Below are 56,839 nucleotides of genomic sequence, written 5' to 3' on the forward strand. Positions count from 1 at the left end.
AGTGAGAACAACTATCTTCTACAACTCACGCCTTATTAGTGTTAATTTTTCCTGCACAATTTCTGATTACTTATTTAATTCCATTGGTATAAATGGTTGTTATGTTTATGATATTAATAAATTAATATTATTTCTTTTGAAAGCATTAGAGATAAAAAGAGACAAACCATTATTGGTTTATCTCTAGATTTAATGGCGTTGTTAGGTTTATTTATAAAAAAAATCGCTTATTTTATATTGTTTCAAACAACCATTATTTTATCTCGGGTTAAGATCTTTACCTGATGATGCTTGATAAAGCTGTTCAAAGTTTGGAATCGCTTCTTCCCAAATTGGTTTTTGTTTACCTAAATATTCAGATACCGCATCAAAGAATAATCGTGTTCTTACGGGTAGGTCTCGATGTGGATAGACTGCATAAACTGGATAATAATCCAGTAAGGCTAAATCAGTTAATATCGGCACTAATAATCCATCTTTTATTTCGTTGTTAACAATAAATGCTGGCGTTATAAAGTAGGCGCTACCAGAGAGTGCTTTCATTAATAAAACATCTGCATCATTGCTCCTAAAAACACTTTTCATTTTTTGTTCCGCTTGTTTACCATCCTCGTCTAGGTAGCTGATTTCTTCCATTCTCGTCGTCGCAGTGGCAAAGGTTGCTGCTGGTAAGTTTGCTAAGTCTTCTATTTTAGTGGGTTGTCCATAACTTTTAATAAACTCTGGAGAAGCTAAAATGAGTAAACGATTACGCGCGATAGGTCTTGCGATTAAAGAAGAGTCTTTAGGTTTACCGATGCGAAAAGCTAAGTCGAAACCTTCTGAAATGATGTCGACAACACGCTCGTCTAAACGCATTTCAACTTCGACTTGTGGGAAACGTTTCTGAAAGTCATTAATCACTGGTTGCAAATAGCGACGACCAATAATAGATGAACTCGCTATCTTCAACACACCACGAGGTTCTTGGTGATAATTTTCAGCTAAACGCAGCGTATCACCCAGTAAATCACGTATCTCAATTGTTTTTTTGACCATTTCTGCACCAGCAGCGGTTAAAGAAAATGAGCGAGTAGAACGATTCAATAATCTTACGCCTAACTCATCTTCTAAACGTCCAATTTGCTTTGAAACAACCGAACGGTCTATGTTCCTTGTTTCTGCTGCTTTAGCAAAAGAGCCTTGTTCAACGACTTCGAGTAGCATCAATAGTCGACTGGTGGTATCCATGTTTAACCCTTAATAGTGTTTAAATGATGTTTTTAATCATTATCAAATCACTTTCTTATAATCTATTGGTGCTATTTTGGCACTAATGAATTTAAAAAACGATGCTTTTTTTGCACTAGTTTGTTCCGTAAAATCTGCGGTAATTAGAAAAGGAGCGTCATCATGAATAAATATTTAATTGCTGCAATTTTTAGCGTGGCAAGTCTTACATTAATCGGTTGTGTAGAAGAGCCAAGTAAGTCTGCAAGTCAAAGACCTCTACAGGCGATAGATGTTGCAGAAGTGTTAGTAACACCGACTCAAAAATGGCATACCTACACCACGCGTTTAGAAGCACCTGAACAAGTTTCATTAATGCCGCGTGTCTCGGGTGTGATTGAGCAAGTATCATTTCATGAAGGTGATCAAGTAAAAGAAGGTGATCTGTTATTTAAATTAGATAGTCGTCCTTTTACAGCGGTAGTGGCTGGGCTTAAAGCACAAGTGATCAGTGCACAAGCTGCATTACAACAATTACGAAGTGAAGCACAACGTGCTGTTCGTTTGGTTCAACGTAAAGCGATTTCAACAGAGCAAGCTGAGTCTCGAGCTTCTGCATTACGCCAAGGTGAAGCACAACTCGCATCATTGAAAGCGGACCTTAGTGCGGCACAACTTGATTTAGAATTTACTGCGATACGTTCTCCGATCGATGGTGTTATCTCTCGTACTAATATTACTCGCGGTAACAATATTTTAGCCGGACAAACGGTACTAACATCAATTGTTTCAAATAAAGAAATGTACGGTTACTTTGATATTGACGAACGTACTTGGAATGGTTCATTTGACGATGTGACTGCGGCAAGCCATCAACAAGTGGTGATGCAAAAAGTCGGTCAAACTGATTTCCCTTATTCTGGCTATATTAATTTTATCGATAACCGTATCAATCCATCGACAGGTACTTTACGTGTACGTGCAGTGTTTGATGAAAAAAATAAAGGGTTACGTGCGGGTTCTTTTGCACGCGTTAGATTGGCTGCAAATGAAGTAACAGATCAAGTGGTTATCCCTTCACGTGCTATCGGTACTGATTTAAAAAATAGTTTTGTACTGACTGTTGGTGAAAATGATGTATTGCAATACACCTTAGTAGAATTAGGTGAACGTTACGGTAGTTTACGTGCGATTACTTCAGGCTTAAAAGCAGGTGATGTGATTGCGGTAAATGGCCCTGCTCGTGTCGGTCCTGGTATGCCAATCAAACCAAATTCTGTGGATATTGATAGTGCTGGCGTGGCTTTTACATTATCAGCTGTAGATGAGCCGTTAACGGCAAGTACTAAGGAATAATAATGAAGTTTTCACATTTCTTTATACAACGCCCAATATTTGCGGCGATGTTATCTTTGGTTATTTTGATTGCTGGTAGTATTTCTTTATTCCAACTACCTGTCAGTGAATACCCTGAAGTTGTACCGCCTACAGTGGTTGTTACAGCAAATTACCCTGGTGCAAACCCAACGGTAATCGGTCAAACCGTTGCAACACCGCTAGAGCAAGAAATTAACGGTACTGAAGACATGTTGTATATGTTTTCTCAGGCAACCAGTGACGGTCGCATGACATTAACTGTTACCTTTGCATTAGGTACTGATTTAGACCGTGCACAAGTACAAGTACAAAATCGCGTAAACAGTGCATTACCGCGTTTGCCTGAAGAAGTGCAACGTTTAGGTGTGGTAGCAGAAAAATCATCGCCAGATTTAACCATGGTGGTGCATTTATATTCACCAGAAAAAACACATGATACGGCGTATTTATCTAACTATGCTGATTTAAACGTCAAAGATGAAATTGCACGTTTACCGGGTGTGGGTGATGTTCGCTTATTCGGTGGCGGTAAATACTCAATGCGTGTTTGGTTAAATCCAGATGCATTAGCAGCACGTAGTTTAACGGCTGGTGATGTGGTTAGCGCATTACGTTCTCAAAACCAACAAGTTGCTGCCGGTAGTTTAGGTGCGCAACCGATCTCTAGTGACAGCCAATTCCAAATATTATTAAACGTTAAAGGCCGTTTAAATAGTATTGAAGAATTTGAGCAAGTTATTATCAAAGTCGGTGATGAAGGTCAATTAACGCGTTTATCTGATATTGCACGCGTTGATTTAGGTGAAGATAGCTATTCATTACGCGCTGAATTAGATAACCAACCTGCATTAGCGATGCCTGTGTTCCAACGTCCGGGATCGAATGCCATTGAGCTTTCAGATCAAGTGCGTGAAACCATGGCACGTTTATCGAAAGATTTTCCTAAAGGTGTTGAATACGACATCGTTTATGACCCAACCGTCTTTGTACGCGGATCGATTGATGCGGTAATTGCAACCTTATTGGAAGCGATTGTATTGGTTGTTATCGTTGTGATTGTATTTTTACAAACATGGCGTGCGTCTATCATTCCATTAATTGCAGTGCCTATTTCATTAATTGGTACGTTTGCGGTGATGCAATGGTTAGGTGTGTCGATTAATACACTGTCACTATTTGGCTTAGTACTGGCGATAGGGATCGTGGTCGACGATGCGATTGTAGTGGTCGAAAATGTTGAGCGTAATATTGAAAAAGGGCTATCACCTCTAGAAGCAACACGTGTTGCCATGAGCGAAGTGACTGGGCCTATTATTGCGATTGCATTAGTATTGAGTGCGGTATTTATTCCGACAGCGTTTATTACCGGGTTATCAGGTCAGTTCTATAAACAGTTTGCGTTGACCATTACTATTTCAACGATTATTTCAGCGTTTAACTCATTAACATTATCACCTGCTTTAGCGGCATTATTATTAAAACCGCATGATGCAAAACCAGATTTCTTTACACGTTTATTGAATAAATTGTTTGGTCGTTGGTTATTCGAACCTTTTAATCGTGTCTTTAATCGTGGTGCAAAAGGTTACGAAAAATTAGTTAAAAAATTAATACGCATGTCTGTTATCGCAATGGTTGCTTATGTTGTATTGCTTGGCGGTACTATCAAGCTATTTGATACCGTACCGGGTGGGTTTATTCCTCCGCAAGATAAGCAGTATTTAGTAGCAATTGCACAGTTACCTGATGCTTCAAGTCTTGACCGCACACAAGACGTATTAAAAGAAATGCAAGAGATTGCTTTGGCAGTACCGGGTGTTGCACACACTGTTGCCTTCCCTGGTTTGTCAGTTAACGGGTTTGCTAATACGCCTAACAGCGGCATTGTATTTACCACGCTTGAAAGCTTTGACAAACGTACAGACCCTAGCCAATCTGCGATGGCGATTGCAGCTGAATTAAATAAACGTTTTACCGCTATTGATGAGTCGTTTGTAGCAGTATTCCCGCCACCACCAATTCAAGGTTTAGGTACAACAGGTGGGTTTAAGCTACAAATTGAAGACAGAGCAAACAAAGGATTTGATGCGTTATTTAATAGCCTGCAAACGGTGATTGGTAAAGCACAGCAAGATCCTGCGTTAATGGGACTTTACTCAAGCTTCCGTATTCAAGTACCGCAAATGGATATAGACGTAGACCGTGAGCAAGCGCTTATTCAAGGCATACCATTGGATGAAGTTTTTGATGCACTGCAAATCTACCTAGGTTCTGTGTATGTAAATGATTTCAATTTATTTGGGCGTACTTACCAAGTGAATGCGCAAGCTGATGCAGATTATCGTGTCGATCCTGAGCAAATTCTTAACTTAAAAGTACGTAACCGTGCCGGAAACATGGTGCCATTAGGCTCTGTATTAACCGTAACGCCTACTATTGGCCCAGATAGAGTAATGCATTATAACGGTTACCCAAGTGCTGAGCTGAATGGTAGCCCTGCACCTGGTTATAGTTCAGATCAAGCGCAAAAAGCGATTGAAAAAGTACTCGCCGACACGTTACCAACGGGCATTGAATATGAATGGACGGAAGTAACTTACCAACAAGTACTGGCAGGAAACACCATGGTTTATGTTTTCCCATTAGTGGTGTTGTTAGTGTTCATGGTATTAGCGGCGCAGTATGAAAGTTTACGTTTACCATTAGCGATTATTTTAATCGTACCGATGACTATTTTCTCTGCATTATTAGGCGTGTGGTTAGTGGGTTCAGATAATAATATCTTTACGCAAATTGCCTTGATTGTATTGGTGGCCTTAGCCTCTAAAAATGCTATTTTAATGATTGAGTTTGCTAAGGATCAGCATGACTCTGGTTTAACGCACCTTGAAGCAATCCTAGCTGCGTGTCGTATGCGTTTACGCCCAATATTAATGACATCAATCGCCTTTACAGCAGGTGTTGTACCATTAATTCTTGCAACGGGCGCTGGTTCTGAAATGCGTCACGCAATGGGGAATGCAGTATTCTCAGGCATGATAGGGGTAACTATCTTTGGTCTATTATTCACGCCAGTGTTTTATATGCTAGTGAGTAAAACTAAGCAGGATAAAGCATCAATGAGCATTGATGATCACAGCAATATTGAGAAAAAAATCAATGTTGAGGAGAGAAATAATGCTTAAGTTAGTCAAATGCTTAAAGCCTAAAATTGCCTTATCTACTGTCTTAATCGCAACCATTTTGTCTGGTTGCGCGAGCCAAGTGAATACAAAAGATGAACAAGAAAAGGCTTATACTTTTATCGATAAAAGTAGCCTTGTTGAGCGATTAGCCGGTGAAGATGAAATCAACTGGTGGAGAAATCTTAACTCGCCACAATTGAATCAGTTGATTGATGATGCATTGTTAATGAACCATGATTTACGCACAAGCCAATTACAATTACAAAGTACGTTAGCGCGTATTGGTGTTGAAGAAGCTAAATTTCTACCGCAAGGTGGTGTAGTGGCTGGTGCGCAAAGAGGTGATGTTATTGAGACAACACCTCGTCAATCAAGTGCATACCTATCATTAACTTGGCAGTTAGATTTATTTGGTCGAATCAGTGCGTTGGTTGATGCCGCAGAAGCATCAGCAATGAGCCAAGCTGAACAACGTCGTTTACTGCAGATAGAGGTCGTTTCTTCTGTGGTAAAAGGTTATGTCAGTTATCAAGGGCATCAACGTAAAAAACAGATCATTCAGCTACAAGTTGAAGCGTTAGAACAAAGCGTCGGTGTATTAGAAGCCCTGGTTGAAGAAGGCGCTGCTAATGAACTTGACCTCAATCGAACGCGTGCCCAGCTTAGCCAACAAGAAGCATTATTACCTGCAATCGCTTATGCAGAATACAGTGATTTATCGACCTTAGCGGTATTAACAGGACAATTAACCAGTGCAGTTGGCTTGCAAAATGAACAGGGGATTTTTGATTTACCTTTTCGAGTGGCATTAGCGGAGCCTAGCAATGCCATTGCACTACGTCCTGATATTAGCGGTGCTTTATATGAATTTAGTCAAGCAAACTCATTAAGCGTAGCGGCAAGTAAAGCACTTTTGCCAGAGGTGAGTTTAAGTGCTTTTGCTGGTGTATTAAGTTTAGACAGCTTAGGGTTGTCTACTTCGAATGGTCAATGGCAAGTGACACCACAAATTGAATGGTCACTATTAAGTTACCCTTCATTGTTGGCAGAACGTGATGCACAAAAATACTTGAGTGAAGCGGCATATAGTGAATACCAACAGGTTGTTTTAAAAGCAATAAGCGAAAGTGAACTTACTTTACAGCGCCTTGTTGAACAGAGTTCACTACAACGTTACGCAGATCAACGTTATCAATATTCAAATCGTGCATTCTTACAAGCTGAAGCCATGTATGAAGAAGGGCAATTGCCTTACTTAGAGTTATTAGACTCACGTCGCGATCTGTTAAGTGCTGAAGAGAATGGTGTTGATTCGACGATTTCATTGTTGCAAGCTAAAGTGAATGCTTATCAAGCATTTAACGGCCGCTGGAGCTACGCGTTGGAAACCTTTTAAAGAGCTGAATGAGAAATGGCAAAGACTGATACTGTAAACCTAGATATGCTAAATCTGACTAATGTAGACTTAAGTCTTCCACAGATGATGCGAGCGATTGTATTGATTGAACCTAATGAATCTATTCGCTTGTCTGAAACAACATTGCCAGTGCCTGAGTGCAGCGAGAATGAGCTGTTGGTCAAGGTTGAGTATGTCGGTTTAAATCCAGTCGATGCGATACTGTCTAAATCCGGTTTTTGTCAGTGGCAATACCCCCATATTTTGGGGTTAGATGCCGTCGGTATTGTCGTCAAAGCGCAAAAGGGTGTTTACCCTAATGTTGGTGACAGAGTGATGTGGCATGCCAGTATGAGTGAACAAGGGGCGTTAAGTGAATACACTAAAGTCCCCAATTTTGCCGTCTCGGTTGTGCCCGATGAAGTTGATGCAATGACCGCTGCCGCTTTACCTTGTGCAGGTATGACTGCACTTATTTCTCTTGAAAAATTACGCGTAACCGCTGGCGAAACCATTCTGATTGAAGGTGGGGCTGGCTCAGTAGGGCAGTTTGCTATTCAGTTTGCAAAACAACGTGGTGTGGATGTATTTACCACGGCCTCTAAGCGTAATCATAAATTGCTTAAGCAACTAGGTGCCGATGTTGTTTTTGATTATCACGACCCTAAACTATGCGAAAAAATACGCCGAGAATTAGGGCCGCAAGGATTTGATGCGGTATTAGATTCAGTTGGTGGTGAATCAACGATTCGCAATATCGAATTGATGCGCTTTTGTGGTCGAATCGCATGCCTAAGACCGTTACCCTACTTCGAGCAAGATCTTCTTGATCGAAAAGGTCCAACGATCAGTATCGTATCTTTAGGAGGGGCATGGCTAGATAATAGTTTATGTGCACAACAAAAGATGGGGTTCATGAGTAAAGTGATGTTGGATAGTGTCGCTAAAGGTGAAATTCAAACGCCAGATCTTCAGCTTGTCGAGTTTACTGCAGACCATATTGGCGATGCTTTAAACCGCCAAATCGGTGGCTCTTTTACTGGTAAACAGATAGTAAAAGTAAGCGATTAGCATTAATCTTTTTAATTAACCTTTTTTAAGTTCACCTCCTATTTATTGATTCGTCTTCAAACTGTTTTGCTAACCTAACATTGAGGTTAGCAAAACGCTTTAAAGTTAGTTTTACCCTTAGCTATGCTCAATGCTATCAATACTAATCATAACCGCATCTGGTCGCCAATATTCAAATTCACAATCTATTATTTGAGCATGTTGATTGTAGTTTACACGACATATTTTCAGTATTTGCTGACCCGGGCTAATGTTTAATGCTTTGGCTACATGTGCCGGTGCTGCTGCAGGAATCACATCGAAACGCGATCGGCTGGTGGTGAAATCATATTTAGTCTGATAAAGCGTTGTTAGAGATTGAGTTAAGTTTTCTAAAATAATATTAGGGAAAAAGTGGCTAATTAAGCAATTCTCAACAAATAACACGGCTCTACCATCAATAAAGCGTAATCGTTCGATAACGTGTATTTCTGTTAGTTCAGTTAGTGCTAGGGCTTTCGCGTAATGGCTGGGGGCCATGATAGTACTGATATTTATTAATTGTGTTTCGGCAATACGTTGTTGTTCTGTGACCATCTGATGGAAATGAGAACGCGATAATGGGTTATATTCGACTCTTGGTGGCGAAACAAACCAACCTCTACGATTTTCTTTGTAAATTAACCCTTCCGTTTCTAATGAAGCGAGAGCATCTTTAACACTGATACGGGTAATTGAAAATAAATCACTAAGATCCCGTTCAGACGGTAGCTTTTGTAATGGAAGCAATGAACCTCCAAAAATCTGCTCACGTAATACATCCTTCATTTTTAACGGTATTTCAATTTTGCTCTTCATTTTTGTTGGTCTAGTCCAGATTTTGTCTGTCATAAGTATTCAATATACATTAAAAGTAATAATTTATGGTTTTATTATTTTTAAAATAAGCTAATCAGGTAACAAAATTAAAAAAAGTTTTGAATATCTGTCAAAAAACTGTAATGTTTCTCTTGTAGTATGAAAAATGAACTCACTGAACTAGTCCAAAGGATGGAAGTAAAATGAATACATTTAAAGTTTCAACAACACTTATTGCACTCTCTCTATCACAGTCTCTTTATGCTGCTGAACCGGTTAAGATCGATTCACTTGTAGCTGCCGCTCAAAAAGAAGGTCAAGTTTACAGTATCGGAATGCCTGATACTTGGGCAAATTGGAAAGATACTTGGATTGATCTTAAAGAAAAATACGGTATCGAACATCAAGATACTGATATGAGTTCTGCACAAGAAATTGCAAAATTTGATGCGGAAAAGTCTAATGCTACAGCCGATATTGGCGATGTAGGTTTTGCATTTGCACGAGTTGCAGTAAAAAAAGGCGTATCGCAACCTTATAAACCAAGTACATGGGACGATGTTCCTACTTGGGCAAAAGATGCAGATGGACATTGGGCATTAGCTTACACTGGGACAATTTCATTCATCTCTAACAATAATCTAGTAAAAGATGCGCCTAAAACATGGGCGGATTTACTAAAAGGTAGTTATAAAGTGACTGTTGGCGATGTTGGTGTCGCTTCACAGGCTAACAATGCGGTGTTAGCTGCGGCTATTGCGAATGGCGGGGATGAAAGTAATCTTGATCCTGCTATTGAATTCTTTGGTAAATTAGCAAAACAAGGGCGTTTATCATTTACTAACCCTAGTGTTGCTAACTTAGAAAAAGGCGAAGTTGAAGTTGCTATTTTATGGGACTTTAATGCGCTAAGTTACCGTGACCAAATTGACCGTAGTCGCTTTACTGTTGGCATCCCACAAGACGGTTCGGTGATTTCTGGTTACACCACTATCATCAATAAATATGCTAAAAATCCTAACGCTGCAAAATTAGCACGTGAATATATATTTAGTGATGCGGGTCAGGTTAACTTAGCAGATGGTTATGCCCGTCCGATTCGCACTAGTGTAAAACTACCTGATGAAATTCAAGCAAAGCTTATTCCAAATGAACAATATGAATCAGCTCATCCAATCTCAGACTTCTCTGCTTGGGAAAAATCTGCACGTAAATTGCCACGTAAATGGCAAGAAGGCGTTCTTATCTACCAAAACTAAAAGGATTTAAGATGAATGATAAGGTCATACTTGTTGTTCTTGATGGCTTAAATCTAAAAGTAGCTCAAGATTGTTTGGGCTACTTAAATGGTTTAGTAGAGCACAAGAAAGCAAGTCAATACTCACTTTATAGTGAATTACCGTCACTCTCTCGCCCTTTATACGAATGTATATTAACGGGCATTACACCTGTTGAAAGTGGCATCGTACACAATAATGTGACACGTCGTTCTTTGTTTGATTCGATTTTTAGCTTAGCGCAAAGCCAAGGTAAAGCGACCGCTGCGGCTGCTTATCATTGGGTGAGTGAGTTATATAATCGCTCTCCATATGATGCGATTCGTGATCGTCATACCCATAATGAAAGTCTGCAAATTCAACATGGTATTTTTTATCACTGGGATCATTATCCAGATCAAGCTTTGTTATTGGATGGTGAGTATCTTCGACAAGAGTTTGATCCTGATTTTCTACTTGTTCATTCAATGAATATTGATGATGCAGGGCATAAGTTTGGATTAGATTCTGCTGAATATCGTAATAGTGCACGTCAGGCGGATGTTATTTTATCTGACTTTTTACCTGCATGGATTGAAGAAGGTTACCAAATATTAATAACCAGTGATCACGGTATGAATAATGATCGTTCACACGGAGGTACTTTAGCGGAAGAGCGTGAAGTACCTTTGTACCTTATTGGTAATCGTTTTAGTCATTTTGATGTGTCAATAAAACAAACTGAGATATGTGGTTTGGTTTGTGAACTGCTTGGTTTAGAGCATCAAAAAGCATTTGCTGCCGATGTATTAGTATAAATAAGGATTGCAGCATGATAACAACGAAACCTATTACCGTTACTAATATAGACGGTACTGATATAGATGTTGCTAATAAAGACGTTAAATCTATACAAGCTAATCCCTTATATACGAAAAAAGGGACACCTACTTTTAAAGCAAAGTTAGGTAAATATAAACCAGTATTATGGTTAATCCCTTTTATCATTTTTTATTATCTTTTCCAAATTGCACCAATGGTTTGGGTGCTTGTGAATAGTTTTCTTTATGAGGGGGAGTGGAGCTTAGAAAATTATAGCGAGATAATGGACTCTGCTTTTATCTTGCAAGGTTTTAGTAATAGTCTTTGGATTGCTTTTTGGTCTAGTTTTATTGGGCTTATTCTTGCGGCTATTCTTGTTTCATCATTGAGACATTTAGACAGTAAAATTCGGGATGCAATTGTCGCTTTTACTAATATGAGCAGTAACTTTGCAGGTGTGCCTCTCGCTTTTGCTTTTATTATTATTCTGGGTACGAACGGTGCCGTGACGTTGTTATTAAGACAATGGGGAATATTAGGTAATTTTGATTTATATAGTAGTTCGGGTCTATTAGCCCTTTATATCTACTTTCAAATTCCACTTGGGGCTCTTCTTTTATATCCCGCTTTTGATGCCTTAAAAAAAGATGCTTATGAAGCCTCAATGTTACTAGGTGCAAACTCTCGTCAATACTGGATGAAAATAGGATTACCTATTTTGTCCCCTGCTTTATTAGGTACATTTATCATTCTGTTTGCCAATGCGATTGGCGCCTATGCAAGTGTGTATGCATTGACTTCTGGTAACTACAACATGGTAACGATTCGTATTGCTAGCTTAGTTTCAGGCGATTTATTTTTAGAACCGAATTTAGCGGCGGCTATTTCTGCTTTATTAATGTTATTGCTGGCCATTATCACTGCGGTTAATCAATGGTTAATTTCAAGGAGCTACCATGCATGATACTAATTTAACGCTCCATAAAACCATCGTATATGGCATCTCTGGTCTGTTGTTTATTCCGATCTTTGCTACCTTACTTTATTCTTTTTCATCGAGTTGGGGCGCGACTATTTTACCCGATGGTTTTTCATTGAAATGGTATTCACAACTACTCACTGATCCTCGCTTTTTGGATGCTTTTGGTCGTTCATTGTTTATCTGTATTGCATCATTGTTATTAGCCATGGTGTTAGTGTTACCGATGATCTTTGTTATTTTTTATTATTATCCTAGTTTGGATAAAGTAATGAATATATTGATTCTATTGCCTTTTGCTGTACCACCAGTTGTTTCATCGGTCGGGTTATTACAACTTTATGCCGATAGCTCAATTCAATTAGTTGGTACACCTTGGATTTTAATCGGTACCTATTTCACTATTGCATTACCTTTTATGTATCGTGCCATTTCAAATAGTTTCACAACGATTAATCTAAGAGATTTGGTCGATGCTGCACATCTTTTAGGGGCAAGCACGACTAAAGCTTATCTGTTGATCATTTTGCCAAACTTGAAAAAAGGTTTATTGGCATCAGCGTTTCTTTCTTTCTCATTCTTATTAGGTGAATTTGTGTTTGCCAATATATTGGTGGGTACGCGTTATGAAACGTTACAAATATATCTATATAACATGCGTCAAACCAGTGGGCATTTTACATCTGCTTTAGTAATGACCTATTTTGCGTTTATTTTTGTATGTACTTGGTTAGCAACCCGTTTCAGTAGAGGGAATCAATAATGAGCTACGTTAAAGTGAGTCAATTGGCTAAAAGTTTTGGTGATGTGACGGTGTTTCAAGATATTAATTTTGAGATTGAAAAAGGTGAGTTTATTACCTTACTTGGGCCAAGTGGATGCGGAAAATCAACGTTATTACGTTGTCTTGCTGGGTTAAACCAAGTGGATGATGGTGAACTTTGGGTTGATGGTGAAAATATTACTGATGTCTCCCCTCAGCAAAGAGAAATCGGTATGGTATTCCAATCATACGCGTTATTTCCTAATATGACCGTTGAAGATAACGTTGCTTTTGGGTTAAAAATGAAGGGCATGAGTAAGCCTGAAGCACGATCAGAAGCTAAGAAAATGATTGATTTAGTAGAGCTAGACGGTAAAGAAAAGTTCTATCCTAGTGAACTTTCTGGTGGTCAACGTCAGCGTGTGGCATTGGCTCGTGCTTTGGTGGTGAAACCTAGAATACTTTTATTAGACGAACCTTTGTCGGCGCTTGATGCAAAAATACGTAAAAGTCTACGTCAGCAAATTCTTAATATTCAACAAGAATTAAACCTAACGACTGTGTTTGTAACACATGACCAAGAAGAAGCGATGTTATTATCAGATAGGATTTTCTTGATGGATCAAGGTTCAATCGTTCAGCAAGGCAAGCCTGAAGATATTTATACAAAACCTGCTAATGAGTTTGTTGCATCATTCATGGGTCATTACAATTTAATTGAAGCCGAAACAGCTAACCAATGGTTTAACTTAGCTAGCCAGGAAAAAGTGGCGATTCGTCCTGAATCTATCTATATTCGTGAAGCTGGGCGTCAGTACGGTGAGCATATTTCAATTGCAAAAGCAGGGACGGTGTTATCCCATCAACTATTGGGTAATGTCATTCGTTACAGCGTGCAGGTAGATGAAGAAGAGCTAACCGTCGACTTATTAAACCGCTCATCGGAACGATTAATGGCTAAAGGTAGCTCAATAGAATTGATGTTTAACTTAAATGAAATACAACCGGTGAGCGTTTAATATGGTAAAACCACTTCACATATTTGATATGGACGAGACCTTAGTTAATGGCGATTGTGCTAGTTTATGGAGCCAGTTTTTAGTTAATAAAGGTGTGGTGACAGATCCTGACTATCTGGATACCGATAAAGCATTGATGGAGCAATATGCAAAAGGTGAGTTAGATATGGAAGAATATATCGTTTATACCTTAGCACCTATCACTCAAATTCCAGCCAAAGACATTGATGTGTTAGTTGATGAGTTTGTAAATACTCAAGTTGTACCGTTAGTTTTTCCAGAAGCGATAACCTTAGTTAAGTCATTAAAAACACTGCATCTTCCTTGTATGATTATCTCTGCCACGGTTTCTTTTATTGTTGATAAAGTCGCAAAAGCAATGGGTATTGAAGATGCATTAGGCATTGATTTAGTGATAAAAAAAAATAGTAATGGTCATCCTTGTTATCAAAATGAAGTCACCGGTATTGCAACCTACCGCGAAGGTAAAATTTTACGTCTACAACAATGGTTAGCAAATAATCCTGAGCAATTTGAAAGTATTCATTTTTACAGCGATTCTATTAACGATTTGCCATTGTGTGAATATGCTGATTTTGCTTATTTAGTTAATCCTTGTAAACGCTTAGCCTCTGAAGCAATAAAACACCCAAACTGGAAAATATTTAACTGGGGATAACCTTTAATTTCTCATTATATTCCACAGAGTAAACACAAAGCAATTAATGTTATTTCTTCTGTAGTTGAAGGAGATGATAACTAATTGTCATTTAATTGGTTATTTCTGTATTTTTTTACTAATCAGATCTCAAGTAAAAACTCAATGTAATATTATATTTATATTTCATTGAGTTACTATCAATAAACCTGCCGAGTAACGCTGTAAAGTTGAGTTGTTTTGTTATTTTTAAAAATAGAAATATCTAATAACCTCACTTCTATGAATGGTAATCAGCATTATTGTGGGTAGTAATAATTATCATTTGCAAGTTCATTGATATTGCTATAAATTTAAATCTGATTTTTTAAACTAGCGTATTAATTAAGGAATGATGACTGTGAAATTAAAGAAAATTATTATAGCAATGGCTATTGGATCATTATCAGCTGTTGCATCTGCAGCGAACTATGCTGACTTCCCTGTCACCGTTAAAGGTTACCAAGGTGATAAAACAACGTCTGTTTCATACGGTGGTCAAACTGCACGTCACTTATTACATAACGCACTTAAAGAGTTAGCTTACAAAGGTAACGGTAAACCAAATCCAGAGCTATTGGCTCAAATGAATGCTTACTTCTCTGGTACAGCTGAAAATCGTGGGATCCTAAACCCAGTAAGTAAAGATGGTTTTAAAGTTGCTGAAACTAATATCGATGAACTTTCTAAAGGCAAAAATTTAGCAGGTAAAACTTACAAAGGTGTCGTTTCAGGCTGGCCTGGTAATCAAACGGCTGTTGAAGTATTAGAATTTTTCATTAAAAAAGCTTCAGAATCTGATCAAGGTTTTGATTACGTTAATGGTATGGATTACCCGCAATTAATTTCTAAATTTGCAATGGGTGCAATTTTCTACAATCAAGCTGTTGATAGCTATCTTGACGAAAAACTAGCTGCTGACGTTAAACCAAATGACAAGCCTTATAAAGAAGGTGCTGCTTACACTGGTAAAGAGCATGTATGGGATGAAGCATTTGGTTATTTTGGTGTACCGGTTAATGGTACAACGGTGAGTGTAAATGATACTTCAGCAATCTCTAAATCATCAAAAGACGTGTTTGCTAAAGCTGATATCAATGGCAACGGTAAAGTCGATTTAGGTTCTGAAATGATTTATGCACACGCATCTTATGCGGCAGGTGCAGATAAAGCAGGTAACTCTAACTACCTTAAAACAATCACTCAAGCATTCATTGATGGTCGTCAATTAATCACTGATGCAAAAGGTGAAAAACTGTCTGTTGAAGAACGTAAAGCGTTAATGGAATATGCTGATGTTATCAAAACTAACTGGGAGCTTGTGATTGCTGAATCAGCATTTAAATATGCTGGTAGTGTTTACGCAGACGCACTTGCTCTTCAAGCTGGTATTGAGAAAAATGAAGATGTAAAAGATGCGTTTAAAAGTTACCTTCACCATTGGGGTGAATTAAAAGGCTTCTCATTAGCATTACAAACTGGTGGTAAAGACCTAGGTGGTTTTGCTGTTTCGCTTAACCGTTTAATTGGTTACAGCCCTGTACTACTTGGTAATACGCAAGTGACCGGTATCGATTCAGAAGGTAATTACGAGCAAGAAAGCTCAATCGATTTAAATGAATTTGCATTGCATATGCTTAAAGTTCAGAAGTTATTAGCTGATAAATACCCACTACAAGCACGTTTAAAAGATAAACTTGGCAACCTTGCTGCTTTGTCTGAAAAACTAGGTGCAGGTAATAGTACTGAGAATGATTAATAAGTTAGTCTCTGATTAACCTTTAAAATTAGGCGACGATAATGTCGCCTAATTTATTAAAGAAAGACGGTTATGGATAATTTTTTAAGCGAGTATTGGGATGATTTATCTTCCCTGTTCAGTAATTCCCAACAACGCCTTTTTTGGGGGTATTTACTGTGTGCCATGTTTATCGCTGCCCTTTATTCTTTAAAGAACAATACCGAACCACTATTCACTAAATTCACCAATGCATTTGGTTTTCCACATTGGTTTTCTAAGTCAGCGATTGCTGATTATAAAATGATCATTATTAACAAAGCAATTTACCTGCTGTGTAATCCTCTTTTGTTAGGCAAGTTAACGGTTGCAACCTTTATCTTTGAAGGCATGCATCAATTAGTTGGCCATCGTAACCTTGATATTGAAACCCCTGGTTGGATCATTGTTACTGCATTTACACTGTTTATTTTTACTTTTGATGATTTTGCGCGTTTTTATACTCATAAGATAATGCATGAAGTGCATTGGTTATGGGAGTTCCATAAAACCCACCACAGTGCCACAACTTTAACGCCATTAAGTGTTTTACGCACTCATCCAGTTGAAGGATTACTGTTTGCTATACGTGGTGCGTTAGTACAGGGCATTAGTATTGGGGTATTTATATTTTTGTTCGATGATAAAGTCGATTTATTTACTGTACTGAACGTTAATATTATTTTATTTGTGTTTAATGTAACAGGTGCAAATTTACGCCATAGCCATATCTCGATTGGTTATTATAAATGCATTGAAAAGTACTTTATTTCACCTGCTCAACATCATATTCATCATTCAACATCACCACGACATTTTAATAAAAACTACGGTGCTATTTTAGCGGTATGGGATAAATTATTTAATACATTTCACCACAGTGAATCTGATGTTACTTTGCAGTATGGGTTGAGCAAAAACCAACTAGCCAATGAGCAAACCTTAAAGAAGCTTTATTTATCAGCCTTTATCAATAGCTACCGTATTATTAAAAAACGACTATTTACTTATTCACTAAGGTTTAGTCGCTCAAAAAGCAATACAGTTAATGAACCGCAATAACTATTTACCGTTATTTTTTCTACCTTTTATTAAGAGCCCATTTATTATGACTAAGTTAAACCTATCTAAAATAAAGCTTTCACTGGTGACTTTAGCGTTACTCGGTTCAGTTGCAGCAGAAGCAAGTTCAGAAGTTAATGTGTACTCAGCACGTAAACAAGCGTTAATTAAACCACTACTTGATAAGTTTGAAAGTAGCACAGGTATCACAGTTAACTTAATTACAGGGAAAGCTGATGCGTTATTACAACGACTTAAAATTGAAGGCAAAGCGAGCCCTGCGGATATTTTTATCACCGTTGATGCAGGTCGTTTACAACGTGCTAAAGAAGCTGGTGTATTACAACCGATCTCAAGCGATGTATTAACCACTAACATTCCTGAAAATTTACGTGATAGTGATAATTTATGGTTTGGTTTATCACAACGCGCTCGTACTATTTTCTATGCTAAAGACAAAGTTGACCCAACAGAGTTAACAACTTATGAAGATTTAGCTGATAAAAAATGGCGAGGAAAAATTTGTCTTAGAAGTTCAAATAGTATTTACAATCAATCTCTTGTTGCTTCTATGATTGAAAATATCGGGTCAGAAAAAACATTAACATGGGCAACTGCACTGGTTAAGAATATCGCTAAACCACCTGCTGGTGGCGATATTGATCAATTAAAAGCGGTTGCTGCGGGTGTTTGTGATATCACTATTTCAAACACTTATTACTTCGGTCGCTTGATGAACAGTGATGACAAAGACGATCAACAAGTAGTAGATAAAGTAGGACTGTTTTGGCCTAACCAAAACGACCGTGGTGTACACATGAACGTAAGTGGCGCAGGCTTGACTAAATATGCTGAGAACAAAAACAACGCGATCAAATTAATTGAGTTCATGACATCACCTGAGTCACAAGCATGGTACTCAGCCGTTAATAGTGAGTTTCCTGTCTTAAAATCAGCACCAATTTCTAAATCAGTTGCTAGCTGGGGACCTCATAAAGCAGATAGCATTGCCCTTAATAAATTAGGTGAAAATAATCGAGCAGCAGTTGAGTTGATGGATAAAGCTGGTTGGAAATAATTATTGCTTAGATTCAAATAATTAAAGTAGAAAAAGGCCGTTGGTTTATATGTTAAACTTTCGGTTTTTTCTCAACCTTTGAATGAAATACGATAATGCTTAAACAACTTAAAAAAATAAACTGGCTTAGTGGCTTCACTTTATCAACTGCGCTTGTATTATCTCTTCCCATTTTTGTGGTCATCAGCTCATTATTTAGTGGTTTTGGACCAACACTTACTCACCTGATTAATACCGTTTTAAGTGATTATATTAGTAACTCCATTTTACTGTTAATTGGCGTGTCATTTGGTGTGTTATTAATTGGTGTTCCAGCGGCTTGGCTTACGAGTGTCTGTGACTTCAAAGGTAAAAGAGTGTTTAGCTGGGCACTATTACTGCCACTTGCTGTTCCTGCTTATATCGTTGCTTATACTTATACTGGTTTATTTGATTTTGCAGGCCCAGTTCAAACAGCCTTTAGGGAGTTAACTGGACTTAGTTACGGAGAGTATTGGTTTTTTGAAATCCGCTCCTTAGGTGGTGCTATCTGTATGCTCACCTTTGTACTTTATCCTTATGTTTACCTTTTAGCGCGAGCGGCTTTTCTTGAGTACTCAACTAACTCACTAGAAGTTTGTAGAACCTTAGGTTATAGCCGTAAACGTGCGTTTTTTCATCTCTCATTACCAATGGCAAGGCCTGCTATTATTGCTGGCTTAACACTGGCCTTAATGGAAACGTTAGCGGACTTTGGTACCGTACAATATTTTGGTGTTAATACCTTTACCACAGGTATTTATCGTACTTTTTATGGCTTAGGTGATGCAACGACAGCTTCTCAACTTGCGACAATCCTGTTAAGTTTTGTGGGCTTTTTAATTATCCTTGAGCGTTATTCACGGCGTCAAAACCGTTATCATTCTAATAGTGAACAGCGACCTGCTGGTGCATTAATTAGGTTATCATTTAAAGATAGCTGTTTGGCTTGGGTGTTCTGTTTTACGCCTGTTTTCTTAGGGTTTATTTTACCGGCTTCCGTATTACTTTATTGGAGTTTCAGCCAAGCGGAATTTGAGTTACAAGAGTATCTTCAATTAGCGTGGAACTCGCTTTATTTAGCATTGAGCGCAGCAGCTATTGCGGTGGCGTTCTCTGTTTTATTAGCGTATGCAAAGCGCATTAAAAAGACCAGATTAGTTGAAGGCTCTACCACCGTAGCAAGCTTAGGTTATGCGTTGCCCGGCACTATTATTGCGGTGGGCATTATTACCCCGCTTGCATGGTTAGATCACCAAGTCATAGACTTTGCGGAGCGCTACTTAGGGCTTGATCTCGGCCTGATTTTTTCAGGTACTTTATTTGCCCTTTTATTTGCCTACACGGTGAGATTTTTAGCTGTATCAATGGGTGCGGTACAAACAGGACTTGAGAAAATAAAACCTAATATAGATAACTGTGCACGTTCTCTGGGAGAAAGTAATTTTCAAGTGATCACTCGAATACATTTTCCGTTAATGCGTAGTTCTTTATTAACGGCATTATTAATTGTGTTTGTGGATGTGCTTAAAGAATTGCCTGCCACATTAATACTTCGTCCCTTTAATTTTAATACCTTAGCTGTCCATGCTTATGAGTTAGCTTCTGACGAACGACTTATTGATGCGGCACCTGCTTCAATTATGATTGTGGCAGTTGGGTTATTACCGGTGATCATATTAAGCCGTTCGATTTCAAACGCTAGGAAACAACAAGCATCATGAATACAGTTGAATCAAACACATTATTAAGCCTCAGCGATGTGAGTGTCGCTTATGGTTCAAAAACTATTGTCCGCCATGTTTCTTTGGATTTAAAAAAGGGAGATATTGGCTGTTTATTAGGACCAAGTGGTTGTGGTAAATCGACATTATTACGTGCGATTGCTGGCTTTGAACCAGTGAGTACTGGAACGTTAACCTTGGCTGGAAAAGTGTTATCAGACAAGCACTCAACCGTCACACCAGATCAACGTAAAATCGGCATGGTGTTTCAAGATGTTTCATTATTTCCACATCTTAGTATCGAAAAAAATATTGCCTTTGGCATAAAATCACAACCTAAAAAAGTGATTCAAGAAAGAGTAACTCAGTTATTGGCGCTTATTGATTTGAGTGATTATGCAAAATTATATCCGCATCAAATCTCTGGTGGGCAACAGCAAAGGGTCGCTCTAGCACGAGCGCTTGCCCCAAAACCTGAGTTGATATTATTAGATGAACCTTTTTCTGGACTTGATGCAAAATTAAGAGATAGCTTAGTCCCACACGTGAAATCAATCTTAAAAAAAGAGAAAGTAAGCGCAATAATGGTTAGCCATGATCAAGCTGAAGCATTTGCTATTGCTGACAAAGTAGCGGTGATGAGTGAAGGTAATATCCATCAATGGGATACTGCGTTTAATAGCTATCATTTCCCAGCGAGTAAGTTTGTGGCTTCTTTTGTTGGCGAAAGTAAGTTTTTACTGGGTAAAATCTGTTGTGAATATAGTGTCGAAACAGCGTTAGGTCGTTTTGTTAAAAAAATGCCTCATCATTTTAAAGCAGGATCTGAAGTTGAGTTACTGGTGCGTATCGAAGATGTTACTTATTCTGCTGACTCGGACTATTCAGGTAAAGTCATTAAACAAGATTTCCATGGCAGTTATTACAAATATGAATTGCAGTTGAACGATGGCAGTACTGTGTACTTATCAACGAATGCAAAAGGGTTACAGCAGTATCAAATTGGCGATCAAGTGCCATTAACCTGTGACATTGAAAATGTAGTTATCTTTACTCGTTAAAGGCGTTGTGATGAAGGTACCGAAGTGAATATTTAATTATCTTTGATTATTAAATATTTTAGTAATTTATAAGGTGTGTTTTCAAATAAAAAGGAGCTGATAACAGCTCCTTTTTTGGTTGTAAAGTTTGTTTAAGTAGCTTATTTTCGTGGCAGTATAATGCTGAAAATAAACAAGATACAACCTGCAACCACAATGGTTGGACCTGATGGCGTGTCGTATTCAAAAGATCCCCATAGGCCTAATCCCACACTCATTGCACCAATCACCATTGCGATTAATGCCATACTTTCAGGTGTATTTGCAAAGCGCCTTGCAGTTGCAGCAGGGATGATTAACAAAGCTGTCACTAATAACATGCCAACGACTTTCATCATAATTGCTACAATCAATGCAATTAATCCTAAAAATAGCCAGTTAATGCGATCAACAGGTAATCCCTCAACACGGGCTAAATCTTCGTGAATGGTAATTGATAACAGAGGTTTCCAGATCCAAATCAATCCTAATAATGCGACACCACCTGCACCATAAATCCAATATAGATCATCATAACCAATCGCCAAAATATCACCGAACAGATAGCTCACTAAGTCGATTCTGACATTATCCATAAAGGCTAATGCGACTAACCCAAGAGACAATGCTCCATGGGAGAATATCCCCAATAACGTATCACTGGCGAGTTGACGCTGATATTGGCTAATAAACAAGAGAATCGCTAAAATTTGGCAAATAATAAAAATGCCTAAAGTCAGGTTGATATGCAAAATAAAACCAAGTGCAACACCTAATAAAGCAGAATGTGCCAAGGTGTCACCAAAATAGGCTAGTCGTCTCCACACCACAAACGAACCAAAAGGCCCAGCAACTAAGGCTACACCTAGTCCACCTAACAGTGCTCTTAATAAAAAATCATCCATTCTTGCCGTCTTCCTCGTTCCCACAACACTCATGATGGTGTTCATGGTCGTGCTGATGTTCTTTATCATGTACATAAAATGCTAAATGTCTTGCTGCGTATGGGCCAAAAAGTGCTGTGTAAGCAGGGTCATTCACGACGACTTCAGGTGTGCCGCTACAACAAATATGTTTGTTTAAACAAAATACACGATCAGTAGATGCCATTACTAAATGTAAGTCATGAGATACCATTAAAATGGCACAACCACGCTCGGTACGTACACGACTGATCAAATCATATAATTCAACTTGCCCATGTACATCAACTCCTTGCACGGGTTCATCTAACACTAAAATGTCAGGTTCACGCATTAACGCTCTAGCCATTAGCACACGTTGTAATTCACCGCCTGATAAACCTTGTAATGGCGAATCAATAACATGCTCCGCGCCAACATCTTTTAATAAAGGTACAAATTTTGTTTTATCGTGGCCTTTTGCTAATGCTAAAAAGCGCCTTACTGTAATAGGAAAGGTGGGATCGATGTGAAGTTTTTGTGGCACATAACCAATTGTTACATCTTTAGCCTTTTCTACTTTGCCTGATGTTGGTTTTTGTAAACCAAGTGCAACCCGCAATAAGGTTGTTTTACCTGCGCCATTAGGGCCTACAACCGTGACTATTTCACCGGGTTTAAGTTGTAAATCCACTGATTCAAGTAATGAACGACCGCTTATTTGTAGATTTACATTGCTTAAGGTGAGTAGTGGTTGACTGTTATTATCTTTATTGATCGCTAACATTGTTAACAAATTACCTTTATTTAATAATTTCTTTTGTAGTGCTTGTGTCAATCACTTTTAATGTATTCTATAGCTTGTTGACAACTTAAAATGTTATAATATAACATTAGGTTAATCAACTATCTTAAAGGACTAAACATGAAAAAACTATTATTTATTTGCTTATCTATATTTGTACTGCCATTGCAGACATTGATGGCAGATGAAACCCCGAAAGTCGTGGTCAGTATTAAACCGCTTCATTCATTAGTCAGCGCAGTGATGGAGGGGGTTGCTACGCCAACTTTATTGGTAAAAAAAGGCTCTCCACATGCTTATACTTTACGTCCTTCAGAAGCGAGAGCATTAGCGAGTGCAGATCTAGTGATTTGGATTGGACATGAGATGGAAAGCTTCCTTGAAAAACCATTAGAAACGGTTGCAGAAAATGCTAAACAGTTAGAGCTAGCTGAAGTACTTGAAACATCACTATTAAAAACACGTAGCGGTGTTGAGTGGGACGAACATGAACATCACGAAGACCATGCGACTCATGAAGATCATGATGAAGATCATGATGAAGAGCACGAAGGTCATGAAGACCATGCGACTCATGAAGATCATGATGAAGAGCACGGAGGTCATGAAGAACATGCGACTGACGAAGAACACGATGATGATCATGAAGGTCATAAAGAACATGCGGATCATGAAGCAACACATGACGAAGAACATGAAGGCCATGACGAAGATGCTGATCATGAAGAGCACCATCATGGTGTAATGGATATGCACCTTTGGTTAGATCCTAAAATAGCGCAAAAAGTAGTGACTGAAACAACTAAAATGTTAATTGATATCGACCCTGCACATGCAGTTCAATATCAAGCTAACTCAGCTAAATTAACGACAAAACTAGCCGCACTTGATGCATCATTGAAACAAAAATTAGCACCAGTGAAAGAGACGCCTTATCTTGCATTTCATTCTGCTTATCAATACTTTGAAGTAGCTTATGATTTAAATGCAGTTGGCTCTGTGACGATTGACCCAGATAGAAAACCTGGTGCAAAAGGTATTAGCGAGATACGTGAAAGAGTGAAGAAGACGAAGGCCCGAGCTGTATTCAGTGAACCACAATTTGAATCAAGCTTAGTCGAAACAATTATCGAAGGAACTGGCGCAACAACAGGCGTGCTTGACCCACTAGGTTCAGACTTAGCTCAAGGGCCTGATACGTACTTTATCTTATTGAATAATCTAGCTGATAACTTAGTCATTGGCTTAAAGTAACTGATTTAAAAAGTAAATATTTTTTTTGATATATCTACAAAGAAGACCTAGCAATCAGCTAGGTCTTCTTTTGTTATTATATAACGATGCCAATTAAATTAATTAACATAAACACATCTTTACTGTTACAGTAACATTTTAAATTATACTTAATTAAGTGCATTATTTATTATGGCTCTCAATAAAAAAAAGATTCGCCCATCCCTTAAAGATATTGCAGAACGAGTGGGTGTCACCAAAATGACTGTGAGTCGTTTTTTGAGTAACCCTGAGCTGGTATCAGAAAAAACACGTATTAAAATTGCGCAAGCAGTAGAAGATACTGGTTATATACATAATCGCGCACCCGCTATGCTCTCGAAAGCATCCAGTAAAGCTATCGGCATTTTACTTCCTTCATTATCAAATCAAGTGTTTGCTAACTTTACACAAGGTATCGAGTCGATTACTAATGTCAGAGGTTATGAGGTCTTAATTTCTCACTTTGGTTACGACTTAGAAGTAGAAGAGCGAAAAATAGCGAGCTTACTTTCTTACAATGTGGATGGATTGATTTTAACAGGGACAAATCACACCCCTAGAACCTTAAAAATGTTAAAAACTGTTGGAATACCTGTCGTTGAAACAATGGAGCTTTGTAAAGATCCAATCGATATGAATGTCGGTTTAGACCATGAATTTGCAGCCTATACGGCTACTATGGAAATGGTGAAAAGCGGTAAACAACAAATCGCCTATTTTGGCGCACGTTTAGACAGCAGAACAAAATTAAGAATGAAAGGTTACGATAAAGCCATTGTTGAATGTGGCCTTAAAAAGAATCACTTTTTAACTCATAAACATTCTACTTTCACATTAGGCCGGGAGCTATTAAGCAGAGCATTAGATGAATGTTCTGATTTAGATGGTATCCTGTGCACAAATGATGATATTGCAGTCGGGACAATATTTGCCTGTAATGAACGAAGTATTTCCATTCCAGAAACTATTTGTATCATTGGTTATAATGCCTTAGATATAGGCCAAGCAGTGAGCCCTCGACTAACCAGTATTTATACTCCGCGTTATGAGATAGGTGAAACCAGCGCATCAATTTTACTGGATGCTATCGAAGGTAAAAGAGACACCAAAAAAATCTATGATTTAGGGTTTAATATAAAAAAAGGTGACTCTTTCTAGGTCTATTCATCTTTAATAAACCGCTTTGATACAAAAAATAATTAATAACTCTATATAGAATTATTAATTATTTTCATGGTGTTTTATTAAAAAAATCGATGCGCTTGTAGTTTTAAGTTGTTGATTTTAATTTTAATTTTAATTTTATTTTTTAATTTAATAGTCAATTTTGAATTATTAGAAAATCACAATGCTGAGAATGCTACTTCAACTTTATAACCTCTCTTTTCTCTCGATTATCTTTTATATAAATAATGGTTATCACAGTACATTTCTTTACGTTTTACTGTTGGGGTTATAACTATCCTCGGTAGCTTTCTATTCATAAAAAAACATATTATTGGCTTATTATTTACATTAAAAATAATAAACGCCTTTTGAACAACATCAAAAATTCTACGCAGATCAAATTTCTCATAACCAATTCTCTCCTTTTTATACGCTATTGAGACATAAATTAGACATGGATCTTATTTATGTCATTTCTGTTGATTATAGGTATTTTTAAAAATTTAGTTACTGGTAACATGTTATCGGTAACTTAAAGGGTAATTAAAAAATAAGTAGTCATTAATCAAAAATTTATAGGACTTCGAATGATAGCTTTTACATACATGATAGAAAAAACGATGAAGGCAATGGAGATATTTTTAATGATATTAATGTCTGTGATGGTAATTGCTGTTGTATGGCAAGTATTTACTCGATTTGTTATTAATTCGCCTTCTACTTTTACTGATGAGCTGTCTCGATACTTAATGATATGGGTTGGTATCTTTGGTGGTGCCTATACTTTTGCTATTAAACGTCATTTAGCATTAGAAATGTTAATGACAAAATTGAATGAAAAAAATCAGCATTGGTTGCACATCTTCATTAATTTACTAGTGATTTTATTTTCCTATACGGTGTTAGTTTACGGTGGAAGCTCAATCGTAAATGCCACACTTGCTTACAATCAAATCTCCCCAAGCTTAACGTTATTTGGAAACGAAATTCCAGTCGGTTACATATACTTAGTCTCGCCGATTTCAGGCTCACTTATGATTCTTTTTGGTGTTTACGATATTGCAAAATCATTCCAGTCAATAACCTTAATTAAGAAAGGGTAATAACATGACCTTAATCGATATCTTGTTCACTGAAAATTATATTGCTCACATGCCTGATGCTGTATATGACTTGTTGCCTGTCGTCATGCTTTTTAGTTCTTTACTTATATTTTTGGTTATTGGAGTTCCAATTGCTTTTTCTATTGGTTGGTCAGCTATTTTAACCATATTTTTATCATTTCCATTAGATAAGGCTGCAGGGTTAACCTCTCAGCAATTACTTGGCGGATTAGATAATTTTGGTTTATTAGCACTTCCTTTTTTTATTCTGGCCGGGAACTTGATGAATAGTGGAGGAATAGCCAAACGATTGATTAATTTTGCAATGATTTTAGGGGGAAAATTACCTGGTTCATTGTGTCATGTGAATGTTATTGCGAATATGATGTTTGGTTCCCTATCAGGCTCTGCGACTGCAGCAGCTGCAGCCGTCGGCGGTATTATGGGGCCACTACAAAAAGAAAAAAATTATCCTGAAGATTTCTCTAGTGCTGTCAATATTGTTTCATGTCCTACAGGGTTATTAATACCACCATCAAATGTTGTTATTTTATATGCTTTAGTCAGTACATCCTCTGTTCAATACTTATTTCTAGCAGGTTATATCCCAGGATTATTAATGGGTTTAGGCATTATGATTGGGATCATGATATTTGGTAAAATATTCAAAGTTCCACAGCAAACAATCGTATTAGAAAAGCCTGTCTTAACAATAATTATTGAAGCCATTCCTAGTTTATTCATGGTTGTTATTATCATGGGGGGAATTGTCGGAGGTATTTTTACTGCAACAGAAGCATCCGCTATAGCAGTGGTATACAGCTTATTATTAGGGTTTGCTTATAAACAAATAAAAATAAAGCACTTACCAAATATATTAATTAACAGCGTAATACTAACTTCTATTGTATTGCTTATGATCGCGACCTCATCAGCTATGTCTTGGGCAATGGCCAATGCCGATATACCTGCTGCTATCTCTGCATTTGTACTCGCTTTCTCGGAAAACCCGATCATCATCCTTTTGCTTATTAACGTTATTTTATTAGTCGTAGGAACATTTATGGATATGTCTCCGGCCATACTTATTTTTACTCCTATTTTATTACCAATCGCAGTACATTTGGGTATCGATCCAATTCATTTTGGGATGATCATGATATTCAATTTATGTATTGGTATTTGCACTCCTCCAGTTGGTGCAGCCTTATTCGTAGGTTGTAGTGTGTCTGGAGTCAAGCTAGGTAAAGTTGTACCTAAACTCTTACCTTTATTTTTAATCATGATATTAACCCTCGGAATTGTTACTGCTATTCCTGAATTGTCTCTTTGGTTACCGAGACTTGCTGGATACAAAGGCTAGTAATAACAACTAATTTTACTTTAAGGAAAAGACATGAAAATTTTAAAACAGTTTACTTTAGGTGCTGCAACGCTTGCTATTGCACTGAGTGCAACAACAATGAATGTAAGCGCAAAAACATTAAAACTGGCACATGCAATGCCACTTGAACATCCCGTTTCTAAGTCATTGGCTTGGTTTGCTGATGAAGTTACCAAACGATCTAATCTGCGTGTAAAAGTTTATCCTAACTTAACGCTTGGTAAGGAAGAAGCAACATTGCAGATGGTACAAAATGGTACTTTGGCATTTACTAAAGTAGGCGGTGGGTTGACTGCTACTTTCTCAAACCAATATAAAGTATTGTCTTTACCTTATTTGTACAAAACGGTTGAAGAATCTAAAAGAATTCTAAGTGGTCCAATTGGAGATGGAATTCTACAATCTTCCGAAAAAGATGGTTTTATTGGGCTTGCATTTCTATCAAGTGGATCAAGAAGTTTTTATTCGAATACTAAGATTGAAAAACCAGCCGATCTAAAAGGATTAAAGATTCGCGTTCAAAACTCACCTATTGATATTGATACAATGAAAGCACTAGGTGCGAGCCCTGTTCCTATTTCATCTGGAGAAGTGTACTCAGCGTTACAACAAGGTGTTGTTGATGGTGCAGAAAACGATATTCCAACCTATTTCTCTACTCGCCATAATGAGGTTGCTAAGTACTACTCTTCAGATAAACACACTTCAATACCAAACGTATTAGCAGTATCAACGGATATCTGGAAAACACTTTCTCCAGAAAATCAAAAAATAATTAAAGAAGTGGCTAAAGAATCATTAGCCGTTCAAGACAAATTTTGGGATGAATATGTTGATATGGCCAAAGTTAAACTAGTAGAAAGTGGTGCTGAAATACTAACTGCTGATATTCCTGCATTCCAAAAATCAGTTCAACCAGTGTATGAAAAATTCAAGAAAGATAACCCTAGCTTGGTTTCTTTATTAGAAACAATTCAAAACGCAAAATAGTCAATTTAATTCATTCGAGGAGTAAATAAGAACATGGGGTCATTAACAGGCAAAAAAGCTTTTATAACTGGTGCAGAGCAAGGCATTGGTAAAGCAGTAGCGGAACAATTAATAGATGCTGGCTGTGATGTATATATTCATTATTTTATGGGTGAAGAGGGACCTAAGGAATTGGTTAAATTAGCAGAATCTAAAGGTCAAAAAGCAAGTTATGGTTATGCAGATTTAACTGATGCTGAATCAGCTAACGAATGTATTGCTAATGCGGCTGAGTTTTTAGGTGGAATGGACATCTTAATTAACAACGTTGGCGGCATTATTGCGCGTAAATGGTTAGGGGAAATAACGCCTGAATTCTGGAAAACCGTGATCGACGTTAATATGACTACCATGCTTAATGTTACTCAATCGGCATTACCATTTTTAAAAGAAGCTTCAAATGGTGCGAGTATTGTTAACCTAGCATCTTTAGCAGGGCGTTCTGGTGGGCATTCTGGGTCTTTAGTTTATTCAACAACAAAAGGCGCAGTGCTGACTTTCACTCGTTCTTTAGCTGCTGAACTCGGTGAATTTGGTATTCGAGTCAATGCAGTTGCACCAGGATTAATATTAGGTACGCGATTCCATGATCAGCACACAACAAAAGAGTCTGCTGATGCAACTGTTGCCGGTATTCCTGTTGGTCGAGCTGGAACACCTGATGATGTAGCGAAAACGATCATTTTCCTTGCATCGGAATATGATGGCTTTGTTTCAGGTGCGACAATTGATGTCAATGGTGGCGTATACCGCATGTAATTAATGTGGGTTAATACTAAGTATTAGCGTAGCCATTTTTATAATGGTTACGCTATTAGAGGAATCAAAATGATTAAATCAAAAATTATTCATCCCGAATTAATATCGACTTTAGCTAAGTGTGGGCATAAGACAAAAATATTGATTGCGGATAGTAACTATTCTTTTGTCACTAACTCTTCACCTAACGCGATCATTATTTATTTGAACCTATCACCTGGAATGATTAACGCGACGGATATTTTGGATGCATTACTTACTGAAATTAATGTTGAGTCGGCCATTTTGATGGATACACCTGCTGATTTTAATCCTGAAATATATCAAGAATATAAAGATAGATTATCGCTAGAAGTTGAATTTACCTCATTAGAGCGGTACGCATTCTATAACACGGCAAAATCAGATGATTTATTACTGGTGATAGCGTCAGGTGAGAAAAGAAGATTTGCTAATATAATATTAACTGTTGGTGCCATTAAGTAGTTTTATGGATATAAATTTCAACGCTAAAGTTTAAAAAATAAAGCATTAAATTCGTTTTTATAACTAATGATGGAGGGAAAATATGAGCACTAAAACATGTTTTTACTGTGATAAAAATGAAGTGCTAGATAGCCTAATGATCCATATTGGCGAGTTAAGTCATTCCAATCTTTATTTAAATTTGAATCAGTCACATTTAGGGCGAGTTATTGTTGCATCAAAAATACACATAAAAGAAATATTTGAGCTTTCAAAAAGTGAAAGAGACGGGTTTATGGGGGATGTCGCATTAACCAGCGAAGTGCTTCAAGCTATTTTTTGTCCTGATAAAATTAATTACGCTATTTATGGCGATATAGTTAATCATTTTCATATGCACATTGTCCCTAAATACAAAGATAAAAAGAATTGGGGAAGCCCATATAATGATGACTTTCCCATTTTTTTAAACAATCAAGAAAACAAAATATTAATAGATAAAATAAGAAAAAAATTAGAAACATGAATATATAAGCTCATGTTTTTGATAACACTAATGTTTAATTTTAATCTCATTAAGATAAAAATTTATTGCTCTTATCGAGCATATTACATCAACTCATTAACAGCCTTACCGTCACAATAAAGTACATAAATACAGTGCAGGAGTATCTTCTCGAAAGCTTATCCTTTACCGTTTTTGTGTCTTTACTTGAAATTTAGTTACGGGTAACATGTTATTGGTAACTTATTGCAAATTAGCTTTCTCTATTATTTGTAGTAGGTATTTTAAATAGGGTATAGGTCCCAGAATGAATCAAAAGAAAATTGGCCATGTCTTTATTGTGATGGGCGTTTCCTCAACAGGAAAATCCACAATAGGTGAAAGTTTAGCAAAGGAAATAAACGCTAAATTTATTGATGGTGATGATCTTCACCCCAAAGCAAATATTCTTAAAATGTCTTCAGGTCTTCCATTGAGTGATGAAGATCGAAAGCCGTGGTTAGAAAGGATCCGTGATGCTGCTTTTAGTATAGAAATGAAACAAGAAACGGGTGTTTTAGTTTGTTCTGCTTTGAAGAAAAAATATCGTCAACAAATATGCGATGGTAATAACCATATTATTTTCTTACACCTTCATGGTGATTTTGATTTAGTCAAAGAGCGAATGAAGGACAGAGCAGGGCACTTTATGCCGATTAAATTACTTAAAAGCCAATTTGAAACACTAGAAATGCCTGAAGAAGAAGAAGTTAATGTTATTCATATTGATATAGATGGTACTCAAGAAGAAGTGGTGCTGCGTTGTGTTAATGCTGCGCTATTGTCTATTTCACAAGACAGTCAATAAGTTAGGCATCCTATAATAATGTTTCGTCATAGGCTAAAAATACGAAGCATTATATTTTCAACGAATTCAGCTAGTTTAGCTACAATCAAAGGTTATTTATGAACAAGGTTATTGAACAGGTCACTAAAAATATTGCAGAGCGAAGCGTTATCAAGCGTACTGAGTACTTAACACGAGCACAAAATCTCGCATCATTAGGCAAAGAAAGAGCCAATTTAGCCTGTGGTAATTTAGCGCATACTGTTGCATCGTGCGGTACGAGTCAAAAATCAACTATTCTAGATTTTACCAAAGTGAATGTCGGTATTATCACTGCTTACAACGACATGCTAAGTGCTCACCAACCTTATAAAACTTACCCAGATCAAATAAAAATGGCATTGCAAAAAATTGGCCATAGTGCACAGGTTGCAGGTGGTGTTCCTGCTATGTGTGATGGTGTGACACAAGGTCAAACGGGAATGGATTTGTCGTTGTTTTCTCGTGATTTAATCGCGCAAGCGACGGCTGTCGGTCTAAGTCACAATACGTTTGATGCAACTTTATTACTCGGCGTTTGCGATAAAATTGCGCCAGGGCAAATTATGGGGGCACTTGCTTTCGGGCATTTACCTGCTGCATTTGTTCCATCAGGCCCAATGCCAACCGGTATTAGTAATGAGCATAAAGTAAAAGTACGACAACAGTATGCTGCTGGTGAAGTGGATAAAACCGCATTACAAAAAATGGAAAATGAAGCTTATCACTCACCGGGTACATGTACTTTTTATGGCACTGCGAATACTAACCAATTAGTATTTGAAGCGATGGGGCTAATGTTACCAGGATCTGCTTTTCTACCACCTAATTCAGCATTACGCCATGCGTTAACCGATACGATTGCAACACATATGGCTAATATTACTTACGGCTGTAAAAACTATCGCCCTATATCAGAAGTAATCGATGAGCGAACAATGGTTAATGGATTGGTTGCTTTATTGGCCTCTGGTGGTAGCACTAACCATACAATTCATATGATTGCGATTGCAAAAGCTGCAGGCTTAACAGTTACTTGGGATGATTTTGATCAGCTATCTAAAGTAGTACCGTCTTTAACTATGCTTTACCCTAACGGTCCTGCCGATATTAATGCCTTTCAGGCTGCTGGTGGAGTCCCTACATTAATGAAGCAATTATGTGATAGAGGCTTGTTAAATATGGATGCTAAACCAATATATGGAACAATGCGAGATTACTTAACTCATCCTATTTTGGAAGAGGATCGGGTAATATTCATTGATGCAGTTGACTCTAAAGACAAGCAAGTGATTTCAGCACCTAATGAAATGTTTAGCCCTCAAGGTGGTTTAAAAGTATTGGACGGTAATCTTGGAAGAGGTGTTATTAAAATTAGTGCCGTCGCAGAAGAAAACCGCTTTATTGAGGCGCCAGCAATGGTCTTTGAATCTCAACATGATGTAGAAAAAGCGTATCAAGCAGGTTTATTTAATCATGATGTTGCTGTTGTCGTTCGTCATAATGGACCAGCAGCAAATGGTATGCCTGAGTTACATAAACTAATGCCAATTTTAGCGAATGTAATGAAAAGTGGGTATAAAGTTGTTCTAGTTACAGATGGCCGTTTATCAGGAGCGTCAGGTAAAGTACCTGCTGCAATTCATATGACGCCAGAAGCGCAGTATGATGGACCACTTAGTCGAATTAATAATGGTGATATTATTCGTCTTGATGCAAACAATGGTGATATTTCAGTTAAACAAGATATTAGCCAGCGTATACCTTTTCATCCAGATTTAACAAGCCAGCAATTTGGTGCTGGTCGTGAGTTATTTTCGTTATTTCGAACCGCTGTCTCTAGCGCAGAAGATGGTGCTACTATTTTAAATTAGTATTAAAAATAATACCCCCGTTACCTTTTAAGGTAACGCTCCATAGAGCAAACTGTGAAGAAAAAATTTTCGTTGTTAGAAAGTGACGATTTAATCCGTTAGATCTTCCTTTTTCTGTCTAGGATCTATTCACTTCAGAGCTTTCTAAACTTTGCTCCTTGAACAGTAATTTGCTTTTTTCTTTTAGAAAATTAAAAACTATTTCATTGGGTAATGTTTATAACCTAATTCAGATGAGATATTCTTTCCTGCTTGTTGTAATAAGTTTACATAATGCGACATGTGCTGTTCATCGAAGCGAATGGTAGGGAATGAAATTGAGATACCTGCTATAACACTACCAAATCTATCAAATATTGGTGCTGCAATACATCTTAAACCAGGTTCTTGTTCTTGGTTATCTTCTGCGTAATGTTGTTCTTGAACCACTTTTAATTCAGATAACAATTGGTTCGTATTTTCTAATGTTTTTTCAGTGTGTTTAATAAATTTTACATCGGATAACGTCTCACGAACAAAAGCTTCATCTCGACCTGCCAATAAGACTTTGCCAATTGCCGTACTATAAAGAGGATTGCGACGACCAATTTTTGATTGCATTCTTAAGCTGTAATTAGAGTCAATTTTATGAATATAAATAATTGAATTATCGTCTAATGCCCCTAAATGTAATGCTTCATTCGTTTGCTCTGATATCAAACGCATCTCTTTATCCGCCAAGCTAATTAAATCTACATATTCTAAAGATTTAGCGCCTAATTCAAATAACTTTAGTGTCAGTGAGTACTTGTCTGCTTGATCTTCTTGGGTGACATAACCGAGAGTTTTCATTGTTTGTAGGAATCGATAAGTAGTGGCTTTAGACATCATTAAACGTTGTGAAAGCTCTGAAACACCAATATTCTTTTGCTCACCTAGCGCTTGTAAAATACTAAATACTTTTAATACCGATGAAACAGATTCTGGTTGAGTTGGTTTATCCATTGCTTTTCCTTATCGTTTTTATTTGTGCACATCATAACCTGAGTTAATTTTCAGTGCAGTATTTTTAAAAAGCCTTTTTAAAAATTTGAAAACCTTAATGTTGAAAAGAATAATGTTGAAAGGAATTACATTTAAAGGAATCGTATTTAAAAGGAATGACATTTAAAAGAAGTCGTACTGACGAATAATTCTTGATATACATCTAAATTTATAAAACGATGTTTCATAAATTATTGTAAGTGATTTTTTTCTACGTATATTGATGTGAGTTGTGACAGATATAATTATCTTTAACTAAATTAATAGCAGCGTCGCTGTAGGAGATACCAATGAAAATAGCGTTAATGATGGAAAATAGCCAAGCAGGTAAAAATGCAATGGTGCTAAATGAGCTAAAAACCGTTGTAGATCCACTTAATTATCCTGTTTATAACGTCGGTATGAGTGATGAAAATGATCACCATTTAACCTATATACACTTAGGGATTATGGCGAGTATTTTGATTAATGCTAAAGCCGTTGATTTTGTTGTTGCTGGTTGTGGTACAGGACAAGGCGCGATGATGTCTTTAAATATACATCCTGGTGTTGTTTGTGGTTATTGCTTAGAACCTTCCGATGCATACCTATTTAACCAAATTAACAATGGTAATGCATTGGCGTTGGCCTTTGCTAAAGGGTTTGGTTGGGGAGCAGAATTAAATGTGCGTTACATTTTTGAAAAAGCGTTCACGACAGGCGAGCGTGGACAAGGTTACCCGTTAGAGCGCGCGGCTCCGCAGCAAAGTAATGCAAGTATTTTAAACGATGTTAAAGCTGCAATAATGAAAGATAACTACTTAGACACATTAAAATCGATTGACCAATCATTAGTTAAAACAGCCGTATCAGGCGAGCGTTTCCAACAATGCTTTTTTGAACATTGCCAACATGATGAGATTAAACAGTACGTACAATCATTGTTAGCTTAGTGTTATTTACATCGTTTTTTTAACTTAATTATAATTATTTTTAACTTAATCATCATTAAATAATTCAAAGCCGATATTTTCAATGCATGTAATAGAAACTATCGGCTTTATTGATTAATGTGTATTTTCTTGCTTAAAAGCCAATGCAACGGCTAAAGACTGTACCAAACATAATGAAGCCGATTGAGATCGGAACTCATCAACTTTACCTTCATTCACCACAAAACAGACATCGCTATAAGCAGCTAATGGGCTAATTTGACTGTCAGTTATAATGATTTGTTGTGCGCCTGCTTTTGCGGCCGCTTTACTCAACATGACCGTTTCTTCAGCGTACGGGCTAAAACTAATAGAGAGTACAAGATCGTTCTTACCAACCATAGATAACTGTTCATTAAACATACCTCCTAACCCATCGATTAAAAAAGCACGGCACTCCGCATGGCGTAATGCATAGGTTAAGTAAGTTGCGATACTGAAGGATCGCCTTAAGCCGATAATATAAATATTGTCAGCCTTACTGAGCATATCAACTGCCATCTCTAGTTGCTGTTGCGATGTTTGAGTCGCTAATTGATGCATTGCCTGAGAATTTACTTGGGCGAACTGTTGTAAAATATGTAAAGGTTTTCCACGTCCAGTCTGCTCGGGCTCATGCTCTTTTAATAATCTAGCACGGTCGGTATAGCTTGCTGTTTCTTCAATTAAGTCTCTTCTAAATAATTGTTTTATTTCATTAAATCCACTGAATTCAAAGGCTTTAGCAAAGCGAATTAAAGTAGAAGGCGGTACGTCTGCTTGTGTCGCGATGACTGCTATCGTATCAAAAGCTAAGCTGTTGTTATTGTCTAATACATAAGATGCAACTTGTTGTAGCCGCTTACTTAAATCATCGTAGCGAGAACGAATTTGCTGTTGTAGTTGGACAATATTTTTGGCTACCGGCATCTTACTTTCCTTTGTTTCACTTTATTAACATTCATTTCATATCGGCGTATTTATTAACCTGATTATTAACCTGATTATTAATCTGAGTATAGAGATAGTTAGTCTTCATTCCTAACCATTGAATATATTATTTCAATATTTATATTAAATGAAATAAATAGTTCATTTTTGTTGGTTGTGCCAATATCTCTTTCGTTCCTTGTTATTGCTGGACTTTTTATGATTTCTCTTACTGTTTAAACGTCTTAATTCAAATGCCCATCACACTTACTTTAATTAAAGTGAAATAAAGTTTTCATTTTAATTGAAAGTGAAACATTTATTTCATAGTATGGCGTCATGGTTAATAAAAGAACGCTTTCTGAGTAATTAATCGCACTAGGCTATCTACTTTTTACCAACAATACACCAGCGAATAAAAGAGCCGTAAATAATGGAGCACAACATGATGGAAGCTAAAAAAAAGAAACTTGACCTGATTTGTATGGGTCGTGTTGCCGTTGACTTTTATGGTCAGCAGATTGGTGCTCGACTCGAAGATATGGGGTCATTTTCAAAATATTTAGGTGGTTCATCAGGTAATGTCGCTTACGGCACTGCCCGCCAGGGTTTGAGGTCTTCAATGCTAGCGCGTGTGGGTGATGAACATATGGGGCGATTCTTAAAAGAAGAGTTAGAGATGGTTGGTGTTGATACTCGCTACCTGATCAAAGATAAAAACCGATTAACCGCATTAGTGATATTAGGTATTAAAGACACTGAAACATTTCCACTGATTTTTTACCGTGAGAATTGTGCTGATATGGCGATCACTGCTGATGATGTGAATGAAGAATACATTGCATCGGCACGTTGTTTAGCGATAACGGGCACTCACTTATCTAACCCACAAACGAGAGAAGCGGTACTAACAGCTTTGAAGTATGCACGTCGTCATGGTGTAAAGACTGCATTAGATATCGATTATCGACCTATTTTATGGGGGCTGACCTCATTAGGCGATGGCGAAACACGTTTCATTGCCTCAGATTTAGTCACTCAACAGCTTCAAGAGGTGCTGCATTTATTTGATTTGGTCGTGGGAACTGAGGAAGAGTTTCATATTGCGGGTGGTTCAACTAATACATTAACAGCACTGAGTAACGTTCGATCAGTGAGCCAAGCTGAATTGGTGTGCAAACGTGGCCCATTAGGGTGTTCTGTTTTCTCCGAAAGCATCCCTAACTCACTTGATGAAGGGATAACCATTGAAGGTGTACGCGTTGATGTTTTAAATGTACTTGGGGCAGGTGATGCTTTTATGTCTGGATTATTACGTGGTTATTTGAACGACGAAGGTTGGGAAAAATCCTGTACCTACGCAAATGCATGTGGTGCTTTAGTTGTCTCTCGTCATGGTTGTGCACCTGCTATGCCATCAAAAGAAGAGTTAGACAATTACTTAAGCCGAGCTGATCAAGTGCCTCGTCCAGATTTAGATCCTGAATTAAATCATCTACATCGTGTTACGACTCGTAGAAAAAAGTGGGATGAACTGTGTGTATTAGCGTTTGATCACCGAAGCCAGTTAGTAGATATGGCCGAGGAGTTTGGTGCGGATCTTGGACGAATTCCAGTATTAAAAGAATTAATTTTTAAAGCAAGCCGAGCTGTCTCTGAAGATCTTAGTTTAACGGGGAAAACGGGCATATTATGCGATAGCCGTTTCGGACAATCAGTGCTTAATGAAGCGACTGGCAGTGATTGTTGGATTGCTCGCCCAATAGAACAACCGGGTTCTCGTCCTTTAACGTTAGAGCATGGCAATATTGGTTCACAATTAGTGACTTGGCCATTAGAGCATATTGTTAAATGCTTGATTTTTTGCCATCCAGATGACACGTCAGAAATGCAAGCAACACAAGAAAAAACCATTAAAGAAGTGTACGAAGCGTGTTGTTTATCTGGGCATGAATTGTTGTTAGAAGTTATTTTACCAAAAGATCTTCCTCATAGTGATGTGCATTACGTTCAATTAGTCGCGCGTTTCTATAGTTTGAATATCAAGCCAGATTGGTGGAAGTTACCGCCATTAAATCGCATTTCGTGGGCGCAAGTGAGTGCTTTAATTGAAGCCAATGATCCGCACTGTCGTGGTGTTGTATTACTGGGGTTAGATGCACCAGCAGCGCAATTAAAAGAAGGCTTTAATGTTGCTTCTACGTGTAAGTGGGTGAAAGGTTTTGCGGTAGGGAGAACCATATTTTCTGAACCATCGCGTGAATGGTTAGCCAATCAAATTGATGATGACATGCTAATTCAACAAATTAAAAGTAATTACTGCACCATTATCAGAGCTTGGCAGCAACGTAGCTTGATAGCAGAGAAGTTAATAGCAGTGAAATAAATAACAGATAAACATTACTGAGTTAGATCTACCCATATTCTCCATCATTAGTTTTTAAGGAAGTAAGTCATGGAAACGGTTCAAAATTTTATTAATGGTCAAATCACTACAAGCAATAGCCAACGCTTTAGTCCGATATTTAACCCTGCAACAGGCGAGCAAACAGGCCAAGTCGTGTTGAGTGATGAATTAGAAACAGCAGCAGCTATTACATCTGCAGAGCTGGCTTTTCCTCGTTGGGCAAAAACGTCTCCCTTAAAACGATCGCGTGTGATGTTTGCTTTTAAAGCCTTATTAGAAGCGAATAAAGATGCATTAGCGCGTTTGATTTCTAACGAGCACGGTAAAGTTTTCTCAGATGCGATTGGTGAAATTACACGTGGGTTAGAAGTCGTTGAATATGCTTGTGGTATTCCTCATCTTCAAAAAGGTGAACATTCAGCGAATGTAGGAACAGGTGTCGACAGTCATTCATTGATGCAACCGCTAGGGGTTTGTGTTGGTATAACACCTTTTAACTTCCCTGCGATGGTGCCAATGTGGATGTTCCCTGTGGCGATTGCGACGGGCAATACCTTTGTGCTTAAACCTTCTGAGAAAGATCCTTCTTTAGCATTACAACTAGCCGCTATGCTCAAAGAGGCAGGGTTACCTGATGGTGTGTTTAATGTGGTTAATGGTGATAAACAAGCGGTTGATGTACTACTAACAGACCATCGTGTACAAGCGGTTAGTTTTGTTGGCTCAACACCCATTGCTGAATATATTTATAGCACCGCCTCTACGCATGGAAAGCGTTGCCAAGCATTAGGTGGCGCTAAAAATCATTGTTTGTTAATGCCAGATGCCGATCTTGATATGGCGACGAATGCTATCATGGGCGCAGCTTATGGGTCGGCTGGAGAGCGTTGTATGGCGTTATCCGTCGTCGTGGCTGTGGGCGATGAAACCGCTGATCAACTTATTGGTAAACTAAAAACACAAATACAAGCAATGCGAGTTGGGCCAGGGATTGTGGATGGCATAGAAAACGATATGGGGCCTGTTATTACTGCACAGCATAGAGCTAAAATTTGTGGTTTTATTAGTGAAGGTGAAAGCCAAGGTGCTTCATTGTTAGTCGATGGTCGTTCATTAACAATTGATGGATATGAAGCAGGGTACTTCGTCGGTCCTACATTATTTGACAATGTCTCGCCTGAGATGACTATTTATCAAGAAGAAATTTTCGGTCCTGTCTTAGCCATTGTGAGAGTACCAAACTACCAAACCGCTCTTGAGTTAATTAACCGAAATGAATATGGCAATGGTACGGCTATTTTTACTCGCGACGGTGAAACTGCACGCGAATTTAGTGAGAATGTTTTAGCTGGCATGGTGGGAGTGAATGTACCGATCCCAGTACCCATGGCTTTTCATAGTTTTGGGGGATGGAAGCGCTCAATATTTGGTCCATTAAATGTGCATGGCAGTGATGGTGTACGTTTTTATACTCGAATGAAAACGGTCACTAGTCGCTGGCCTGCTAGTGTTCGTTTAGAAGAACATGGAAGCAGCTTTACGATGCCAACTATGTAGCTATTATAAAACAGAATAGGCTCATAGCTTAAAGTAAAAAGAACATATCATCCCCATTGCAGGTCTCTAATAAAACATTATTGAGGCCTGCTTTTTTGTACCTTTTCAGTCTTATTCTTCAAGTTTAAAACAGGTTTTCATTATGATGATTGTTTCCGATCCTTGGTTTTATGCAACCGCTATTCCTGCTGTTTTCATCTATGGCATAGGTAAAGGTGGCTTAGGGGGCGCATTAGGTATTATTGCCGTTCCTTTAATGGCGATGAGTATTAAACCAACACAAGCTGCTGCCATTTTATTACCTATCTTATGTGTTATGGATTTTTTTGCCGTTAAACAACATTACCGTAATGCTAACCGTAAAATATTAACACGCATGTTACCGGGGGCAATTGTGGGTGTGGCATTAGCCGGCTTATTTTTGAGTGTGATATCAGAGTCTGGCTTAAAGTTAGCCATTGGCGGTTTATCATTAGCATTTTGCTTACAGTATTTTCTCATGGGAAGCCCTAACAAGAGTAAAGACGGTATTATTCGTGCTTGGTTTTGGAGCATGATGAGCGGATTTTCTAGCACGGCATTACATGCTGGTGGCGGACCTGCGAGTATTTACTTACTGCCACTAAAGCTTGATAAAATAGTACTCATTGCCAGCATGGCGGTGTTATTTGCTATTGTTAACTTGTTTAAACTCATTCCTTATACTTTATTGGGTGAGTTTGATCATACTAATTTGATGACGTCACTAGTATTAATGCCATTAGCACCGATTGGGGTAAAAATAGGCGTTTGGTTATTGCATCGAGCGAGCCAAGCCTTGGTATATCGTTTGTGTTATCTCTTTTTATTTCTATCTGGGTGTAAATTATTTTGGGATGGTGGATATGCTTTATTTTGATTAGAGCTTACTTCAGTTCTAGCCTACTTTAATTAGACCTTATTTGATTAAATCCTTATTCGATTAATTCTGCTTCAACTAATGTCTGTTTTAATTCGCCCTTATTTTCATTAAAAACCGTTTTAAGCCATTCTATTATTACTTTTCTTTATGTTATCGGTAGTTTATTTCATCAATATTATACTACTTGCGCTTTTTATTGCTCTTATCTCATTTTACTCAATAACAAGACTGCAAATGTTCCGTCCTTTTCAACTGCTATTGAACCCCACCTTAGGAGCCTATTTAAGGGGGATAAGACCTTTTTATTCTTACGAATACCGTTTCTATTTGTTAATTAATGTAATAACACAAATCATCCCATCTTGATTACTCTTCTCATTTTGAAAATATTTTTCTATTTCGGTGTGCTTTGTGATCAGAGCCTTTTAAAGTGTGAGCTTGTTAATGTATTTCATAAATTGTGACGTTTTTGATGATTTACATCAATGCATGGTCGTATTTTGTTCGTTTTTAGGGGCTAAACAAGGTTTTTTGATAAGAATCATCATTTAAATCCGACTTGGTTAACATTTATATAACAAGCTTCTTTTAAGCTATAGCTTAACTAGATTTGAAAGATTAGTATGAAAACCACTCTTAATTGGAAATAATTTTTCACTTTTAATTTGAAGTTTAATTCCATTAATAGTTTACGAAAAAAGTAGTTATATTCGAAAGGAAAAATGGCTTCTAATAATTAATTTAGCACTCAGTGCTAGAGATTATTAGAAGCGATTATTTCTAATCTAAAAGTACTATCAAGGAGAGATTTGATGAAGAAGTTTAAATTATTAACAGCGGCTATATTCTCGATGGCAATTGCTGCGCCATTGGTTTCTATGTCTGCTGTTGCAGAACGTTATGTCTTAATTAGCCATGCGCCAGATTCTGATAGTTGGTGGAATACTGTTAAAAATGGGTTGGCATTAGCGGGTAAACAAATGGATGTGACCGTTGAATACCGTAACCCACCAACAGGTGATCTAGCCGATATGGCTCGTATAATACAACAAGCTGCGGCTTCTAAACCAGATGGCATCATTACAACTCTTGCCGATTTTGATGTACTGAGTGGGCCAATCAGAGGTGCGGTTGACCAAGGCATTAACGTTATCATTATGAATTCAGGTACACCTGAACAAGCACGTGATGTAGGTGCATTGATGTTCGTAGGACAACCTGAGTACGATGCTGGTTTTGCAGCAGGTCAACGTGCTGAAAAAGATGGCGTTAAATCTTTTGTATGTGTTAACCATGCTATTTCTAATGCTGTAGTGAGTGAGCGTTGTCGTGGTTTTGCTGACGGACTAGGCGTAGATCTTGGTAACTCTATGTTAGACAGTGGACAAGATCCTTCTGAAATTAAAAATCGTGTATTAGCTTATTTAAGTGCGAATCCTGATGTTGATGCAATCTTAACGTTAGGTCCTACAGCTGCTGGTCCAACACTTTTAGCATTACAAGAAAATGGCTACGCAGGTGATATCTACTTCGGTACATTCGACCTTGGTGAAAACATCGTTAAGGGTATTAAATCGGGTGTTATTAACTGGGCTATCGATCAACAACCCTTCTTACAAGCTTACTTACCTATCGTTATCTTAGCGAACTACGACCGATTTGGTGTTTTACCAGGTAATAACATTAACTCTGGACCTGGCTTTGTAACTAAAGAAGGCTTAGAACTCGTTGAAAAACATGCAGGAGAGTACCGTTAAACTTTAATCTACTATTTTAATTAATTTGGCCGGCGCCCTTTTAGGGGCGGCCTTTTAACCTCAAGCAATATTCTTAATTTTAAAATTTAGAGGTCTAAGATGACAGAAACTACTTCAACCCCACCAGTAAGCACCGATAAACCGGATGAACGAGTTAAAACAAGATCGAGTTTTCGACAAGCGCTAATCAGACCTGAGTTAGGCGGTATTTGTGGAACAATCTTAGTGTTTACTTTCTTTTTATTAACCGCCAGTGACTCAGGTATGTTTTCTGCCTCTGGTGTGATGAACTGGTCTATCGTTTCTTCACAATTTATCATCATCGCCGTCGGTGCATGTTTATTGATGATTGCAGGTGAATTTGATTTATCTGTCGGTTCGATGATTGGGTTTAGTGGGATGTCAATTGCCTTACTCTCGGTCGTATTTGGTTTACCGATGTGGATGGCTATTATCGCTACTTTCATTTTATGCATGGGAATTGGTGCATTAAGTGGTTGGTTGGTTATTAAAACAGGATTACCTAGTTTCATCGTCACCTTAGCTTTCTTATTTATTCTTCGTGGTTTAACTATTTTCGCGGCTATTTCTACGACTAACAAAACGATTGTTGGCGGCATTAAAGACGCAGCAGAAGGAGATTGGCTTGCGCCTGTATTTGGCGGAAAAGTATTTACAGGTTTATTCCAATGGTTGGGTGATAACGGTTGGATTGAAACGTTTGAACGTGGTTTCAAAAAAGGTCAACCAGTGGTTGATGGTATTCCAATGTTAATGGTATGGGCTGTTGTATTGCTTATATTTGGACACTGGTTACTCACTAAAACAAAATTTGGTAACTGGATCTTCGCTTCTGGTGGTAATGCACAAGCTGCAACTTATGTTGGTGTGCCAGTTAACCGCGTTAAGATCTTAATGTTCATGTTTACTGCTTTCTGTGCATGTGTTTTTGCTACATCACAGGTGATTGAATTTGGTTCTGCAGGGGCCGACCGTGGTTTATTAAAAGAGTTTGAAGCGATTATTTCAGTGGTTATCGGCGGTGCGCTATTAACCGGCGGTTATGGTTCAGTTATCGGTGCTGCATTAGGTGCAATTATTTTCGGTGTTGTACAACAAGGTTTATTCTTTGCGGGTGTAGAAAGCTCTTTATTCAGAGTATTCCTAGGTGCCATCTTATTATTCGCAGTAATACTTAATACTTATATTCGCCGTATGATCACAGGGGAGAAATAACATGAGCGAACCTATTATCGAAATGAAAAAGATAGAGAAGCATTTTGGTTCTGTTATTGCTCTCTCTGGTGTTTCACTTAAAGTAATGCCTGGTGAATGTTTATGTTTATTAGGTGATAACGGTGCAGGTAAATCAACATTTATCAAAACCATGGCAGGTGTACATAAACCGTCGGTTGGTGAAATATATTTTGAAGGTAAATCAATGGATTTTGATTGCCCCCGTGATGCGATTACCGCAGGTATTGCAACGGTGTATCAAGATTTAGCGATGATCCCATTAATGTCTGTAGCACGTAACTTTTTCATGGGTAATGAACCAACAAAGAAAATCGCAGGCATTAGCTTTTTTGATCATAAATTAGCCAATGAAGTTACTATGAAAGAGATGAAAAAGATGGGCATCCATCTACGTTCAGCAGACCAAGCCATTGGTACATTGTCAGGTGGTGAGCGACAAACGGTTGCGATTGCTCGTGCTGTATATTTCGGTGCTAAAGTACTTATTTTGGACGAACCAACTTCTGCATTAGGTGTACGTCAAACAGCTAATGTACTCGCTACGATTGATAAAGTACGTAAGCGAGGCATTGCAGTGGTGTTTATTACTCACAACGTACGACATGCAATGGCTGTTGGTGACACCTTTACAGTATTGAACCGTGGTAGAACATTAGGCTCAGCACGAAAAGGTGAAATAACCTCTGAAGAGCTACAAAATTTAATGGCTGGTGGTGCAACATTAGCGACATTAGAAGGTTCATTAGCGGGGACTATTTAACTTACTCGCTTTTTCACCTTATTTGAATAAATGATATCCAAACTGGTTTGACAGGTTTGGATATCATTTATTAAATCATCACGATCTTAACCCTTTACCTTGATAAAACCTTACATTGCTGCTGAATTCTTATTTCACCTTCCAACACTCTCGTTTTTAAAACTAATCCGTATTTCTGTTGTTAATACAGAATCATTCTATTTATCCACATGACAAAGATTTTATTTTTTATTTTAAGTTATTGTTTTTACCATTAAGCAGCGTATTGTTGAGTCAATTTTAACAAATTAAGGTATTCCGTATTTCCACCGGAAATACGTAATGATTCTGTATAATAAGCTGTTATGTGCCAGTGTTTTACTTGGAGATTTATGTGAAGATTACAGGGGGAGCCGTTGTTGCAATGTATACAGTTGCGACGACTAATGCAGGTTTTTTACTAGGTTGTACATTTTTTGGTGATTACTTTGTAGGAGTGAAATGGACCGATGTATTAGCTGCATTTGGTGCAGTTATGGGCGGGTTTGCTACTGCTTTTGCCGCTTATCTTGCTTATATGGCTTTAAACTCTTGGAAAGATCAATTTGCTCATTCTCAACGATATGAATCTATTGTTACCTTAGAGAAAGCGTATTATAAATTAATCGAAGATTTCTATGATTATAGTCAATCAACACTTTGGTCTAATCGTATCAAAAGTGGAACGATTGCCCATAGTGATTTACAAAAACTCGCTGATAATTTTGAGCTACATAAAAGAAATTGGCAACGATCATTAAATATGTCAATTTCGAGTCTAGAGTGGGCATGTACGTTTTGTACTGACGAAGAAGTCCGTAGTATTGACAACATTGTCGAGGTCACAGAGTTATTAATGTGCGAACAGATTAAACACATTGAATGCAGTCAAAGAACAAATAATCAAACAATATTAGTTTCAATAGAACTTGAAGATTCATTAAAAACTGCTTCAAAAAATGTAAAAGAAAAACTAGTTATAATTAGAAAAAGCACATAACAAGTGACTATGGTGTCAAATCCTAATTTGAATTCATTTTAGGATCCCACATGACACCATCTCTCACCATCGAATTTAATATGATAACCATTTTGCGAACGCAGGCGATTATTGCTGTTTTCTTTGGCTTTCCTGCCGCCACTAATCGTTGATATGTACTTTTGAATACGGGATTACACTGCATTGCTGACATCATTGCCATGTACATGACGGTTCTTATTTTATGGCGGCCACCACGTATGTTTCGTTGACCTTCATAGCTGCCACTTTCTTTATTAAATGGGGCTACACCAATTAAGGACGCTGCTTCTTTATTGGTTAAATAACCAAGCTCAGGCATGTCACTAAGGAGATTAAAAGCAACCACATTACCGATGCCTGGCATGCTTTGAAGAATGCTGTTTTTGGCTCTGTATTCACTGCATTTTTCAATAAGCTTACTCAGTTTACTATCGACCTTTTCTATCTGATTTTTAATCGCAGTTAGAATGGGTTTTATGATGCCCGATATCTCTTTTGGCATGATTTGAAGACGGTTCTTCTCCATGGTTTGCATCGTCATAAGTTGTCTTCTTCGAGATAACAAATCACTCATTAACTGCATGTTTTCAGGCTTCAAAGTTGATAATGCAGGTTTAATTGCTTCGCCATAATGCGCGATTAACTGTGCATCAAGTTTGTCTGTTTTTGCTTTACGTCCAATTGCTCCTGCAAATTTTTTTACATGAGCAGGGTTCGCGACTGTAAATGGTAAATCAGCTTGTGAGCAGGCCATAATAAACGCATGCTCTAATCTACCTGTTGCTTCGATTACAATGCGTGTTGGTTTGTAAGATTTGATTTTTTTAATGGCTTCTTTAATGCCTTTTTCATCATTAGTAACGTTGAAGTAAATATCTAATGGTCTGACATATATATCGAGTTGAGCTTTACCTGTATCGACCCCGACAGTGATTTCTTTTTGATTGTTTATGCTATTCATAATAAGCTGACTCCGCCTTGCTATTCGGGCTCGAGGCCCAGTTGACTATCCGAGTTTAATGCTTGGAGTCCTATACAACGTTCATTCTTGTTATCGGTCTCTCAAATGAGGAGCCAGACATTCATCGAACTGTTGTATAAGAAGGCTTTGGTTGCAGCCAAAGCTTGGGCCTCACTTTACCCGAACTTGGTTTAATCGTTGTTAATTTATGGGGTTATTATCCATACAAGTCATTGCAAAGGACTTAAAACAGTTGGTTTTTTTCGTTCTTCAACATTTAGCCAACAATTTTAAGCCTCTGAATGAGGCGTTAGCAACCCGGTTAAATCAAGGATTGAGTATGTTAAAATCAAGTAGAGAGAATAGAATTCCAGTTTCCACTAAAAAAACAGGATGTGTTCCATTCAATATTAAGCAAAAAGCTAGCGAAGGCTACAAAGTTGGTGAAAATCCCGTCAAACCTGTTCAGAATTACACTCTAGGTTTCAATGATTCACTCGTTAAACTTAGAACGTATAAGGTAGCTGGGTGGCGAGATTATGGTTCTGGAAACTCTCAAAGTGCAAGAAAAGCAATAGGCTGGGTTACTGAATCAGATGCAAAACTATTACTAGCTGAAATGGATGATTCAAAAAGGGTGGCACTATACGAATCTATTGCAGATGTCATGGAGTAGGTTGCTAACAAGTGACTATAGTGTCAAATCCTAATTTGTATTCATTTTAGGATCCCACATGACGCCATCTCTAACCATCGAATTTAGGATAATAATCATCTAAAAGTACCAAAGTACCGGACACCCATAAACTTTGACGACTCATAATTACTCTTCTATCGTTTAGTTATGTCGCTTTTATATGCTAAGAGGTAGTGGTTATGCTCAGTCTCCCCAATTTCAAGTGTCGTTATCGACTCATAATCACAAGTAAGTAGCGAAAAGAAGAAAGCGCTGGACACCTACAAATTTTAATCAATCGTTATACTCTACTAATAACGACTTAAAATAACTTTAAGTTAAATACTTAACCTTCTTCACCCTTCGTGTCTTCGTGGTTAATCCGCTTTTGACCTTAAAAAAATGGGGTAAGTCTTGTTTTTGCCTTTTTCAACATAACAGTCATAAGTATTAAATTAGAGATTTTATTTTGCTAATAAAAAAGGCTCCAAGGTCGTTTAGAACGACAATGAAGCCAACAGGGAAAGGTACTTATTTATTCGTTTAGGTAACGTGATTCGCTTGGTTTATTTAACCAGTTTTTGCATGCCTTTTAACATCTTTTCTGCGGTTTCATAATGGTCGCCTTCCCACAGTTGATCATTTAAAAACTCACCAGAGTAGAAGCCGTCATAACCCGTTGATTGAATCGCATCAATCCACTCTTGTAGTGGAACTTCGCCTTCTCCTATGAGGTAACCACGTAACTCTTTTTCGTCAACCCAAGGTTGGTTCTCACTTGGTCGTAATCCATCTGAAATATGCACGTTATAAATGAGTTCTTTATCGACTTTAGCTACTTGCTCTAATGTTGCACCTCGGCAAGACCATAAGTGCCAGGTATCTAAAACAAAGCCAAAGTTATCGCGACCAACAGCATCATGTAATCTGAAGTAGTCATCTAATTGCGCAATTGGCGTCCAAGCTGCACCTTCGAATTGAAAGCGAATATTATGGTCTTTACCGATATCGGCTATATGTGCAATGTTTTGTGCAGTGATTTTAATATTATCTTCCACTGATAAACCATTAAGCGCTTCAAATGAGTTAAGTTGAATGGTTGGCGCACCAATTTCATGTGCAAATTTACATAAGGTTTCAACTTGTTTAAACACATCTTGTTGAGTCGCTTTATCTGCTGCTTCAACACAACCAACGATATCAATTGCTGAAGGTTTAATACCGGCATTATCAAGTCTTCTTTTTAAATCTTGACTGGTTAAGCCTGCATTAATATATCGCCATAACTTTTCAGTATGGATCTCTAGGCCTTGATAGCCCGTTTCTTCTGCAAGGCGAATATCGCTTACAACGTTGTTATATAGAGAGCACATGCCGTGTAATGCAAATTTCATAAAATCACCAAAATTACTTAACTTGAATTCAAGTTATCTTTTTAATTTATATAAGAAAATAAGCATAATGTTTATCTTCTTAAGGCTATGTTAATAAAGCTAAATAGTTGTAAGGCTATAATGTCACTGTTTTATTAGTGGTTAATGAGGCTAAAGCGGCATCCGCTAATGCTAATGCTCTTTCACCATCAATACCGGGAGATAAAGATTCAGCGCCACCTAATACTTCAACAAAGTGATTCCATTCATTTTTGTATGCACCAGCGTAACGTTGTAAAAAGAAATACTCAGGGTTCGCTTCTACTGCCCCTTGGTTACCAAATTGTTTCACTGAATTTTCAGTAATATTGCCTGCGGATAACATGCCGTTACTGCCATGCACTTCGATTCGTTGATCGTACCCGTAACCTGAACGTCGACTATTATTGATGGTTGCAATCGCGCCAGATTCAAACGTTAAAACAATCACTGATGTATCAATATCACCCGCTTTGCCTATCTCAGGATCGATCATGCAACTGCCGTATGCTTTGATACTTGTTGGCTCAGCATTCATTAAATAACGCACCATATCAAAGTCATGAATTGTCATGTCTCTGTACATTCCACCTGATGTCTTTGCATATTCAGCAGGTGGTGCGGCAGGATCACGAGAAGTTATGATTAATGATTCAATTTGCCCAATGGCTTTATCATTTAAACGTGCTTTTAACTCGTTAAAGTGCGCGTCATAACGGCGATTAAAACCAATAAATAGAATAGATTTATTTTTTTCGACTATTTTTAAGCAATCTCGAACCTTAGTTAAATCAAGGTCGATTGGTTTTTCACAGAAAATTGCTTTGCCGTGTTGGGCTGCTAATTCAATAAGGTTAACGTGGGTATCCGTTGCAGAGCATATACATACGGCATGTACATTTGGATCGGCCATCGCTTCTTCGGTAGTTTGAATTTTGGCATCATATTTTTCTGATAACTCTTCACGTCCCTCAATATAAGGGTCAATAACTGAATACACGTTTGTTTGTGTATGGTCATGGATATTTTGTCCATGAATTCGGCCAATTCTTCCAACTCCAAATAATGCAATATTAAACATACTGTTTTCCTTAAAGTGTCAATGCTCAGTCAATTTTTCATTCGTGTTTTAAGTTAATCCACTTTTCAATTTTCTCCTACGTAGGGAGTTGTTTATTGACGATGTAGACACTTAATTTTGTCCATATTAACTAGCTGAGAAGCGCAAATAAGATGGACATTTATGATCTTCAAAAGATAAAAATAACGTTTCTTTATAAATGTTAAAACAAAAATAAAATTAGAAAAATATTTTCCATTTTAATGCTTAGCTTGATGATATTGTTTATTTTATGAAACTGCTATTTCTTTACTATTTATTTTTATTGAAACGTTAACCTTGTCACGAAGGATGTGTTCAATCTCTTGCTGTTTACTTAAGTTGTTGTTTTTTAATTATTTAATTTTATATTGATTTTTTGGTAAGCTTTTTTGTTAGATCTTAAAATAGAGGGTCAATAAATTTTTTTCAAAAAACATTGATAAAGCGCCAATTATCAATGAAAAAATATTTTCATTGTGATTTGTTTGGCGTATATTCGATTTGTCTGGCGGCAAGTCAATACTCATTAGGATTTAAAGCTTGCACGTTAAATTAAATTCATAATTACAATTAATCCGGAGATAAGTATGAGTAAAGTTCAATATGGTATTAGCCCGTTAACTTGGACCAATGATGACATGCCAGAACTAGGAGGGGATATCCCGCTAGAAACGTGTCTAAGTGAAATGGCTGAAGCAGGTTTTACAGGGACAGAATTGGGCACTAAATACCCAAGAGAGCCTGAAGTATTAGTTCCTTTACTTAAAAGTCACGGATTAGTATTAGCGTCGGGCTGGTTCAGTGGCAACTTAATGACCAATACCGCAGAGCAAGAAATTGCAGCGATGCAAACACACATTACATTATTGAAAGCTGCAGGGTGTAAAGCCATGGTATATGGCGAAGTTAGCAACTCTGTACATGGAGATATTGCTATTCCTGTTTCTAAGCGTGTCATTTTAAACGCAGATCAATGGGCTGAATACGGTAGAAAAATCACTGTTGTTGCCGACCACTTATTAAATGAACACGGTATCAAACTTTCATTCCATCATCATGTTGGCACCATTTGTGAAACAGAAACTGACATCGATACATTAATGGAAGTCACTGGACCTTCAGTATTTTTAACACTAGATACTGGCCATATCACTTATGGTGGCGGTAACCCTGTGAATATTATTAATCGCTGGGGTGATCGTATCGGCCATATGCACTTTAAAGATCTGCGTTTAGAAGTGATGGAAGCATCACGCGCCGCTGATAAATCATTCTTAAATGCCGTATTAGACGGTGTATTCACTGTACCTGGTACAGGTGACGTTAATTATGATGATGTGTTCACTGCGTTAAAAGCACGTGATTATGAAGGTTGGTTATTAGTGGAAGCTGAGCAAGACCCTGCAAAAGCCAATCCATTAGCATTCGCTAAAACGGCTTATAAAAATATCTCAGGTTATGCAGAGAAGTTTGGTCTGTAATGAATTGAGTGTGGTGTTTCTAGTAAGGAGTTAGTCATTAACTTCTTACCATTTAGTCGATGTGAGAACAGAATGTTTAATGAAGAAAGTCATTTAAAACAGCCTATTCGTTGGGCTATGGTCGGCGGTGGCCGCGGGAGTCAAATTGGTTATTCTCATAGAAACGCTGCATTGCGTGACGGTTTATTTAAGCTAGTTGCGGGGGCATTTGATCTTGATGCCGAGCGCGGTCGAGATTTTGCAGTGAACTTAGGCATCGATGAAGAGCGATCTTATTCCACTTATAAAGAGATGTTTGCTCAAGAGAAACTGCGCGAAGATGGTATTCAAGCAGTCTCAATTGCAACACCTAACAGTACTCACTTTGAAATTTGTAAAGCCGCATTAGAAGCTGAGTTACATGTGGTTTGTGAAAAGCCATTAACTTTTACTACTGCTGAAGCTTATCAATTACAAGCACTTGCTAAAGAGAAGAATCGTCTGATTGGTGTGATGTACGGTTATTCAGGTTTTCCTATGGTCCATCAAGCGCGTGAAATGGTACGCCGTGGCGATCTTGGTGATATCCGTATTGTGAATGCGCAGTTTGCTCATGGTTTCCACAATGAAGAATATGAAAAAGATGATCCGAGTTTAAAGTGGCGTGTTACGCCTGCCGCTTCTGGCCCAACTTATGTGATTGGCGACATCGGTACCCATGCTTTTTATCTGTGTGAAATGATCACTGAGATGGAAGTTGAAAGCTTATGTTGTATGCGCCAAAGCTTTATTGAGTCACGTGCTCCATTAGAAGATAACGCACATGTGATGCTGAAGTTTAAAGGCGGTGCCGTTGGAACATTATGGGCGTCAGCGGTCAATTCGGGGTCAATGCATCAGCAAAAAATTCGTGTGGTGGGCTCTAAAGCATCAATTGAATGGTGGGATGAATTTCCAAATCAACTTCGCTATGAAGTACAAGGCGAAGCACCGCGTATTTTAGATCGTGGTATGGGGTATTTATATCAAGATGATCAAGGTGTTTCCTGTAACCGAGTTGGCGGAGGTCATGCTGAAGGTTATTTTGAATCTTGGGCTAATTTATATGCTCGTTTTGCACATGCTTTTGATGCCGCAGAGCGTAATGACCAAACAGCATTAGCGGCTATTTGGTTACCAGGTGTCGAAGCAGGGATTGAAGGAACTCGATTGTGCGAGAAGTGCGTTGAATCCGCAGACAATGGCTCGCAATGGGTTAACTATAAAGATTAAGGAACAAATAATGGCACAAGTGAATTTTTTACAAGATAGAGCATTAGACGCAATTGTTTTGGGCCGAGCAGGTGTTGATTTGTATGCGCGTGAAGCGAATACCGATATTGCTGATATTACAGGTTTTGATAAATACGTAGGTGGCTCTGCCGCTAATATCGCAGTTGCAATCAATAAACTGGGTGCAAAAGTCGGTTTTATTAGCTGCGTTGCAGATGATTCATTTGGTCGTTATGTACAAGGTTACCTAGAAAAACAAGGTATTAACCTCGATGGCATGATGATTGATAGTAGTGGTTCTCGTACGTCAGTCGCTTTTACTGAGATGAAGCCTAGTGATTGTGACGTTTTAATTTATCGTAATAATGCGTCTGATTTAATGTTAAAAACAGAGCAAATTGACCCTGAATATATTAAAAAAAGCAAAACCTTAATTGTAACAGGGACCGCGTTATCTGCCAGTCCAAGTAGAGAAGCAACATTACTTGCGATGCAGTATGCACGCAGCGTTGGTACGGTCGTGGTGCTCGATGTTGATTACCGTCCCAAGACTTGGCGCACTGATGTTGATGCCTCTATTTATTACGGTATTGCCGCAAATTTATCGGACATCGTGATTGGTAATCGTGAAGAATTCGACATGATGGAAACCGTGGTTGCACCGGGTAATACCGATGACGGTCAAACTGCACAACGTTTTCTAACCGGTAATTCACAAATCGTGATTATTAAAGCAGGGGAGTTAGGCTCCCGTGTTTATTGCAAAGATGGACATCAATTCGAACAGGGTATTTACAGAGTTGAAGCGAAAAAACCGTTTGGCTCAGGTGACTCTTTTGCCGGTGCACTTATTTGGACATTAACGCACGGTGGAACATTAGAGCAGGGCGTCAGTAATGGCTCAGCGGCTGCTGCGATCAATGTTAGTGGTACTAGTTGTACTGAAGCAATGCCAACCAAAGAAGAGCTAGAAAGCTTTATTGCAAGATTCGAACAAGCATCGCGTTAAGGCGCGAATACAAATCAAATTCACTCACAATTTAAACTAATTAGGATATTACTATGGGAAAGCACATCGCACCTTTTGACAATAAGAACCAACCAATTATTGACGTAAATGATGATACGACGCCTTTATGTTTTTTTAATCCTGTGAAGTTAAAGCAAGGCGAAAAATTTACACATCAAGTGACAGGTTATGAAAGTGTCATCGTTTTAGGAGGAGGAACGTGTTCTATCGTTGTTGGCGATCAAGCTTTTCCTAGTATTGGTAAACGCGCTAGCATTTGGGAAGGAGATCCTGAGTCTGTTTATGTCCCTGTTGGTATGACCGCTGAGATTACCTGTGATAGTGAAGAAGCAACGGTGATGATTGCTGGTGGCCTTTACGATGAAGTGCTTGAACCTTTTGCTATAACGACGGTTGATAAATTACAGTACGGTTCAGACGATACAAAAACGCATCGAAAAATAAAGCACGTATTAGGACAGGCTAATGTTGATAAACGTGGTCGTTTACTCGTGAGTGAATTATTTACGGTTGGTGCTGGTGGATGGTCTGGTTTCCCTGCGCATAAGCATGATTGTGACCGTGGTCAATTAGAAACGAATTACCAAGAAGTGTATCAATTCCAGTTTAATCCCGGCCAAGGTTTTGGTGCGCAGTTCCTTTATGAACATGAAGATGATTGCGGTCCGGTGTATCACGTTAAATCAGGCAGTGTTATTTCTATCGATAAAGGTTACCACCCAAGCGTTGCTGCCCCTGGATATGAAATGTATTACTTCACTATTATTGTCGGTAAAACGTCTAAATCATTGGTTCAGCATTTTGACCCTCACCATGAATATCAAGTACATACGATCCCTGGTATCAAAGATATGGTTAATAAATTTAAATAAAAGGATTCTATTATGCTTGTTAATTTAAATGATGTTTTACCCGAGGCTGCGAACAGTGATTATGCTGTGCCTTGTTTTAATATCTTTGGCTATGAGGATGCTCGTGCAATTGTTGATGCTGCTGAAGAAGTGAATAAGCCAGTTATTTTGGCATGCAATAAAGATGTAATTGATTTCTACGGACCGGTGATTGCTGCGACAATGTTTAGTGAGCTAGCAAAAAACAGCTCTCAAAAAGTCGTATTACATCTAGATCATACTTATGAAGAGCACATTGTTTATCAAGCGATTAAAGCGGGATTTAGTTCGGTGATGTTTGATGGCTCTCAACTTTCGCTTACTGATAATATCGCACGAACTAAAAAAGTCGCTGAAGTCGCACATGCTTGTGGTGTGAGTGTTGAAGGGGAGATTGGTTCAGTACCTTATCAAGAAGGCCGAGATCATATTAAAACCATTGATACTAGTCCTTCTGAAGCTCAGCAATATGCAGAACAAAGTGACTTAGATTGTATTGCACTGTCTATTGGTAATGTACATCGTTTAACCGAGCCAACCAGTGTTATTGACTTTGAATTATTAAAAAAAGTGGAAGCATTAGTGTCTAAACCTTTAGTGATTCATGGCACAAGTGGCATAAGAGATGAAGATATTTTAAAGTTGAAAAAAACCAGAGTCTCAAAATTTAATATTGGTACTTCTTTAAGGCAGGCATTGGGCCATAATTTACGTGATTACATGAATGCTGAAACAGCAAAGTTTGATCGTCTTTATTTTATGAAGAAAGCGATGCCTCATGTCAGAGAAGAAGCGATTCGATGCTTTAAATTATTGTCCTAGACTACTTAATTAGATATTCTTCATACGATAACACCTAAGGATTCACTTAGGTGTTTTTTTGAGAGTAAAAAATGCCAAAGAAAATTGAAGTTGCCACCACATTAGATGCATTTAAAGATATCCTCGCTGAACGCTATGACAGTTTAAGTAATCGTCTTAAACAGGTTGCAGATTTTATTAGTGAAGAGCCGATGGTAGTTGCTTTTGAAACAATGTCTGTCATTTCAGTTAAAGCTGGTGTCCCAATCTCTACTTTAAGTCGTTTTGCTAATACGTTTGGCTTTGATGGCTTTAGTAAAATGCAGTTATTGTTCAGTGATCAATATTTCCATAAGCCGCGTGATTATAAAGAACGTATTAAAAGAGCCAAGCAAGAAGGCTCAGAGCAAGTTGATTCTATTCAAGGCATATTTGAAAGTTTAGGTGACTCAAATATTAAAGCCATGGAAGATATCTTGGTGGGGATCTCGCCTTCTAAGCTAGAAGATGCAATCAAGTTGCTTGCAAACGCCAGAACTATTTATGTGCAAGGTGTCCGTCGAGCGTACCCTGTTGCTAGTTATCTTTCGTATATGCTAATAAAAGAAGATTTAAATGTCGTGCTGTTAGATGGGTCGGGTGGTATGAGTTCGCCGATGCTAAAACAGATGAAAGACAGTGATCTACTATTGATCACGACTTTTAAACCGCATGCGCAGGAATCTATTTCCGCCATCGAACGAGCTGATAAAGTTGGCGCTAAAATTGTCGCTATTACTGACCACCAAATGAGTGAATATGGTCGAAAAGCAGATATCTGTTTCGAGATTGTTGAAAATGATGTGTTGGGATTTCGTTCTTTAACGAGTGCGATGTTTATTGCCCAAACACTAGCGGTAGGCTTAATGTTATAAATGCTTAATGTTATTTATATAACGCTATCTATGTAACGTCTTGGATTTAAATTATAAGAGCATAACTTAATCGTGTTATTAACTGACTAGGCTCTCTATCGCTAAGTTACTTATTTAAATTTTCTGCTGGTATTGGACTTCTTTAACAGCAGGTTACCTCTCTTTATTCTCATTAACTTCCTTATGATAGGGAAGTTAATGAGAATACCAAAAGAATTAATAAGGTGATCATTCTTGCTGGTTAAAATCACCCCTAAC

The 56,839-nt window shown here is 37.8% G+C and carries 49 protein-coding genes; 40 read left to right on the forward strand and 9 right to left on the reverse strand.

Annotated elements, in window-relative coordinates; genetic code table 11:
* Positions 1–258: 258 nt before the first annotated feature.
* Positions 259–1,230, reverse strand: a complete 972-nt coding sequence (locus V6255_RS12105; RefSeq protein WP_341628393.1) for a LysR family transcriptional regulator — start codon at positions 1,228–1,230, stop codon at positions 259–261.
* Between the two features lie 162 nt (positions 1,231–1,392).
* Between V6255_RS12105 and V6255_RS12110 the strand changes: the two genes are divergently transcribed.
* The 4 genes from V6255_RS12110 to V6255_RS12125 are packed head-to-tail and all read left to right on the forward strand — an operon-like array spanning position 1,393 to position 8,238.
* On the forward strand, positions 1,393–2,565 hold the full coding sequence (locus V6255_RS12110) for an efflux RND transporter periplasmic adaptor subunit (RefSeq protein WP_341628394.1): 1,173 nt from the start codon (positions 1,393–1,395) through the stop codon (positions 2,563–2,565).
* Between the two features lie 2 nt (positions 2,566–2,567).
* Positions 2,568–5,771, forward strand: a complete 3,204-nt coding sequence (locus V6255_RS12115) for a multidrug efflux RND transporter permease subunit (protein ID WP_341628395.1) — start codon at positions 2,568–2,570, stop codon at positions 5,769–5,771.
* Positions 5,764–7,167, forward strand: coding sequence for a TolC family protein (locus V6255_RS12120; protein WP_341628396.1), 1,404 nt, complete (start codon positions 5,764–5,766; stop codon positions 7,165–7,167). Before V6255_RS12115 ends, V6255_RS12120 begins: the two co-directional genes overlap by 8 nt.
* A 15-nt stretch (positions 7,168–7,182) precedes the next feature.
* A complete protein-coding gene (locus V6255_RS12125) occupies positions 7,183–8,238 on the forward strand; it encodes a zinc-binding dehydrogenase (protein ID WP_425355928.1) in 1,056 nt (351 codons plus the stop codon).
* 117 nt (positions 8,239–8,355) lie between these two features.
* Here the strand turns inward: V6255_RS12125 and V6255_RS12130 are convergent, their stop codons facing one another.
* Positions 8,356–9,108, reverse strand: coding sequence for a UTRA domain-containing protein (locus V6255_RS12130; protein WP_341628397.1), 753 nt, complete (start codon positions 9,106–9,108; stop codon positions 8,356–8,358).
* A gap of 170 nt (positions 9,109–9,278) precedes the next feature.
* On the opposite strand from V6255_RS12130, the gene V6255_RS12135 reads away from it, so the two are divergent.
* From V6255_RS12135 to V6255_RS12185, 11 genes are all read left to right on the forward strand, one after another.
* Complete coding sequence (locus V6255_RS12135) at positions 9,279–10,334, forward strand: ABC transporter substrate-binding protein (protein WP_341628398.1); 1,056 nt, start codon at positions 9,279–9,281, stop codon at positions 10,332–10,334.
* 11 nt (positions 10,335–10,345) lie between these two features.
* Complete coding sequence (locus V6255_RS12140; protein WP_341628399.1) at positions 10,346–11,149, forward strand: alkaline phosphatase family protein; 804 nt, start codon at positions 10,346–10,348, stop codon at positions 11,147–11,149.
* Positions 11,150–11,163: 14 nt separating this feature from the next.
* Positions 11,164–12,117, forward strand: coding sequence for an ABC transporter permease (locus V6255_RS12145; protein ID WP_341628400.1), 954 nt, complete (start codon positions 11,164–11,166; stop codon positions 12,115–12,117).
* Positions 12,110–12,895, forward strand: a complete 786-nt coding sequence (locus V6255_RS12150) for an ABC transporter permease (RefSeq protein ID WP_341628401.1) — start codon at positions 12,110–12,112, stop codon at positions 12,893–12,895. Before V6255_RS12145 ends, V6255_RS12150 begins: the two co-directional genes overlap by 8 nt.
* Positions 12,895–13,914 (forward strand): ABC transporter ATP-binding protein, encoded by a 1,020-nt coding sequence (locus tag V6255_RS12155; RefSeq protein WP_341628402.1) that lies wholly within the window; start codon positions 12,895–12,897, stop codon positions 13,912–13,914. Before V6255_RS12150 ends, V6255_RS12155 begins: the two co-directional genes overlap by 1 nt.
* A gap of 1 nt (position 13,915) precedes the next feature.
* Positions 13,916–14,593, forward strand: a complete 678-nt coding sequence (locus V6255_RS12160; protein ID WP_341628403.1) for an HAD-IB family hydrolase — start codon at positions 13,916–13,918, stop codon at positions 14,591–14,593.
* Positions 14,594–14,972: 379 nt separating this feature from the next.
* Positions 14,973–16,370, forward strand: a complete 1,398-nt coding sequence (locus V6255_RS12165; RefSeq protein ID WP_341628404.1) for a DUF4856 domain-containing protein — start codon at positions 14,973–14,975, stop codon at positions 16,368–16,370.
* 72 nt (positions 16,371–16,442) lie between these two features.
* The gene (locus V6255_RS12170; RefSeq protein ID WP_341628405.1) at positions 16,443–17,450 is read left to right on the forward strand and encodes a sterol desaturase family protein; all 1,008 of its coding nucleotides are present in this window, start codon (positions 16,443–16,445) and stop codon (positions 17,448–17,450) included.
* A 46-nt stretch (positions 17,451–17,496) separates the two neighbouring features.
* Positions 17,497–18,528 (forward strand): Fe(3+) ABC transporter substrate-binding protein, encoded by a 1,032-nt coding sequence (locus V6255_RS12175; RefSeq protein WP_341628406.1) that lies wholly within the window; start codon positions 17,497–17,499, stop codon positions 18,526–18,528.
* 95 nt (positions 18,529–18,623) lie between these two features.
* A complete protein-coding gene (locus V6255_RS12180) occupies positions 18,624–20,270 on the forward strand; it encodes an iron ABC transporter permease (protein WP_341628407.1) in 1,647 nt (548 codons plus the stop codon).
* Entirely contained in the window at positions 20,267–21,331 is a 1,065-nt protein-coding gene (locus tag V6255_RS12185) for an ABC transporter ATP-binding protein (RefSeq protein WP_341628408.1), read from the forward strand. The genes V6255_RS12180 and V6255_RS12185 overlap by 4 nt, the downstream gene beginning before the upstream one ends.
* A 140-nt stretch (positions 21,332–21,471) precedes the next feature.
* Here V6255_RS12185 and V6255_RS12190 read toward each other — a convergent pair whose 3' ends face one another.
* Together V6255_RS12190 and znuC are read right to left on the reverse strand one after the other, a co-directional pair.
* The gene (locus tag V6255_RS12190) at positions 21,472–22,254 is read right to left on the reverse strand and encodes an iron chelate uptake ABC transporter family permease subunit (protein ID WP_341628409.1); all 783 of its coding nucleotides are present in this window, start codon (positions 22,252–22,254) and stop codon (positions 21,472–21,474) included.
* A complete protein-coding gene (znuC, locus tag V6255_RS12195; RefSeq protein ID WP_341628410.1) occupies positions 22,247–23,038 on the reverse strand; it encodes a zinc ABC transporter ATP-binding protein ZnuC in 792 nt (263 codons plus the stop codon). Before znuC ends, V6255_RS12190 begins: the two co-directional genes overlap by 8 nt.
* Positions 23,039–23,176: 138 nt before the next feature.
* Here znuC and V6255_RS12200 point away from each other — a divergent pair, with 138 nt between their 5' ends.
* The 10 genes from V6255_RS12200 (at position 23,177) to edd (ending at position 33,482) form a co-directional block, all read left to right on the forward strand.
* Entirely contained in the window at positions 23,177–24,310 is a 1,134-nt protein-coding gene (locus V6255_RS12200; protein WP_341628411.1) for a metal ABC transporter solute-binding protein, Zn/Mn family, read from the forward strand.
* Between the two features lie 171 nt (positions 24,311–24,481).
* Complete coding sequence (locus tag V6255_RS12205; RefSeq protein WP_341628412.1) at positions 24,482–25,489, forward strand: substrate-binding domain-containing protein; 1,008 nt, start codon at positions 24,482–24,484, stop codon at positions 25,487–25,489.
* Positions 25,490–26,085: 596 nt separating this feature from the next.
* Entirely contained in the window at positions 26,086–26,601 is a 516-nt protein-coding gene (locus V6255_RS12210; protein WP_341628413.1) for a TRAP transporter small permease, read from the forward strand.
* Between the two features lie 49 nt (positions 26,602–26,650).
* On the forward strand, positions 26,651–27,964 hold the full coding sequence (locus tag V6255_RS12215; protein WP_341628437.1) for a TRAP transporter large permease: 1,314 nt from the start codon (positions 26,651–26,653) through the stop codon (positions 27,962–27,964).
* Positions 27,965–27,997: 33 nt separating this feature from the next.
* On the forward strand, positions 27,998–28,975 hold the full coding sequence (locus V6255_RS12220) for a TRAP transporter substrate-binding protein (protein WP_341628414.1): 978 nt from the start codon (positions 27,998–28,000) through the stop codon (positions 28,973–28,975).
* 33 nt (positions 28,976–29,008) lie between these two features.
* Positions 29,009–29,773 carry an SDR family NAD(P)-dependent oxidoreductase gene (locus V6255_RS12225; RefSeq protein ID WP_341628415.1) on the forward strand — a complete coding sequence of 255 codons (765 nt, stop codon included), beginning with the start codon at positions 29,009–29,011 and terminating at the stop codon, positions 29,771–29,773.
* 69 nt (positions 29,774–29,842) lie between these two features.
* On the forward strand, positions 29,843–30,259 hold the full coding sequence (locus V6255_RS12230) for an RbsD/FucU family protein (protein ID WP_341628416.1): 417 nt from the start codon (positions 29,843–29,845) through the stop codon (positions 30,257–30,259).
* 82 nt (positions 30,260–30,341) lie between these two features.
* Complete coding sequence (locus V6255_RS12235) at positions 30,342–30,764, forward strand: HIT family protein (RefSeq protein WP_341628417.1); 423 nt, start codon at positions 30,342–30,344, stop codon at positions 30,762–30,764.
* Positions 30,765–31,050: 286 nt separating this feature from the next.
* Positions 31,051–31,590: a gluconokinase gene (locus V6255_RS12240; protein ID WP_341628418.1), complete on the forward strand. Its 540-nt coding sequence runs from the start codon at positions 31,051–31,053 to the stop codon at positions 31,588–31,590.
* Between the two features lie 98 nt (positions 31,591–31,688).
* A complete protein-coding gene (gene edd / locus V6255_RS12245) occupies positions 31,689–33,482 on the forward strand; it encodes a phosphogluconate dehydratase (RefSeq protein ID WP_341628419.1) in 1,794 nt (597 codons plus the stop codon).
* A 198-nt stretch (positions 33,483–33,680) separates the two neighbouring features.
* Here edd and kdgR read toward each other — a convergent pair whose 3' ends face one another.
* A complete protein-coding gene (gene kdgR, locus V6255_RS12250; protein ID WP_341628420.1) occupies positions 33,681–34,466 on the reverse strand; it encodes a DNA-binding transcriptional regulator KdgR in 786 nt (261 codons plus the stop codon).
* Positions 34,467–34,795: 329 nt separating this feature from the next.
* Here kdgR and V6255_RS12255 point away from each other — a divergent pair, with 329 nt between their 5' ends.
* Complete coding sequence (locus tag V6255_RS12255; protein ID WP_025562633.1) at positions 34,796–35,437, forward strand: RpiB/LacA/LacB family sugar-phosphate isomerase; 642 nt, start codon at positions 34,796–34,798, stop codon at positions 35,435–35,437.
* Between the two features lie 114 nt (positions 35,438–35,551).
* Here the strand turns inward: V6255_RS12255 and V6255_RS12260 are convergent, their stop codons facing one another.
* Positions 35,552–36,385: a MurR/RpiR family transcriptional regulator gene (locus tag V6255_RS12260; protein ID WP_025562632.1), complete on the reverse strand. Its 834-nt coding sequence runs from the start codon at positions 36,383–36,385 to the stop codon at positions 35,552–35,554.
* Between the two features lie 445 nt (positions 36,386–36,830).
* Here V6255_RS12260 and V6255_RS12265 point away from each other — a divergent pair, with 445 nt between their 5' ends.
* From V6255_RS12265 to V6255_RS12295, 7 genes are all read left to right on the forward strand, one after another.
* On the forward strand, positions 36,831–38,771 hold the full coding sequence (locus tag V6255_RS12265; RefSeq protein WP_341628421.1) for a bifunctional 5-dehydro-2-deoxygluconokinase/5-dehydro-2-deoxyphosphogluconate aldolase: 1,941 nt from the start codon (positions 36,831–36,833) through the stop codon (positions 38,769–38,771).
* 69 nt (positions 38,772–38,840) lie between these two features.
* Complete coding sequence (locus tag V6255_RS12270; RefSeq protein WP_341628422.1) at positions 38,841–40,349, forward strand: CoA-acylating methylmalonate-semialdehyde dehydrogenase; 1,509 nt, start codon at positions 38,841–38,843, stop codon at positions 40,347–40,349.
* 142 nt (positions 40,350–40,491) lie between these two features.
* A complete protein-coding gene (locus tag V6255_RS12275; RefSeq protein ID WP_341628423.1) occupies positions 40,492–41,247 on the forward strand; it encodes a sulfite exporter TauE/SafE family protein in 756 nt (251 codons plus the stop codon).
* 815 nt (positions 41,248–42,062) lie between these two features.
* Positions 42,063–43,007 carry a sugar ABC transporter substrate-binding protein gene (locus V6255_RS12280; RefSeq protein ID WP_341628424.1) on the forward strand — a complete coding sequence of 315 codons (945 nt, stop codon included), beginning with the start codon at positions 42,063–42,065 and terminating at the stop codon, positions 43,005–43,007.
* Positions 43,008–43,106: 99 nt separating this feature from the next.
* The gene (locus tag V6255_RS12285; RefSeq protein ID WP_341628425.1) at positions 43,107–44,243 is read left to right on the forward strand and encodes an ABC transporter permease; all 1,137 of its coding nucleotides are present in this window, start codon (positions 43,107–43,109) and stop codon (positions 44,241–44,243) included.
* A gap of 1 nt (position 44,244) precedes the next feature.
* Positions 44,245–45,024 carry an ATP-binding cassette domain-containing protein gene (locus tag V6255_RS12290; RefSeq protein ID WP_341628426.1) on the forward strand — a complete coding sequence of 260 codons (780 nt, stop codon included), beginning with the start codon at positions 44,245–44,247 and terminating at the stop codon, positions 45,022–45,024.
* 373 nt (positions 45,025–45,397) lie between these two features.
* Positions 45,398–46,042 (forward strand): hypothetical protein, encoded by a 645-nt coding sequence (locus V6255_RS12295; protein WP_341628427.1) that lies wholly within the window; start codon positions 45,398–45,400, stop codon positions 46,040–46,042.
* Positions 46,043–46,064: 22 nt separating this feature from the next.
* Here the strand turns inward: V6255_RS12295 and V6255_RS12300 are convergent, their stop codons facing one another.
* The gene (locus V6255_RS12300; protein WP_341628428.1) at positions 46,065–47,024 is read right to left on the reverse strand and encodes an IS110 family transposase; all 960 of its coding nucleotides are present in this window, start codon (positions 47,022–47,024) and stop codon (positions 46,065–46,067) included.
* Positions 47,025–47,364: 340 nt separating this feature from the next.
* On the opposite strand from V6255_RS12300, the gene V6255_RS12305 reads away from it, so the two are divergent.
* A complete protein-coding gene (locus V6255_RS12305; protein WP_025565730.1) occupies positions 47,365–47,700 on the forward strand; it encodes a hypothetical protein in 336 nt (111 codons plus the stop codon).
* Positions 47,701–48,266: 566 nt separating this feature from the next.
* Here V6255_RS12305 and V6255_RS12310 read toward each other — a convergent pair.
* Positions 48,267–49,094 (reverse strand): sugar phosphate isomerase/epimerase family protein, encoded by an 828-nt coding sequence (locus tag V6255_RS12310; RefSeq protein WP_341628429.1) that lies wholly within the window; start codon positions 49,092–49,094, stop codon positions 48,267–48,269.
* Positions 49,095–49,209: 115 nt separating this feature from the next.
* A complete protein-coding gene (iolG, locus tag V6255_RS12315) occupies positions 49,210–50,193 on the reverse strand; it encodes an inositol 2-dehydrogenase (protein WP_341628430.1) in 984 nt (327 codons plus the stop codon).
* 608 nt (positions 50,194–50,801) lie between these two features.
* On the opposite strand from iolG, the gene iolE reads away from it, so the two are divergent.
* From iolE to V6255_RS12345, 6 genes are all read left to right on the forward strand, one after another.
* Positions 50,802–51,695 (forward strand): myo-inosose-2 dehydratase, encoded by an 894-nt coding sequence (gene iolE, locus V6255_RS12320; RefSeq protein ID WP_341628431.1) that lies wholly within the window; start codon positions 50,802–50,804, stop codon positions 51,693–51,695.
* A gap of 72 nt (positions 51,696–51,767) precedes the next feature.
* Entirely contained in the window at positions 51,768–52,946 is a 1,179-nt protein-coding gene (locus tag V6255_RS12325; protein ID WP_341628432.1) for a Gfo/Idh/MocA family oxidoreductase, read from the forward strand.
* Between the two features lie 10 nt (positions 52,947–52,956).
* Positions 52,957–53,955: a 5-dehydro-2-deoxygluconokinase gene (iolC, locus tag V6255_RS12330; RefSeq protein ID WP_341628433.1), complete on the forward strand. Its 999-nt coding sequence runs from the start codon at positions 52,957–52,959 to the stop codon at positions 53,953–53,955.
* A 53-nt stretch (positions 53,956–54,008) separates the two neighbouring features.
* Positions 54,009–54,848: a 5-deoxy-glucuronate isomerase gene (locus V6255_RS12335; protein WP_341628434.1), complete on the forward strand. Its 840-nt coding sequence runs from the start codon at positions 54,009–54,011 to the stop codon at positions 54,846–54,848.
* A gap of 12 nt (positions 54,849–54,860) precedes the next feature.
* On the forward strand, positions 54,861–55,688 hold the full coding sequence (locus V6255_RS12340; protein WP_025565739.1) for a class II fructose-bisphosphate aldolase: 828 nt from the start codon (positions 54,861–54,863) through the stop codon (positions 55,686–55,688).
* A 71-nt stretch (positions 55,689–55,759) separates the two neighbouring features.
* Positions 55,760–56,581 carry a MurR/RpiR family transcriptional regulator gene (locus V6255_RS12345; RefSeq protein WP_341628435.1) on the forward strand — a complete coding sequence of 274 codons (822 nt, stop codon included), beginning with the start codon at positions 55,760–55,762 and terminating at the stop codon, positions 56,579–56,581.
* Positions 56,582–56,839: the final 258 nt, after the last annotated feature.

It is taken from the genome of Psychromonas arctica (assembly GCF_038155225.1).
GTDB lineage: Bacteria > Pseudomonadota > Gammaproteobacteria > Enterobacterales > Psychromonadaceae > Psychromonas > Psychromonas arctica_B.

What these genes read in the sequence shown, in the direction of transcription:
- edd (WP_341628419.1), top strand. Translation starts at nt 31,689, where the DNA reads ATGAACAAGGTTATTGAACAGGTCACTAAAAATATTGCAGAGCGAAGC.
- znuC (WP_341628410.1), bottom strand. Translation starts at nt 23,038, where the DNA reads ATGTTAGCGATCAATAAAGATAATAACAGTCAACCACTACTCACCTTA.
- V6255_RS12135 (WP_341628398.1), top strand. Translation starts at nt 9,279, where the DNA reads ATGAATACATTTAAAGTTTCAACAACACTTATTGCACTCTCTCTATCA.
- V6255_RS12120 (WP_341628396.1), top strand. Translation starts at nt 5,764, where the DNA reads ATGCTTAAGTTAGTCAAATGCTTAAAGCCTAAAATTGCCTTATCTACT.
- V6255_RS12130 (WP_341628397.1), bottom strand. Translation starts at nt 9,108, where the DNA reads ATGACAGACAAAATCTGGACTAGACCAACAAAAATGAAGAGCAAAATT.
- V6255_RS12230 (WP_341628416.1), top strand. Translation starts at nt 29,843, where the DNA reads ATGATTAAATCAAAAATTATTCATCCCGAATTAATATCGACTTTAGCT.
- V6255_RS12205 (WP_341628412.1), top strand. Translation starts at nt 24,482, where the DNA reads ATGGCTCTCAATAAAAAAAAGATTCGCCCATCCCTTAAAGATATTGCA.
- iolC (WP_341628433.1), top strand. Translation starts at nt 52,957, where the DNA reads ATGGCACAAGTGAATTTTTTACAAGATAGAGCATTAGACGCAATTGTT.
- V6255_RS12275 (WP_341628423.1), top strand. Translation starts at nt 40,492, where the DNA reads ATGATGATTGTTTCCGATCCTTGGTTTTATGCAACCGCTATTCCTGCT.
- V6255_RS12260 (WP_025562632.1), bottom strand. Translation starts at nt 36,385, where the DNA reads ATGCCGGTAGCCAAAAATATTGTCCAACTACAACAGCAAATTCGTTCT.
- iolE (WP_341628431.1), top strand. Translation starts at nt 50,802, where the DNA reads ATGAGTAAAGTTCAATATGGTATTAGCCCGTTAACTTGGACCAATGAT.
- V6255_RS12115 (WP_341628395.1), top strand. Translation starts at nt 2,568, where the DNA reads ATGAAGTTTTCACATTTCTTTATACAACGCCCAATATTTGCGGCGATG.
- V6255_RS12145 (WP_341628400.1), top strand. Translation starts at nt 11,164, where the DNA reads ATGATAACAACGAAACCTATTACCGTTACTAATATAGACGGTACTGAT.
- V6255_RS12270 (WP_341628422.1), top strand. Translation starts at nt 38,841, where the DNA reads ATGGAAACGGTTCAAAATTTTATTAATGGTCAAATCACTACAAGCAAT.
- V6255_RS12155 (WP_341628402.1), top strand. Translation starts at nt 12,895, where the DNA reads ATGAGCTACGTTAAAGTGAGTCAATTGGCTAAAAGTTTTGGTGATGTG.
- V6255_RS12335 (WP_341628434.1), top strand. Translation starts at nt 54,009, where the DNA reads ATGGGAAAGCACATCGCACCTTTTGACAATAAGAACCAACCAATTATT.
- iolG (WP_341628430.1), bottom strand. Translation starts at nt 50,193, where the DNA reads ATGTTTAATATTGCATTATTTGGAGTTGGAAGAATTGGCCGAATTCAT.
- V6255_RS12265 (WP_341628421.1), top strand. Translation starts at nt 36,831, where the DNA reads ATGATGGAAGCTAAAAAAAAGAAACTTGACCTGATTTGTATGGGTCGT.
- V6255_RS12110 (WP_341628394.1), top strand. Translation starts at nt 1,393, where the DNA reads ATGAATAAATATTTAATTGCTGCAATTTTTAGCGTGGCAAGTCTTACA.
- V6255_RS12170 (WP_341628405.1), top strand. Translation starts at nt 16,443, where the DNA reads ATGGATAATTTTTTAAGCGAGTATTGGGATGATTTATCTTCCCTGTTC.
- V6255_RS12185 (WP_341628408.1), top strand. Translation starts at nt 20,267, where the DNA reads ATGAATACAGTTGAATCAAACACATTATTAAGCCTCAGCGATGTGAGT.
- V6255_RS12345 (WP_341628435.1), top strand. Translation starts at nt 55,760, where the DNA reads ATGCCAAAGAAAATTGAAGTTGCCACCACATTAGATGCATTTAAAGAT.
- V6255_RS12105 (WP_341628393.1), bottom strand. Translation starts at nt 1,230, where the DNA reads ATGGATACCACCAGTCGACTATTGATGCTACTCGAAGTCGTTGAACAA.
- V6255_RS12175 (WP_341628406.1), top strand. Translation starts at nt 17,497, where the DNA reads ATGACTAAGTTAAACCTATCTAAAATAAAGCTTTCACTGGTGACTTTA.
- V6255_RS12140 (WP_341628399.1), top strand. Translation starts at nt 10,346, where the DNA reads ATGAATGATAAGGTCATACTTGTTGTTCTTGATGGCTTAAATCTAAAA.
- V6255_RS12300 (WP_341628428.1), bottom strand. Translation starts at nt 47,024, where the DNA reads ATGAATAGCATAAACAATCAAAAAGAAATCACTGTCGGGGTCGATACA.
- V6255_RS12340 (WP_025565739.1), top strand. Translation starts at nt 54,861, where the DNA reads ATGCTTGTTAATTTAAATGATGTTTTACCCGAGGCTGCGAACAGTGAT.
- V6255_RS12150 (WP_341628401.1), top strand. Translation starts at nt 12,110, where the DNA reads ATGCATGATACTAATTTAACGCTCCATAAAACCATCGTATATGGCATC.
- V6255_RS12255 (WP_025562633.1), top strand. Translation starts at nt 34,796, where the DNA reads ATGAAAATAGCGTTAATGATGGAAAATAGCCAAGCAGGTAAAAATGCA.
- V6255_RS12210 (WP_341628413.1), top strand. Translation starts at nt 26,086, where the DNA reads ATGATAGCTTTTACATACATGATAGAAAAAACGATGAAGGCAATGGAG.
- V6255_RS12220 (WP_341628414.1), top strand. Translation starts at nt 27,998, where the DNA reads ATGAAAATTTTAAAACAGTTTACTTTAGGTGCTGCAACGCTTGCTATT.
- V6255_RS12200 (WP_341628411.1), top strand. Translation starts at nt 23,177, where the DNA reads ATGAAAAAACTATTATTTATTTGCTTATCTATATTTGTACTGCCATTG.
- V6255_RS12215 (WP_341628437.1), top strand. Translation starts at nt 26,651, where the DNA reads ATGCCTGATGCTGTATATGACTTGTTGCCTGTCGTCATGCTTTTTAGT.
- V6255_RS12125 (WP_425355928.1), top strand. Translation starts at nt 7,183, where the DNA reads ATGGCAAAGACTGATACTGTAAACCTAGATATGCTAAATCTGACTAAT.
- V6255_RS12180 (WP_341628407.1), top strand. Translation starts at nt 18,624, where the DNA reads ATGCTTAAACAACTTAAAAAAATAAACTGGCTTAGTGGCTTCACTTTA.
- V6255_RS12290 (WP_341628426.1), top strand. Translation starts at nt 44,245, where the DNA reads ATGAGCGAACCTATTATCGAAATGAAAAAGATAGAGAAGCATTTTGGT.
- V6255_RS12190 (WP_341628409.1), bottom strand. Translation starts at nt 22,254, where the DNA reads ATGGATGATTTTTTATTAAGAGCACTGTTAGGTGGACTAGGTGTAGCC.
- V6255_RS12325 (WP_341628432.1), top strand. Translation starts at nt 51,768, where the DNA reads ATGTTTAATGAAGAAAGTCATTTAAAACAGCCTATTCGTTGGGCTATG.
- V6255_RS12240 (WP_341628418.1), top strand. Translation starts at nt 31,051, where the DNA reads ATGAATCAAAAGAAAATTGGCCATGTCTTTATTGTGATGGGCGTTTCC.
- V6255_RS12235 (WP_341628417.1), top strand. Translation starts at nt 30,342, where the DNA reads ATGAGCACTAAAACATGTTTTTACTGTGATAAAAATGAAGTGCTAGAT.
- V6255_RS12280 (WP_341628424.1), top strand. Translation starts at nt 42,063, where the DNA reads ATGAAGAAGTTTAAATTATTAACAGCGGCTATATTCTCGATGGCAATT.
- V6255_RS12160 (WP_341628403.1), top strand. Translation starts at nt 13,916, where the DNA reads ATGGTAAAACCACTTCACATATTTGATATGGACGAGACCTTAGTTAAT.
- V6255_RS12225 (WP_341628415.1), top strand. Translation starts at nt 29,009, where the DNA reads ATGGGGTCATTAACAGGCAAAAAAGCTTTTATAACTGGTGCAGAGCAA.
- kdgR (WP_341628420.1), bottom strand. Translation starts at nt 34,466, where the DNA reads ATGGATAAACCAACTCAACCAGAATCTGTTTCATCGGTATTAAAAGTA.
- V6255_RS12285 (WP_341628425.1), top strand. Translation starts at nt 43,107, where the DNA reads ATGACAGAAACTACTTCAACCCCACCAGTAAGCACCGATAAACCGGAT.
- V6255_RS12305 (WP_025565730.1), top strand. Translation starts at nt 47,365, where the DNA reads ATGTTAAAATCAAGTAGAGAGAATAGAATTCCAGTTTCCACTAAAAAA.
- V6255_RS12310 (WP_341628429.1), bottom strand. Translation starts at nt 49,094, where the DNA reads ATGAAATTTGCATTACACGGCATGTGCTCTCTATATAACAACGTTGTA.